Annotated in this window: 51 protein-coding genes and 1 pseudogene (2 of these 52 cut by a window edge); 19 read left to right on the top strand and 33 right to left on the bottom strand. The window is 64.9% G+C overall.

The genetic code is table 11. The annotated features are described in order from the left end of the window. The 4 genes from I6F31_RS25420 to I6F31_RS25435 form a co-directional block, all read left to right on the top strand. A protein-coding gene (locus tag I6F31_RS25420) for a winged helix-turn-helix domain-containing protein (RefSeq protein ID WP_225186297.1) crosses the window boundary here: on the top strand, positions 1-1,471 show its 3' portion. It extends 1,358 nt beyond the left edge of the window; only the last 1,471 of its 2,829 coding nucleotides appear in the window; its start codon lies off the left edge, out of view; it ends in the stop codon at positions 1,469-1,471. Positions 1,472-1,523: 52 nt separating this feature from the next. After that, positions 1,524-3,212, top strand: coding sequence for a thiamine pyrophosphate-requiring protein (locus I6F31_RS25425; RefSeq protein ID WP_225186315.1), 1,689 nt, complete (start codon positions 1,524-1,526; stop codon positions 3,210-3,212). A 104-nt stretch (positions 3,213-3,316) separates the two neighbouring features. Then, entirely contained in the window at positions 3,317-5,809 is a 2,493-nt protein-coding gene (locus I6F31_RS25430) for a GAF domain-containing protein (protein WP_225186298.1), read from the top strand. An 83-nt stretch (positions 5,810-5,892) separates the two neighbouring features. After that, positions 5,893-7,542, top strand: coding sequence for an alpha/beta-hydrolase family protein (locus I6F31_RS25435; protein ID WP_051056893.1), 1,650 nt, complete (start codon positions 5,893-5,895; stop codon positions 7,540-7,542). A gap of 1 nt (position 7,543) precedes the next feature. On the opposite strand, the gene I6F31_RS25440 is transcribed toward I6F31_RS25435, so the two are convergent. The 5 genes from I6F31_RS25440 to I6F31_RS25460 form a co-directional block, all read right to left on the bottom strand. Then, a complete protein-coding gene (locus tag I6F31_RS25440) occupies positions 7,544-9,127 on the bottom strand; it encodes an MDR family MFS transporter (protein ID WP_036005834.1) in 1,584 nt (527 codons plus the stop codon). 199 nt (positions 9,128-9,326) lie between these two features. Then, positions 9,327-10,658, bottom strand: a complete 1,332-nt coding sequence (locus I6F31_RS25445; RefSeq protein WP_036005836.1) for a hypothetical protein — start codon at positions 10,656-10,658, stop codon at positions 9,327-9,329. Between the two features lie 10 nt (positions 10,659-10,668). Beyond that, positions 10,669-12,885: a S8 family peptidase gene (locus tag I6F31_RS25450; RefSeq protein ID WP_225145997.1), complete on the bottom strand. Its 2,217-nt coding sequence runs from the start codon at positions 12,883-12,885 to the stop codon at positions 10,669-10,671. A 22-nt stretch (positions 12,886-12,907) separates the two neighbouring features. Next, complete coding sequence (locus tag I6F31_RS25455; protein ID WP_036005838.1) at positions 12,908-14,044, bottom strand: patatin-like phospholipase family protein; 1,137 nt, start codon at positions 14,042-14,044, stop codon at positions 12,908-12,910. Between the two features lie 137 nt (positions 14,045-14,181). Further along, the gene (locus I6F31_RS25460; protein WP_036005840.1) at positions 14,182-14,691 is read right to left on the bottom strand and encodes a YcgN family cysteine cluster protein; all 510 of its coding nucleotides are present in this window, start codon (positions 14,689-14,691) and stop codon (positions 14,182-14,184) included. A gap of 293 nt (positions 14,692-14,984) precedes the next feature. Here I6F31_RS25460 and I6F31_RS25465 point away from each other — a divergent pair, with 293 nt between their 5' ends. The 4 genes from I6F31_RS25465 to I6F31_RS25480 all read left to right on the top strand — a co-directional run bounded on the left by I6F31_RS25465 (position 14,985) and on the right by I6F31_RS25480 (position 19,446). Beyond that, entirely contained in the window at positions 14,985-17,273 is a 2,289-nt protein-coding gene (locus tag I6F31_RS25465) for a PBP1A family penicillin-binding protein (protein WP_057027197.1), read from the top strand. Between the two features lie 10 nt (positions 17,274-17,283). Then, positions 17,284-17,862, top strand: a complete 579-nt coding sequence (locus I6F31_RS25470) for a DUF1214 domain-containing protein (protein ID WP_225146000.1) — start codon at positions 17,284-17,286, stop codon at positions 17,860-17,862. Further along, positions 17,859-18,443, top strand: coding sequence for a DUF1254 domain-containing protein (locus tag I6F31_RS25475; protein WP_225146001.1), 585 nt, complete (start codon positions 17,859-17,861; stop codon positions 18,441-18,443). The genes I6F31_RS25470 and I6F31_RS25475 overlap by 4 nt, the downstream gene beginning before the upstream one ends. A 220-nt stretch (positions 18,444-18,663) precedes the next feature. Further along, positions 18,664-19,446 carry a sulfite exporter TauE/SafE family protein gene (locus I6F31_RS25480; protein ID WP_225146231.1) on the top strand — a complete coding sequence of 261 codons (783 nt, stop codon included), beginning with the start codon at positions 18,664-18,666 and terminating at the stop codon, positions 19,444-19,446. A 168-nt stretch (positions 19,447-19,614) separates the two neighbouring features. Here I6F31_RS25480 and I6F31_RS25485 read toward each other — a convergent pair whose 3' ends face one another. Genes I6F31_RS25485 through I6F31_RS25505 form a run of 5 tightly spaced genes read right to left on the bottom strand, consistent with a single transcriptional unit; the run spans position 19,615 to position 24,023 of the window. Then, positions 19,615-20,373, bottom strand: a complete 759-nt coding sequence (locus I6F31_RS25485) for an amino acid ABC transporter ATP-binding protein (RefSeq protein ID WP_249788227.1) — start codon at positions 20,371-20,373, stop codon at positions 19,615-19,617. A 37-nt stretch (positions 20,374-20,410) separates the two neighbouring features. Beyond that, on the bottom strand, positions 20,411-21,106 hold the full coding sequence (locus I6F31_RS25490; protein WP_225146002.1) for an amino acid ABC transporter permease: 696 nt from the start codon (positions 21,104-21,106) through the stop codon (positions 20,411-20,413). After that, positions 21,103-21,897 (bottom strand): amino acid ABC transporter permease, encoded by a 795-nt coding sequence (locus I6F31_RS25495; protein ID WP_109144378.1) that lies wholly within the window; start codon positions 21,895-21,897, stop codon positions 21,103-21,105. The genes I6F31_RS25490 and I6F31_RS25495 overlap by 4 nt, the downstream gene beginning before the upstream one ends. A 49-nt stretch (positions 21,898-21,946) precedes the next feature. Further along, entirely contained in the window at positions 21,947-22,840 is an 894-nt protein-coding gene (locus I6F31_RS25500) for an amino acid ABC transporter substrate-binding protein (protein WP_225146003.1), read from the bottom strand. A gap of 22 nt (positions 22,841-22,862) precedes the next feature. Beyond that, positions 22,863-24,023, bottom strand: coding sequence for an aminotransferase class V-fold PLP-dependent enzyme (locus I6F31_RS25505; protein WP_225146004.1), 1,161 nt, complete (start codon positions 24,021-24,023; stop codon positions 22,863-22,865). A 170-nt stretch (positions 24,024-24,193) separates the two neighbouring features. On the opposite strand from I6F31_RS25505, the gene I6F31_RS25510 reads away from it, so the two are divergent. After that, a complete protein-coding gene (locus tag I6F31_RS25510; protein WP_036005860.1) occupies positions 24,194-24,994 on the top strand; it encodes an IclR family transcriptional regulator in 801 nt (266 codons plus the stop codon). Positions 24,995-25,420: 426 nt separating this feature from the next. Here the strand turns inward: I6F31_RS25510 and I6F31_RS25515 are convergent. Continuing rightward, positions 25,421-26,304: pseudogene (locus I6F31_RS25515) on the bottom strand (DUF1259 domain-containing protein). Between the two features lie 446 nt (positions 26,305-26,750). Here I6F31_RS25515 and I6F31_RS25520 point away from each other — a divergent pair. Next, positions 26,751-27,827: a Cj0069 family protein gene (locus I6F31_RS25520; protein ID WP_225146005.1), complete on the top strand. Its 1,077-nt coding sequence runs from the start codon at positions 26,751-26,753 to the stop codon at positions 27,825-27,827. 131 nt (positions 27,828-27,958) lie between these two features. Continuing rightward, the gene (locus I6F31_RS25525; RefSeq protein WP_225144040.1) at positions 27,959-28,366 is read left to right on the top strand and encodes a GFA family protein; all 408 of its coding nucleotides are present in this window, start codon (positions 27,959-27,961) and stop codon (positions 28,364-28,366) included. Positions 28,367-28,675: 309 nt separating this feature from the next. Here I6F31_RS25525 and I6F31_RS25530 read toward each other — a convergent pair whose 3' ends face one another. From I6F31_RS25530 to I6F31_RS25570, 9 genes are all read right to left on the bottom strand, one after another. Beyond that, positions 28,676-29,155: a DUF411 domain-containing protein gene (locus tag I6F31_RS25530; RefSeq protein WP_109144386.1), complete on the bottom strand. Its 480-nt coding sequence runs from the start codon at positions 29,153-29,155 to the stop codon at positions 28,676-28,678. Between the two features lie 73 nt (positions 29,156-29,228). After that, a complete protein-coding gene (locus I6F31_RS25535) occupies positions 29,229-32,420 on the bottom strand; it encodes an efflux RND transporter permease subunit (RefSeq protein ID WP_225146006.1) in 3,192 nt (1,063 codons plus the stop codon). After that, positions 32,417-33,835: an efflux RND transporter periplasmic adaptor subunit gene (locus tag I6F31_RS25540; RefSeq protein WP_225146007.1), complete on the bottom strand. Its 1,419-nt coding sequence runs from the start codon at positions 33,833-33,835 to the stop codon at positions 32,417-32,419. The genes I6F31_RS25535 and I6F31_RS25540 overlap by 4 nt, the downstream gene beginning before the upstream one ends. An 80-nt stretch (positions 33,836-33,915) precedes the next feature. Next, entirely contained in the window at positions 33,916-34,308 is a 393-nt protein-coding gene (locus tag I6F31_RS25545; protein ID WP_109144389.1) for a FixH family protein, read from the bottom strand. A 93-nt stretch (positions 34,309-34,401) separates the two neighbouring features. Then, the gene (locus I6F31_RS25550; RefSeq protein ID WP_036005883.1) at positions 34,402-34,764 is read right to left on the bottom strand and encodes a hypothetical protein; all 363 of its coding nucleotides are present in this window, start codon (positions 34,762-34,764) and stop codon (positions 34,402-34,404) included. A 141-nt stretch (positions 34,765-34,905) separates the two neighbouring features. Further along, complete coding sequence (locus tag I6F31_RS25555; RefSeq protein ID WP_225186317.1) at positions 34,906-36,093, bottom strand: MFS transporter; 1,188 nt, start codon at positions 36,091-36,093, stop codon at positions 34,906-34,908. Between the two features lie 60 nt (positions 36,094-36,153). Further along, positions 36,154-37,341, bottom strand: a complete 1,188-nt coding sequence (locus tag I6F31_RS25560) for an MFS transporter (RefSeq protein WP_225186299.1) — start codon at positions 37,339-37,341, stop codon at positions 36,154-36,156. Next, positions 37,326-38,687, bottom strand: coding sequence for an NAD(P)-binding domain-containing protein (locus I6F31_RS25565; RefSeq protein WP_225186300.1), 1,362 nt, complete (start codon positions 38,685-38,687; stop codon positions 37,326-37,328). Before I6F31_RS25565 ends, I6F31_RS25560 begins: the two co-directional genes overlap by 16 nt. Before the next feature lie 48 nt (positions 38,688-38,735). Next, positions 38,736-39,053, bottom strand: a complete 318-nt coding sequence (locus I6F31_RS25570) for a metalloregulator ArsR/SmtB family transcription factor (protein WP_225155746.1) — start codon at positions 39,051-39,053, stop codon at positions 38,736-38,738. A gap of 130 nt (positions 39,054-39,183) precedes the next feature. Here I6F31_RS25570 and I6F31_RS25575 point away from each other — a divergent pair, with 130 nt between their 5' ends. The 3 genes from I6F31_RS25575 to arsC are packed head-to-tail and all read left to right on the top strand — an operon-like array spanning position 39,184 to position 40,642. Beyond that, positions 39,184-39,543 (top strand): metalloregulator ArsR/SmtB family transcription factor, encoded by a 360-nt coding sequence (locus I6F31_RS25575; protein WP_036005887.1) that lies wholly within the window; start codon positions 39,184-39,186, stop codon positions 39,541-39,543. Further along, complete coding sequence (locus I6F31_RS25580) at positions 39,543-40,244, top strand: MIP/aquaporin family protein (RefSeq protein WP_036005890.1); 702 nt, start codon at positions 39,543-39,545, stop codon at positions 40,242-40,244. Before I6F31_RS25575 ends, I6F31_RS25580 begins: the two co-directional genes overlap by 1 nt. After that, positions 40,241-40,642: an arsenate reductase (glutaredoxin) gene (arsC, locus tag I6F31_RS25585; protein WP_225186301.1), complete on the top strand. Its 402-nt coding sequence runs from the start codon at positions 40,241-40,243 to the stop codon at positions 40,640-40,642. The genes I6F31_RS25580 and arsC overlap by 4 nt, the downstream gene beginning before the upstream one ends. A 31-nt stretch (positions 40,643-40,673) precedes the next feature. On the opposite strand, the gene I6F31_RS25590 is transcribed toward arsC, so the two are convergent. The 6 genes from I6F31_RS25590 to I6F31_RS25615 form a co-directional block, all read right to left on the bottom strand. Next, complete coding sequence (locus I6F31_RS25590; RefSeq protein WP_225186302.1) at positions 40,674-41,438, bottom strand: hypothetical protein; 765 nt, start codon at positions 41,436-41,438, stop codon at positions 40,674-40,676. Between the two features lie 2 nt (positions 41,439-41,440). Beyond that, positions 41,441-41,650 (bottom strand): hypothetical protein, encoded by a 210-nt coding sequence (locus tag I6F31_RS25595; protein WP_036005954.1) that lies wholly within the window; start codon positions 41,648-41,650, stop codon positions 41,441-41,443. Positions 41,651-41,658: 8 nt separating this feature from the next. Beyond that, positions 41,659-42,102, bottom strand: coding sequence for a hypothetical protein (locus I6F31_RS25600; protein WP_036042948.1), 444 nt, complete (start codon positions 42,100-42,102; stop codon positions 41,659-41,661). 24 nt (positions 42,103-42,126) lie between these two features. Then, complete coding sequence (locus I6F31_RS25605) at positions 42,127-45,528, bottom strand: CHAT domain-containing protein (RefSeq protein ID WP_225186303.1); 3,402 nt, start codon at positions 45,526-45,528, stop codon at positions 42,127-42,129. Positions 45,529-45,740: 212 nt separating this feature from the next. Continuing rightward, on the bottom strand, positions 45,741-46,502 hold the full coding sequence (locus tag I6F31_RS25610; protein ID WP_225186304.1) for a hypothetical protein: 762 nt from the start codon (positions 46,500-46,502) through the stop codon (positions 45,741-45,743). 16 nt (positions 46,503-46,518) lie between these two features. Then, complete coding sequence (locus I6F31_RS25615) at positions 46,519-46,707, bottom strand: hypothetical protein (protein WP_036005903.1); 189 nt, start codon at positions 46,705-46,707, stop codon at positions 46,519-46,521. A gap of 255 nt (positions 46,708-46,962) precedes the next feature. On the opposite strand from I6F31_RS25615, the gene I6F31_RS25620 reads away from it, so the two are divergent. Continuing rightward, complete coding sequence (locus tag I6F31_RS25620; RefSeq protein WP_225186305.1) at positions 46,963-47,937, top strand: DUF2336 domain-containing protein; 975 nt, start codon at positions 46,963-46,965, stop codon at positions 47,935-47,937. Between the two features lie 84 nt (positions 47,938-48,021). On the opposite strand, the gene I6F31_RS25625 is transcribed toward I6F31_RS25620, so the two are convergent. The 4 genes from I6F31_RS25625 to I6F31_RS25640 all read right to left on the bottom strand — a co-directional run bounded on the left by I6F31_RS25625 (position 48,022) and on the right by I6F31_RS25640 (position 51,335). Further along, positions 48,022-48,366 (bottom strand): DUF1491 family protein, encoded by a 345-nt coding sequence (locus I6F31_RS25625; protein ID WP_036005907.1) that lies wholly within the window; start codon positions 48,364-48,366, stop codon positions 48,022-48,024. 46 nt (positions 48,367-48,412) lie between these two features. Next, a complete protein-coding gene (locus I6F31_RS25630; protein WP_024339804.1) occupies positions 48,413-48,625 on the bottom strand; it encodes a hypothetical protein in 213 nt (70 codons plus the stop codon). 147 nt (positions 48,626-48,772) lie between these two features. Further along, positions 48,773-49,477, bottom strand: a complete 705-nt coding sequence (locus I6F31_RS25635) for a peptidoglycan-binding domain-containing protein (protein ID WP_225186306.1) — start codon at positions 49,475-49,477, stop codon at positions 48,773-48,775. After that, positions 49,470-51,335: an ATP-binding protein gene (locus I6F31_RS25640; protein WP_225186307.1), complete on the bottom strand. Its 1,866-nt coding sequence runs from the start codon at positions 51,333-51,335 to the stop codon at positions 49,470-49,472. Before I6F31_RS25640 ends, I6F31_RS25635 begins: the two co-directional genes overlap by 8 nt. A gap of 414 nt (positions 51,336-51,749) precedes the next feature. Here I6F31_RS25640 and I6F31_RS25645 point away from each other — a divergent pair, with 414 nt between their 5' ends. Beyond that, the gene (locus tag I6F31_RS25645; RefSeq protein ID WP_036023185.1) at positions 51,750-52,208 is read left to right on the top strand and encodes a DUF5330 domain-containing protein; all 459 of its coding nucleotides are present in this window, start codon (positions 51,750-51,752) and stop codon (positions 52,206-52,208) included. Positions 52,209-52,278: 70 nt separating this feature from the next. Then, a complete protein-coding gene (locus I6F31_RS25650; protein ID WP_225146018.1) occupies positions 52,279-52,707 on the top strand; it encodes a SufE family protein in 429 nt (142 codons plus the stop codon). Positions 52,708-52,812: 105 nt separating this feature from the next. Here the strand turns inward: I6F31_RS25650 and I6F31_RS25655 are convergent, their stop codons facing one another. Together I6F31_RS25655 and I6F31_RS25660 are read right to left on the bottom strand one after the other, a co-directional pair. After that, a complete protein-coding gene (locus I6F31_RS25655) occupies positions 52,813-53,229 on the bottom strand; it encodes a MucR family transcriptional regulator (RefSeq protein ID WP_036005917.1) in 417 nt (138 codons plus the stop codon). Between the two features lie 147 nt (positions 53,230-53,376). Then, positions 53,377-54,246 carry a DUF308 domain-containing protein gene (locus tag I6F31_RS25660; protein ID WP_225186308.1) on the bottom strand — a complete coding sequence of 290 codons (870 nt, stop codon included), beginning with the start codon at positions 54,244-54,246 and terminating at the stop codon, positions 53,377-53,379. Positions 54,247-54,575: 329 nt separating this feature from the next. Between I6F31_RS25660 and I6F31_RS25665 the strand changes: the two genes are divergently transcribed. Both I6F31_RS25665 and I6F31_RS25670 read left to right on the top strand, forming a co-directional pair. Next, entirely contained in the window at positions 54,576-56,225 is a 1,650-nt protein-coding gene (locus I6F31_RS25665) for a glycosyltransferase family 39 protein (RefSeq protein WP_074447486.1), read from the top strand. A gap of 186 nt (positions 56,226-56,411) precedes the next feature. Next, complete coding sequence (locus tag I6F31_RS25670) at positions 56,412-57,191, top strand: class II aldolase/adducin family protein (protein ID WP_036005973.1); 780 nt, start codon at positions 56,412-56,414, stop codon at positions 57,189-57,191. A gap of 307 nt (positions 57,192-57,498) precedes the next feature. Here I6F31_RS25670 and I6F31_RS25675 read toward each other — a convergent pair whose 3' ends face one another. Further along, positions 57,499-57,671: the 3' portion of a M20/M25/M40 family metallo-hydrolase gene (locus tag I6F31_RS25675; protein WP_225186309.1), read on the bottom strand. It continues 1,222 nt past the right edge of the window; the window shows 173 of its 1,395 coding nt (coding positions 1,223-1,395); its start codon lies beyond the right edge, outside the window — the gene reads right to left on this strand; the stop codon is at positions 57,499-57,501.

The following is a 57,671-nucleotide window of genomic DNA, read 5'->3' on the forward strand; positions in this document are numbered from 1 at the left end:
TGCGCAACGTGTCCTCACGCTGTTCGAGCAGTCCGAGGAGGAGTGGAACTGGCGCGAGCCGGCCGATTGGACCCAGCGTTACCTTGGCCGCATCGCCGACTTGCGCGCCGCTCTTTCATGGGCGTTCGGCGAGCACGGCGATGCCGTACTCGGGATCAGGCTCACGGTTGCGGCGATCACCTTGTGGTCGGAGACGTCGATCCTGTCGGAAGCGCAGGCGCGGTATGCGGACGCGCTCGCATTGGCCAAGACCGTCCCGTGCGACGATCTGTCGAAGACAAAACTCGCCTGCGCCCTTGGGTGGAGCCTCTTCTACGCCCGCAAGATGTCGAATGAGAACGAGATTGCCTGGCTCGATGCCATCCTCTTTGCAAAGCGGGCCGGCAACATCGAATATCAGCAGCGGGCGCTGGTCGGGTTCGGCTTCTACCTGCTGCAGATCGGCCAGGTCGAGCGCGCCATATCTTATCTTGAAGAGGCCACTGAGCTCGCCGACCGCGATCGCGATCTGACGGCGACGTCCGAAGCCGATCGCGCGCTGGCCTGGGCTCGCGCTTTTGCCGGCGAATTGAGCAGGAGCCGCCCTGTTCTCGACCGTCTTGCAGCGACCTACTCGCTGGCCGAAGGGCGTTCGCGCAAGGACGCGAACGAAGTCTATCGGTTCATCACCGTCCGCTTCAATCTGCCCTTCGTCGCGTGGATGCAAGGGCAAGCGGACTACGCGGCGAGGCTCGCCAAGGACGCCATCGATGCCGCGGACCGCAGCGGCCATTGGGTGTCACAGTCGAACGCATTTGGGCTCGCCGCCCTTCCCGTTGCGCTCGAAACCGGCAATCTTGACGCGCTCGCGAGCTACACTGAGCGATTGCGTCGCAACCTTGAACGCGAGCGCATCTCACGCTGGGTTCCGGTCGAGCGCTATTTCTCCGCATGCCTTCGCGACCTGCGGGGCGATCCACGCGCGGTGGAGGATATTCGAGCCGCGATCGACGAACTGACAGAATGCCGGTTCTTGATGCGGATCGGCAGCTATCTCGCGGTCCTCGCCCGCGCCTATCTGAGGCAAGGGCGGATCGCGGAGGCGCAAGAAGCCATCACGCGGGCGATCGAGCATCAGGAACGCCAAGGCGAGCGCTGGTGCCGTCCGGAGCTCCAGAGAGTTGACGCCGCGATCCTTCTCCACACCGGCGAGCCGCTGCGCGCCGAAAAGCGGTTTCAGCAAGCGCTCGCGGAAGCGCGCAGGATAGGCGCGCTGACGTTCCAATTGCGGATCGCGACCGATCTCGCGGCACATTGGATCGCCACCGACCGCAGATCCAAGGCTGTCCGGCTGCTCTCGCCGATCTATCACGAGTTCACCGAGGGGTTCGGGACACCGGATCTGCTTGCGGCCCAGCGCCTGCTGCAGCCGACCGCGAGCGGCTGCAGCGACCATCGCAGGATGGAGCCGGTACACGCTGGCGACGCATAGCTGGCCTACCGCCGCGCTCGCTGCCCGCGCTTTACGCTCCCGGAAATTCCTGATCCTCTCTTGCCAACAAGCCGGATCAACCGGCCTTGCCAGGGAGAGAGACGCCATGAAGCTCGGCACCGCCATTGCGGAAATCATGAGGCGCGAGGGGATCGAGATCCTCTGCGGCTATCCGGTCAACCATCTCATCGAGCACGCAGCCAAGGCCGAGATCCGCCCCGTGATGGTGCGGCAGGAGCGCGTCGGCATCCACATGGCGGACGCCATCTCGCGGGTGACGTCGGGGCGCAGCATCGGCGCCTTCTGCATGCAGCACGGGCCGGGCGCGGAGAATGCGATGGGCGGCGTGGCGCAGTGCTTCGGCGAATCCGTTCCCGTGCTGGTGCTGCCGATGGGCTATCAGCGCAGGCTGGCGCATATCGAGCCGAACTTCAATTCCAGCGAGGCGATGAAGCCGTTCGCGAAATCGTCCGAGCCGATTATCCTCGCGAGCGAAGTCGTCAACATCTTCCGCCGCGCCTTCACCAAGCTGAAGAACGGCCGCGGCGGGCCCGTCATCGTCGAGATCCCCTCGGACATGTGGAACGAGGAGGTGTCGGAGCCGCTGAACTATACGCCGGTGTTGCGCACCCGCTACGGCGCCGACCCCGTTCACGTCAAGGAAGCCGCCAGCCTGCTGGTGAACGCAAAACGGCCGGTGATCTATGCCGGCCAGGGCGTGCATTACGCGCAGGCTTGGCCGCAGCTGAAACGGCTCGCCGAGCGATTGGCGATCCCCGTCACCACCAGCTTGGGTGGCAAATCATCGTTTCCGGAGACGCATCCGCTGTCGCTTGGCTCCGGCGGCCTTGCAGTGCCGCGCGCGGTGCCGAAATTTCTGGCCGAGGCCGACGTCATTTTCGGCATCGGCTGCTCCTTCACCGAGACCAATTTCGGCATTGCGATGCCGAAGGGCAAGACCATCATTCATTCGACGCTCGATCCCAATCATCTCAACAAGGATGTGGAAGCGAAGATCGGCCTGGTCGGCGATGCCGGCCTCGTGCTCGACGCGCTGCTGGAGGAGATCGGCAAGACCGTCACCGCGGATCGCGATGCATCCGCCGTCGCGGCCGAGATCGCAGCCTCGCACAAGGAATGGCTGGCGAAATGGATGCCGAAGCTGACCAGCAATGACGCGCCCTTGAGCCCCTATCGCGTGCTGTGGGATCTCCAGCGCACCGTGGACATCGCGAATACGATCATCACCCACGATGCCGGCAGCCCCCGCGACCAGCTCTCGCCGTTCTGGCGATCGGTCGAGCCCCTCACCTATCTCGGCTGGGGCAAAACCACGCAGCTTGGTTACGGCCTCGGTCTTGCGATGGGCGCCAAGCTGGCAAAGCCCGACAAGCTCTGCATCAACGTCTGGGGCGATGCTGCGATCGGCTTCACCGGCATGGATTTCGAGACCGCGGTGCGCGAGCGCATCCCGATCATGTCGATCCTGCTCAACAATTTCTCGATGGCGATCGAGCTGAAGGTGATGCCGATCTCGACCGAAAAATATCGCTCGACCGACATTTCCGGCGACTACGCCGCGATGGCCCGCGCCTTCGGCGGCTACGGAGAGCGGGTGACGCGGCCGGAGGACATCGTGCCCGCGATCAAGCGCGGCATCGCGAAGACGAGGGAAGGCGTGCCGGTGCTGCTGGAGTTCATCACAGCCAAGGAGACCGAGGTGTCGCGGCCCGGCACGTGAGCGGAGCCGGTGCGGGCACGGCTGCGAGCCGCTGGCTCCGGCCGCAGAAGTTGTGATAATCCGGCCCGGTGCCGCGCACGCCGCGGCATCAAGCTGGACCGGGAATGACGACCGTTTTGCAGGAAATCGAGGAACTCGAGCGCCGATTGCGGTCGGCCACCGCCGAGATTGCGCAGCTGCGGGCCGAGCTTGCGACGGCTCGGGATCGCCAGAGCGCCAGCGCCGAGATCCTGCGTACCATCGCGGCCTCGCCGTCCGATGCGCGGCCGGTCTTTACGGCGGTCGCCGCCAGCGCAAAGCGCCTGCTCGGCGGCTTCTCCGCCACCGTGCTTCAGTTCATCGGCGACGAGCTTCACCTCGTGGCGTTCACGCCGACCAATCCGGAGGCGGACGCGGGGCTCAAGGCGTCGTTCCCGCGCAAGATCGCGGACTTCCCGACTTTTGGCCTCGTGCGGGAGGGCCAGACGATCCAGTTTCCCGACAGCGAGGCGGCCGACGTCCCTGAACTGAACCGGGAGCTGGCGCGGCTGCGCGGCTTCCGCAGTGTGCTATTCATGCCGCTGATGAACCGGGGCGCGCCGGTCGGCATGATCAGCGTCACCCGCGCCGAGCCAGGATCATTCGCGCCCGACCTCGTCCAGCTGCTGCAGACCTTCGCCGACCAGGCCGTGATCGCGATTGAGAACGCGCGCCTGTTCAACGAGACGAAGGAGGCGCTGGAGCGCCAGACCGCGACGGCCGACATCCTGAAGGTGATGGCGGCATCCCCGTCCGACGTGCAGCCGGTATTCGCGGCCATCGCCACCAACGCCAACCGGCTGATCGGCGGCTTCTCCACCGCGGTGCTCCGCTATATCGACGGTGCCGCGCACCTTGCGGCATTCACGCCGACCGATCCGGCCGGCGATCGCGTGCTCCAAGCGTCCTTTCCGGTGCCGTTCGCACAATTTCCGCCCTACCAGCTGGTGGCCAATGGTGCCGCCGCTCAACTGCCCGACACCGAGCTCGAGCCGGCCGCGCGCGACATCGCGCGGGCCCGCGGCTATCGCAGCATGCTGTTCGCGCCGCTGATGAGCGAAGGCGAAGCCATCGGCATCATCATCGCGACGCGCCGCGCGACCGGCAACTTCGCCGAGCATCATGTGCGCCTGCTGCAGACCTTCGCCGACCAGGCCGTGATCGCGATCAAGAATGTCAGCCTGTTCAACGCGACCAAGGAAGCACTGGAACGTCAGACTGCGACTGCCGACATTCTCAAGGTGATCGCGGCTTCACCGTCCGATGTCACGCCGGTGTTCCAGGCCATTTCCGACAGCGCCAAGGCGCTGATCGGGGCGCACTCCTCCACCGTCACCCGCGTCGTCGACGGGACGCTGCATCTGGCCGCCTTCACGACCGACAATGAGGCCGGCAATGCGGATCTGCTGAGCTCGTTTCCGACGCCGCTGTCCTCGTCGGGCATTCACAGCCGGGTGGCGAGCAGCGGCGAGTATGCCTTCCGCAGCGACATGCAGAACGAGCCTGATCTTACCGAGGCCATGAAGGAGCTGGCGCGAACACGCGGTTATCGCAGCATCCTCGTGGTGCCGATGCTGCGCGATGGCCTTGCGATCGGCACCATCGCCGTCACGCGGCGGGAGCCCGGTCATTTTCCGGACAAAGCCATCAACCTGCTCAAGACCTTTGCCGACCAGGCCGTGATCGCGGTCGAGAACACGCGCCTGTTCAACGAGGTTCAGGACCGCACCAGCGAGCTCGCCAAATCGCTCGATGATCTCCGCGCCGCGCAGGACCGCCTGATCCAGACCGAGAAGCTGGCGTCACTGGGCCAGCTCACGGCCGGCATCGCGCACGAGATCAAGAACCCGCTCAACTTCGTCAACAATTTCGCCTCGCTGTCTGCCGAGCTGACCGAGGAGCTGAACGGGGTGCTCGCGCCGGTCCCGCTCCCCGAGAACGTCCGCAGCGAGGTCGACGAGCTGACGGGGCTTCTGCAGGACAACCTCGGCAAGATCGTGCAGCACGGCCGCCGCGCCGATTCCATCGTCAAGAACATGCTGCTGCATTCGCGCGAAGGCGGCGGCGAGCATGGGCTGAGCGACATCAATGCATTGGTCGAGGAGAGCCTGAATCTCGCCTATCACGGCGCACGCGCCGAGAAGCCCGGATTCCACGTGACGCTGAAGCGCGCGCTCGATCCAGCGGCCGGACAGGCCGAAGTGTTTCCGCAAGAAATCACCCGCGTGCTCCTGAACCTGATCTCGAACGGCTTCCACGCGGTCATCAGGCGCAAGGCCGACGGTGCCGCCGGTTACGAGCCGATTGTGACCGCCGCGACGCGCGATCGCGGCGATGACGTCGAGATCACGATCCGCGACAACGGCACCGGCATTGCCGACGATGTGAAGGAGAAAATGTTCAATCCGTTCTTCACCACCAAGCCAGCCGGCGAAGGCACCGGCCTCGGGCTGTCGATGACCCACGACATCGTCGTGAAGCAGCACGGCGGCACGATCGACGTCGCGACCGAGCCGGGCAAGTTTACTGAATTCACGATCGTGCTGCCGCGCAAGAGTGGTCTGTCAGGCAATAGCTGAGGTTGAATCGCGCGGTGGGTGCTTTCGGCAAACTGGCGTGGCTCATTCGGCGGCAATTGCTGTCGTTCTCCGGCGTCGGCCTCATGCTCGGTGCCCTGTTCTTCGCAGCCGCGCTGACGCCGACGCTGATCCCGCGGAGCTATCTCACGCAGGGCGCCATCGCCGGCGCCTGCTTCGGGATCGGCTATCTCGCCGGCAACGTCTGGCGCTGGCTGTGGCACTATCTGGAATTGCCCGAGCCGCCGGCGCGCCTGAGATCGACCGCAAACGCGCTGGTGGCGGCCGCCTGCCTGCTCGTCGTCATTGTTTTTCTGTGGCGGGCGGCCGGATGGCAGAACTCGATCCGCACAGTGATGAAGATGGCGCCAGTCGAGACCGCCCATCCGCTCAAGGTCTGCGCCATCGCCGTGATGACGTTCGTCGTGCTGCTGGTGCTGGCGCGGCTGTTCGCGCTTGCCGTGCGCCTCATCGCCGCGCGTGCGAGGCGCGTCATTCCGCGGAGGATCGCGAACGTCATCGGCGTGCTCGCCGCGGGCCTGTTGTTTTGGTCAATCGCCAGCAATGTCCTGATCCGCACGGCGTTCAACGCGCTCGATGTGTCCTTTCGCGAAGTCGACGCCTTGCTCGAGCCCGAGCGGCCGCAGCCGACCGCGCCCGAACGAACGGGAAGTGCCGCCTCGCTGGTGAAGTGGACGCAGCTTGGACGCATGGGGCGCAGATTTATTGCCTCGGGGCCGACCGCAACGGAGATCAGCGCCGTTACAGGAAGGCCCGCGCTGGAGCCCGTGCGGGTCTATGTCGGCCTTGGCGGCGCCGAGACGGCACAAGCGCGCGCCAGGCTTGCGCTCGACGAGCTCAAGCGGCAGCACGGGTTTGAACGCGACACACTCATCGTCGTTACGCCGACCGGAACCGGCTGGATCGACCCTGCCGCGATGGACACCGTCGAATATCTCCACCATGGCGACGTCGCCAGTGTCGCGATGCAGTATTCCTATCTCAACAGTCCGCTGACGCTGCTGTTTCAGCCCGAATCCGGTGCAGAAGCGGCGCGCGCCCTGTTTTCGGAAATTTACGGCTACTGGACGACGCTGCCGAAGAACCGGCGGCCGAAGCTGTACCTGCACGGACTGAGCCTCGGCGCGATGAACTCGGAAAAATCCGCAGAGCTGTTTGAGATGATCGGCGATCCGATTGCGGGCGCACTTTTGAGCGGCGCGCCGTTCGAAAGTCGCATCTGGCGCTCGATCACGGCAAACCGCAATCCGGGCACGCCGGCCTGGCTGCCGGAATTCCGCGACGGCCGCTTCGTGCGCTTCATGAACCAGAATGGACCGTCGGTGCCGGCAGATGCGCCCTGGGGTCCGATGCGCGTCGTCTATCTGCAATATGCGAGCGACGCGATCACCTTCTTCGCCTATCACGACGCCTATCGGGCCCCTGACTGGATGACGGCGCCGCGCGGGCCGGATGTGTCACCGGAGCTGCGATGGTATCCAGTCGTGACGATGCTGCAGCTCGCCCTCGACATGGCGGTCGCGACCAATACGCCGATGGGCTTTGGCCATGTCTATGCGCCCGAACATTACGTCGATGCCTGGGTCGCCGTCACCGATGTCCATGATTGGTCCCCCGACGCGCTGGCGCAGCTCAAGACCCATCTTGCAGCGGCGGCGCGAAAGGCCGCCGAGGGCAATGTCGCAAACGAGCCTTACGCCGATCGAGGCGGCTAGCCTACTCGGCCATCTCCACGGGCTGCTTGGCCGACGGTCCGGCCAGCGGCCGCTCCTCCATCGCGATCAGGCACAGCGCAGCGATCGTCATCAGCGCGGTGGCGGCGCCGAACACGTAGCGGAAGGCGTGCCGCATGTCGTCGGCGGGTATCGCGACGGCGCCCGCGGCGTGATGCTCGCCGGCGAGCGGGACGTCGGTGCCGAGCGCGATGAGCAGGATCGCGGCGAAGGCCGCCACCGTGAACGAGGACATCAGCGAGCGGAAGAAGTTCATCGCGCCGGTGATGGTGCCGACTTGCGGACGCGCCACCGAATTCTGCAGCGAGACCACGCACACCGGAAAAGTCGTGCCGAGTCCCAGCGCGAACGCGGCCATCAGCAGCAGCAGGCCCCAGAGCGGCAAGGTGGTGACCGTGAGAACGAGACCGCACAGCGCGGCCCATGACGTGCCAATGATGGCGACGCGCTTGTAGTGCTTGGCCCGAGCCATGGTGCGGCCGGCGACGGCCGCGCCGACGGTCGAGACCGCCGCGAGCGGGATCAGCGCAAGCCCCGCCTCGCTGGCGGTGAGATGATAGACCTGCTCGTAATAGAGCGGCAGCTGCACGGTCAGGCCGGTGATCGCCCCGAGGCCGCAGCCGCCCGCGGTCAGCGCGAACGGCGCCACCGATCCCGTCAACAAGGGCAGCGGCAAGAACGGCTCGTCGGCCCGCCGGGCGTGCCACACGAAGGTCACCGCGAGCGCGACGGCACCGCCCACCATCGCCAGCACCGTCGGCGAAAGCCAAGCATAGCGCGTCCCGCCCCAGGTCAGCACCAGCATGAAGACCACGGCGGACGCCATCAGCAAGAGGCCGCCGAGCCAGTCGACCTTGCGCTTGCGGTGGAACACCGGGATCTTCTTCATCTTCGGCAGCAGCAATGCGAGCGCTGCGGCCGCAAGCGGCAGGTTGATCCAGAAGATCATCGACCAGTGCAGATGCTCGGCGAACACGCCGCCGATGACCGGGCCTAGGATGCCGCCGACCATCCAGACGCTCGAGAAATAGGCCTGGTACTGCCCGCGCTCGCGCGGGCTCACCACGTCGGAGATCACGGTCTGCACCACCGGCATGATGCCGCCGCCGCCGAGGCCCTGAAGCCCGCGTGCCAGGATCAGCATCGGCATGTTCGGCGCGATCGCGCACAGCACCGAGCCCGCGACGAACAGGCTGAGCGAGATGATGATCATGACGCGGCGGCCGTAGATGTCGCTGAGCGTGCCGAACACCGGCGCGACCGCTGTCGAGGCGAGCAGATAGGCGGTGATCACCCAGGAGAGATTGGAGACGTCCTGGAACTGGCGTCCGATGGTCGGCAGCGCCGTCGCCACGATGGTCTGGTCGAGCGCGGCTAGGAACATCGTCACCATCAGGCTGATGACGATGGTGCGGACCTCGTCGGAGCTCAGCGGCACCGGCGGGGCGATCGAGGGCGCGTCGTCGACGCTGATGACCTCGCTCGGCAGGCGGGACAGCTCTTCGGCAATGTCGTCGGGCAAGGCCTGGATGTCGGCAGAATCGCTCTGCCGGTCGAACTTGTTCATCTCGATCGGGCGTCGTGACGCGGTGCAACACCGCGAAGGATTCGTACTATGCAGCCCAATGTAGAGGGGAAATTTCTTCCCAGGCAGGCACCGCGACGCATGGGTGCATCCCGCCGACGCATCCTCGCGGCTCCGTGATCGACAGGCGGAGCGGCGCAGTATTGAGGTACTACTTGGGGCCTGAGCGCCCCCAAGCCCACTAAAGCTCAATGGGGTCCAGCAAGTTGATCAGATGCGGTTTGCCGGGATCAACGATGACCACTTTCTTGCCGAACTTGGGATTGCTCCGGAACAGAGCGCCGAGGCTGTGCTTTTCCGGCGACCAATTTTCTCGAACCGGCTTCTTGGTTGCCGGATTCTTCTTCTTGCGCGCCTTTTCCTTCGCCTGCTCCTTTTCCCAGTCGGCTTGGCGCTCGATATCGATCTCGTCAATCGGGTAGGTCAGGTGGATTGTGTATTCGGCGTCGACGCCCCGTGCTTTCAGCAGCATTTCCAGGGTCGCTCGTTCGGGGTTACCGTGCTCGCCATCGCCTGAGAAGACGTAGTGATCGGCAGGCAGACGTTCGAAGAAGATCGTCTCCATATTGTTGTCGCTGCCGTGGTGAGGAACTTTCAGGACGTGGACATGCCTCGTGCCGCCCTCCTCCAGGAGGTCCGCCAATTTCATTCCCTCCAGAATCTTGTCACCGCGCGCATCACCGGTCAGCAAAATGCTCTTTCCTTCCAGTTCGACGAAGACCACGATGCTCGACAGATTTGGAATGGACTTGTCCACGAAGGCCGCAAGCGCGGATTCGGGTGATTTCTTTTTCTTCTCCTTCTGCGCGCGCAGCCATTTGTCATGTTCAGCTTGCAGCGCCTGCAATTCCGGTTGCATCGGCCCCACTACCGTCACTTTCAGGTCGCCGAGCGTCACGGGCTTCGCCGCTTTCGTGGCCAGGATCAGTTTGCCCTTGAACTTGTGGTTCGGCTTCCAGTGCAGGGCCGCGGCGTCGTCACGCAAGGTACGACCCTGCGGGATGCTGGACAGCACCTCGACCGTCTGATGGAGGTCCTCGTCCTCGATGTCGTCGTTGGCAAGCATCTTGGCCCCGAGCCCCGCCAGCACGCTCCCGGAGTCGAAGTCCGCTTCGCCGCCTGCGCCCGCGCCTCCGACGGATGCCGTGCCGAACCCCGCGACCAGTTCGTCGGGCTTGGTCTTGAGCAGATCGTCGAAGCTGTTGTGCCACAGGCTCGTCACGTCGAGGCGCAAATCCGGATTCTTGCCGCGCTGTTCCTTGGTCAAGTCGAGAATACCCTTGATATGATCGTCATCGACGTGGCTCACCATGACGACGTCGACCGGCAAGGGGGCTTCTTCATCGAGCTCGCGCGCCTCATGAACGAGTTCCAGCCGCCGCTTGAGAAAAGGCTTGTAGACATTAGACGGACCGCCGTCGATCAGAATGAGGTGCGGGTCATCCTTCGATCCGAAATGCAGCATCAGGCAGTCGCCCTTACGTGCGCGCAAAACATCGAGACTGAGGATCATCCTTCCCTCCCTAGATTGATTGGAAAGCCCGCAGCACGTCCAACATGCCGTGGCCCTGGAAAGTGCGTTCACGACCAAGGTCCGTGGCGCTGTCGCACAGGATCTGCTTGACGCGGCGCGGCTGGCCAATGAGTTCCTCGTAGCGCGCCAGCAGCATCGCGGCCGCGCCGCTCACATGCGGCGCCGCCATGCTGGTTCCGGATTCGGGCCCCCATTCCCGATGGCTGTCGCCGGTAATGCACGACTGGACGCGCTCGCCGGGCGCCACGAGATCCGGCTTCAGGCGCCCGTCACCGGTCGGGCCGCGGCTGGAGAAGAAGCTCACGCCATAAGTGTGGGGCCAGTTTCCATGCGTGGAGCCGACCGTGATGACGCTCTCACCGTTGCCGGGGTCGGTGATGCTGAAAGCCGCGTAACTTTCAAACACGCCGCCATCCGTCGTAGTGAGCTTCTGAAAACCGCGATTCCCGGCGGCGGCAACCACCACGACGCCGCTCTCGATCAGCCGTTCACATTCGTTGCACACCGGCGTGCGTCCGCAAGCGTAGTTGCGGACGTTGTGCGGGATGGACAGGCTCACGTTAGCGCCGTGGATCGTGATGTAGCTGTGCCTCTCGTTCACGTAACGGATGTACTGCAAGGCAGCGATGACGGCGAATTCCGTATCTTCAAGCGTTCGGCCGAGCACACGGAAGTCATAAAGCCGGATGTCCGGGCACATGCCGTCAGCACCGTCAGAGCCATCCCCCTTGCTGGCGCCAATGATCCCGGCGACGTGCGTGCCATGCGGGCTTGATGGCTGCGGCGGGTTCTTCTGGGTGATCAGCTTTTCGACGATCTCCCAGTCGATGGGGCGCTTTAATCTGGCATCCTTGGCGATCGTCTTCAGGTGGTCGACCGCCTCTTGCGGCCCGATGCCGGCGGCGGCCGCGATGTTCACGATTTCCGCCGGATCGAGGTCGTTCTCGTCGTTGCTGACGATCTGGCGGATACGGGTGAAGTCGAAGGTTTTCCTGACGCGCGACCTTCCCGCCCTCTCCGGATCGGCCAGGGCTTTGTGACTGCCGTCGATGCCGGAATCGAGCACGGCCCACACGATGTTCTTGCAGCTCACGTTGAACAGCGACTGCGCCGCATCGGCCTTCACGGCGGGCACGGAGCGGTCGAGCGCTGTGGACGCCCGCCGGTTCAGTGAGACCTGAAAGATATAGCCGGCGGGATGGGGATCGACGCCATCGGCCGTGTCGCCGGCCGCTAACGCCATCAACGCGGCGGCGTTGTCCACGACCGTGGGATAAGCCGCAAGAATGCCGTCGATGATCTCATCGACGAACGGCTGATATTTATCGAAGGCCTCTTGGAAGCTCAGTGGCGGAAGCGGCGGAAGTGGCGGAAGCGGCGGGCGCCGCGGAAGCTCCGGAAGCTCCGGATGCGGCAGAAGCTCTACGCTCCCTTGCGGAAGAGACGGGCGCTGGAATTCCGCCGGACGTTCCAGCTTGCTGACCCAGAAAATCAATCCCGCGAGCACAATATATCGCTCGAGTGAGGTAAAATCATCGGCGCCTGGCGGCAAGGTCGTTTGCTTGCGTGCACCGCGCCGGAGCAATTTCTCCAGCCTCGCTTTATTTTCACCAGTCTTGACAATCCTGTCGGCGACGCGCGGCTGATGCCACCATTGCGTCAAGGGGACGAGAATGCACAGCACTTCGTCGAAGAACAGACGGGCCCCGACCAATCCCTGCAAATATGCGACCTCGGGCTTCTCCTTTTCGCGCAATGCCGGCGTGGGATTGGTTTCTCGTGAACGCTGAGCGGTTCTGAGCTCGATTCCCTTCGGAATAATGCTCGCAACGCTCGCGGCCGTAGCCACGCGATGCGGCGTGATCAAGACGTCCTGAACATTGCCGGGATCGAGGGCATAGGCCGCCCAGACGTCTCCGAGCAGCGGAGAATCCTGCAGCACGCGGCGATCGTCGGCGGGACCGAGCAGAATGTGCTCGACCAGTTCGGCCGGAATTGAAAATTGCTTCGGCCGCGACTCTCCGGTCGATGGCGGTCCTACGGGCACCGGGGGCTCCGGAGTTGCGCTCGATGCCGCGGTTGCGGGCGTTGGCGCCGCTGGCGTCGAGTCGCCCGAGGCCGCTGCCTCGGTCTTTGTCCCGGTCACGTCATCGGCCGCTTTCGACTTCTTCCGCGAAGCCTTCTTCTGTTTACGTTCCTTCGCCACGCCCCCGCCCCTCTCCTTCGTGTCAGATTCCCGATCGGGGATAGGGGAATGCAGGTTTCGGCTGCACTGCCGGGTCCACATGCTTGCGCAAAGCCGCATCGCAGACAGCATAACCCCAGTTGATCAGCCGATCCTGTGTCAGATCGTCGAGCCGCTTCAGCCGTGTCGGCAATTCAGCAAGCCGGCATGTGCGCTCTGGCGGACAGTCGAGCGCATCGGGCAATTGATAGTCGGCGATGTCGGTGCGGATGCCCCAATAGGCGCCCTTGCGCGTTCCCGATTTGAAGGAGTCGATGACCTGGCGCTTGCGCAGCGAACGCACCTGATTGTCGATCAGATTGAGGATCCGGTAGGAATGCCGCGGCCAATCCGTCTCCGGCTCCTCCTCAGCCTCGATCTTGCCGCCGGCGTCGCTGACCAGAACGGTCTGGTGGCGCTTCCATGCGGTCTCGAGGCCGAGATTGTCGTAGACGCCGCCATCGCTGAGAACGACGCGCGTTGTAAATGGAGGCCGCTGCAGGTCGAGCCCGGTACCGGGCACGAAATCGCTGTCCTTGAGGCGCAATTCGAAGGGAGAGAGGACCGGAGGAAAAGCGGAGGACGCCGCCACGGCTTGCGCCAGCAGAATTTCTGGATTCTTCACCTCGCCGACGCGGTAGTCGCGCATATAGGGCTTCATGAAGCGCCAGAGCGCGCCTGACTGCACGTTCGTCGCATTGATCACGAAGCGCGGCTCGTCAGGCATATCCTGCAGAGTCTTGCCGCGAAACAGGTGATCGTCATACGACTCGGCAATCCGGTCGCCGATGCTGCCGGGTAACAGCGCGCCCAGGATGACCGACTCGGCATCGATTGTGATGCCGGCGAAGGCGCGCAACGGCGCGACGAATTTCGGAATGAAATCGCTGTCGACGCTGTCGGGTGTGAAGCTGAGGCCCGGCCACGCCAGCGCCAACATGCCGGCAGTGATCGACCCGCCGGAAACGCTCGATATGCGCCTGACGTTCTTCAGCAGTCCTGTTTCATATAGGCGCCACAGGACGCCGACATGAAACACCATCGCGCGATATCCTCCGCCGGAAAGGCAGAGCGCAGTGGTTGGTTCCAGCGGCTTGTTCTCGTCGTCGGTCGGTATCGGGTGAACCGGATCGGAAATCATGGGGCCCCCAAAAATCCTAGGGTACCTTCAGCAATTCAAAACAACCTGAATATAGCCATAGCAGAATCTACAACCAGCTTAGCACCTCAACCCCTGAATGTGAAGCGCATCTGCATGCGACCGCTGCGCACAGCTGTTCAAGGTCGCTTCTTCAGGCGCGCTCGCTTCGGCAAGGTCGCCGGCCATTGCACGATGTGGTCCTCGAGCTCCTCGTCCGGGACCTCCTCCTCGCTGCTCTCCACGCGGCCGCGCACGGAGACGCCGGCTTCGTGCACGGTGTTGGGGTCACCCGAAACCAGCGGATGCCACCAATAGAGGTCGCGCCCTTCGGCGACGAGCTTGTAGCCGCAGCTCGGCGGCAGCCAGTTCAGGGTGCGGACATTGGCCGGGGTCAGGCGGACGCAGTCCGGAACCTTGTCGGAACGATTCGGATAGTCCTTGCAGGCGCAGCTCGTCCCGTCGAGCAGCTTGCAGCCGATATGGGTGAAGTAGATCTGCCCGGTATCCTCGTCTTCGAGCTTGTTCAGACAGCAGCGGCCGCAGCCGTCGCACAGGCTTTCCCACTCGCGCTCCGACATCTGTTCCAACGTCTTGGTTTTCCAGAAGAATCCTTCCTGGCCTTGAGATCGTTTGGGAGCTGCGGTCATGCGCCTCAACAACAGTTCGAAAGAGCTACGGCAACGCCATCTAGGGCGCGCGGCGGCAATGGTGCAAGCGAGGCCCCTTTGAGGCCCGTAATGAACCGGGGGTCAATTAGGCCTGTTGTTCAAAATAGCGAGCGTGGCCATTGGTTTATGAGCCCCGCTCGGCTAGAAGGAACAGCAAGTCCCTCGGATGCTGGCCGGGCGCCTTGGGTTTGCCGCAACATACCCGCAAGACGTCTCGATGCCGCCCCGGCCGGGTGCTTGAACGCTTTCGAAGCAAGCCGCAAGGGTTCTAGGTGCGCCAGATCATACCACCGCATTGGAAGCAGAGGATCCGGAATTTCTTCCTGGATCTCGATGCGCGCATCGACTCCTCGCTGTTCTCCTCGGCCAAGGGCATCCGCGAGCTCTACGAGCGCTACTCGACCTTCATGGACCGCTTCTATGTCGGGCGGTGGAAGCGCTGGGTGTTCATCGAGCCGTTCTCGGAGGCCGCAACCCTCGGGCTCGGCGGCCTCGTCGTGATGCTCGCCCTCGCCATCCCGGCCTTCCGCGAGACCGCGGACGAGGACTGGCTGAAGAAGTCCGACCTCGCGGTGAGCTTCCTCGACCGCTACGGCAACCCGATCGGCAGCCGCGGCATCAAGCACAACGACTCCATTCCGCTGGAAGACTTTCCGGACGTGCTGATCAAGGCGACGCTGGCGACCGAGGACCGCCGCTTCTACGAGCATTTCGGCATCGACATCGCCGGCACTGCGCGCGCGCTCGTCACCAACGCGCAAGCCGGCGGCGTGCGCCAGGGCGGCTCCTCGATCACCCAGCAGCTCGCCAAGAACCTGTTCCTGAGCAACGAGCGCACCATCGAGCGCAAGGTCAACGAGGCCTTCCTCGCGATCTGGCTGGAATGGCGCCTGACCAAGAACGAGATCCTCAAGCTCTATCTCGACCGCGCCTATATGGGCGGCGGCACCTTCGGCGTCGACGGCGCGGCGCATTTCTACTTCAACAAGTCCGCGCGCGACGTGACGCTGGCGGAAGCGGCGATGCTCGCCGGCCTGTTCAAGGCGCCGACCAAGTACGCCCCGCACATCAACCTGCCCGCCGCCCGCGCGCGCGCCAACGTCGTGCTGGACAACCTCGTCGATGCCGGCTTCATGACCGAGGGCCAGGTGTTCGGCGCCCGCCGCAACCCGGCCTTCGCGGTCGACCGCCGCGACGAGGCCTCGCCGAACTATTATCTCGACTACGCCTTCGACGAGATGCGCAAGCTGGTCGATACCTTCCCGAAGTCCTACACCGAGCGCGTCTTCGTGGTGCGCACCGCGATCGATGCCAACGTGCAGAAGGCGGCCGAAGACGCTGTCGAGAACCAGCTGCGCCAGTTCGGCCGCGACTATCACGCGACGCAGGCCGCGACCGTCGTCGCCGATCTCGACGGCGGCATCCGCGCCATGGTCGGCGGCCGCGACTACGGCGCCAGCCAGTTCAACCGCGCCACCGACGCCTATCGCCAGCCCGGCTCCTCGTTCAAGCCCTACGTCTACACCACCGCGCTGCTGAACGGCTACACGCCCAACTCGATCGTGGTCGACGGCCCGGTCTGCATCGGCAATTGGTGCCCGCAGAATTATGGCCATTCCTATTCCGGCTCGGTGACGCTGACGCAGGCGATCACGCGTTCGATCAACGTCGTGCCGGTGAAGCTGTCGATCGAGATCGGCCGGAAGAACGAGCCCAAGACGCAGAACCCCGCCAAGGTCGGCCGCGCCAAGATCGTCGAGGTCGCGCGCCGCTTCGGCATCAAGGCGCCGCTGCCCGACACGCCGTCGCTGCCGATCGGCTCGGACGAGGTCAACGTGCTCGAGCACGCGGTCGCATACGCGACCTTCCCCAATCGCGGCAAGGCGGTGACGCCGCATGCGGTGCTGGAAGTGCGCACCGGCGCGGGCGACCTGGTCTGGCGCTGGGACCGCGACGGCCCGAAGCCGCGGCAGGCGATCCCGGCTTCCGTCGCCGCCGACATGTCCGGCATGATGAGCCACGTCGTCAGCGAAGGCACCGCACGGCGCGCCGCGCTGGACGGCATTCCGACCGCGGGCAAGACCGGCACGACCAATGCCTATCGCGACGCCTGGTTCGTCGGCTTCACCGGCAATTTCACCTGCGCGGTGTGGTACGGCAACGACGATTACTCGCCGACCAACCGCATGACCGGCGGCTCGCTGCCGGCGCAGACCTGGCACGACATCATGCTCGTGGCGCATCAGGGCGTGGAGGTCCGGGAGATTCCCGGCATCGGCATGGGCCAGAAGCTGCCGCCGCAGCATGTGAGCAACGCGCAGGCCAACGCAGCGCCGAAGGTGCTGGAGACCAAGCCCGGTCCGCCGCCGGTGCTGACCAAGCGCGGCGCGGACATCCTGGTGCGGGTCGAGAAGCTGCTGGATGATGCGGCCAAGGCCGCGAACAAATCGACGGCGAATGACAGCAAGCCGGCCAGGCCGTCCTCGTCGACGAGCGCGCTCGCCTTCCCGCAGAACTATGCGGAAGACAACGCCAACGCCTCTGCCCCGCGCAAGAACTGATCGAAAGCAAGTGCGGCTGATCCTGACCACATTGACGGCGCTTCTTCTCGCGACGGTCGTCGGCGTCGGCGCGACGTGGATGACCACGACGCGCGGCACCGAGATCGGCGCGCTGACCATCGGCCCCTGGACGGCACGGCCGCGGACCGGCACCGCCGACGTCGACCCCTATTCGCGCGCCACCATCGTCCGCAACGGCGAGCTGCCGATCGGCACCGGCGACGGTGTCGCCTTCACCGCCACCACCGACGACAGGAAGAAGGCGCTCGACGGCCGCTGCGACGTGGTCGTCTCCGGCGTGACGCCGCCGGCGCGGTTCTGGACGCTGACGCTCTACGACCGCAAGGGCCATCTCGTCGCCAATTCGCTGCAGCGCTACGGCTTCACCAGCCAGGAGATCGTGCGCGCCTCCGACGGCTCGTTCGAGATCCGGATCGCCTCGCGCTCGCGCGCCGGCAACTGGCTGCCGACCGGCGGCATCGAGCGCTATGCCTTGATGCTGCGTCTCTACGACACGCCGGTCGGCGTTGGAACGCGCACCCAGCGCGATGCGCCGATGCCGAGCATCACCACGGTGGGCTGCTCATGATCCGGCTCGTCTTCACCGTCGTCGCCGGCGTGGTGCTGGGCCTCGTGGTCCATCTCGTCAGCGTGCTGGCGCTGCCGCGGATTGCCACACAGGATGCCTATTCGCGGCTGACGCCGATGACCAGGGTGAACGCCGTCACCCAGCTTCCCCTCGCCGATCCCAACAATTCGCCGATGCCGTTCATGGATCCGGCCTTCGCGCTGGCGATCTGTCGTTATGATCTGTCTGGCGGGCCGATCAAGCTCACCGTGCCGGTGAGCCAGGCCTACACCTCGGTGTCGTTCTACACCCGCAACGAGATCGCCTATTACGCCATCAACGACCGCTCCGCGGGCCGCAAGGTGATCGAGCTCGACCTGATGACGGAAGCGCAGCGTAGCGAGCTGCCGGAGGACGAAGAGGTCACCGCGGCCGACCGCCTGATCATCGATTCCCCGACCACGACCGGCCTGATCCTGATGAAGGCGCTCGCGCCCGAGCCCGGCTTGATGCAGCAGGCGCAAGGCTCGCTCCAGGCTGCGACCTGCGCCCCGCAGACCGAGCCGCCGGCCAAGGCCGAGGCACCGCGCAGCCGGCGGTGAGCGCGGCCGCCAACAAAAAGTGCGAAAACAACCCCATGCACAGTAGCGGGGCGTTGAAATCATTACGCTCTTCCGCCGACCGCAACGATACCGCCGGGGACGCGTGCGTACCTTTGACTCGTCGGGCAAAACAGGGGCATACTGGCATCATCGAGAGTTGATCACACCCGCACGGAGCCGTCCGTCGCGGGTGTTGTCTTTGGCGCATCTTTCCGTGTCCATGCGAAACAATCCTGCCGCGTTCGGCTCGGGCACAATCATCGGCACTCTGGGCGGCTTGATCGGTCTCGGCGGTGCAGAATTTCGGCTGCCCCTGCTCATCAGCCTGTTCGGATTTCGCGGCCTCGAGGCCGTGATTCTGAACAAGGCGACGAGCCTGATCGTGGTGGCGAGCGCACTGCCGTTTCGCGCACGCGCCGTTCCGTTCGCGGAGATACATGCCCATTGGCCGATCATCCTGAACCTGCTGGCGGGCAGCCTCGTCGGCGCCTATGCGGGGGCATCCTGGGCGACGCGTCTGGAGTCCGGGACGCTCTACAGGATCATTGCCGTCCTGCTGCTCCTGATCGCCGGCATGCTTCTGTTCGCACATGGCAACGAGGCGGCAACCCCACCGGCGCTGATAGGCGTGAGCCTGATCGTCGCGGGCATAGCAGCGGGCTTTGCGATCGGGATCGTGGCATCGTTGCTCGGCGTTGCCGGAGGGGAATTCCTGATCCCGACCCTGATCTTGTTGTTCGGCGCGGACGTGAAGCTCGCGGGCAGCCTCTCGCTCGCGGTGAGCCTGCCGACCATGCTGGTGGGATTTGCGCGCTATAGTCGCGACCAGAGCTTTTCGGTGCTCCGCGCGAATTGGCAGTTCATGCTTGCAATGGCCATCGGGTCGGTCGTCGGGACATTCATAGGCGGCCTGCTTCTCGGCGTCGTCCCGAATTCGATTCTTCTGCCGGGATTGGCCGTGATCCTGGTCATTTCGGCGGTGAGAATCTGGCGGCATGAGTAGGCTGGTTCGAAACCATGCCGCAACCGGCGATGCGCCCTCGATCGGTTCGCAGATCGAGACGGATCGCTAGAGCACGATCCGGAAAAGTGTGAAGCGGTTTTCCGAAAAGATCATGCTTCAAACAATAACCTAAAGCGCGATGACGATTCATCCTAATCGCATCGCGCTTTAATGGATGATCTGGCCGAGGAAATCCCTCGCCCGCTCCGTCCTCGGCGCGCGGAAGAAGGTTTCGGGATCGGCTTCCTCGACGATCGAGCCGCGATCCATGAACACCACCCGGTCCGCGATCTCGCGGGCAAAGCCCATCTCGTGCGTGACGCAGACCATGGTCATGCCGTCTTTCGCGAGCTCCACCATGGTGTCGAGCACCTCCTTGACCATCTCCGGGTCGAGCGCCGAGGTCGGCTCGTCGAACAGCATGATCTTCGGCTGCATGCACAGCGCCCGCGCGATGGCGACGCGCTGCTGCTGGCCGCCGGAGAGCTGCCCCGGATATTTGTTCGCCTGGTCGTGAATGCGCACCTTGCGGAGCAGACTGATCGCGCGCTCATGCGCATCAGTGCGGGACAGGCCCCGCACCTTCATCGGCGCCAGCATGCAGTTCTCGACGACGGAGAGGTGCGGAAACAGGTTGAAGCTTTGGAACACCATGCCGACCTCGCGACGTATGCCGTTGACGTCGGTCATCCGGTCCGACAGCTCGATGCCGTCGACGACGATGCGCCCCGCATCGTGCTTTTCGATGTGGTTGATGCAGCGGATCAAGGTCGACTTGCCCGAGCCGGAGGGGCCGCACAGCACGATCTTCTCGCCGACCGCGACCGCGAGATTGACGTCGTTCAGGGCCGTGAAATGGCCGAACCGCTTCACCAAATTTTCAACGGTGACGATGGACGCCCGATTCCCCTCAGCGAACTCAAGCATTTTTCCTCTCCAAAGACTGGGATGACCGTGCGCAGCGCTAGCGGCGTAGTCCCGCGATCGCATTTCGCTTGCGCAAGGACGCCACGCATTGCGATGCCGCCGAACTGATCGCGAGGTAGACCACCGCAATGACCAGATACATCTCGACCAGACGGCCATTGAGCTGCGCCAGCTTCGAGGCTGCGCCAAGCAGATCGGTGAGCGAGAGCACGTAGACCAGCGAGGTATCCTGGAACAGGATGATGGTCTGGCTCAGGACGATCGGGCTGGCGACGCGGAGCACCTGCGGCAGGATCACGGAGCGATAGGTGTCGAAGGTGGAGAGTGCGAGCGCCTGACAGGCCTCGAACTGTCCCCGGTTCACGGCGCGCAATCCGACGCGGATGATCTCCGAATAATAGGCGGCCTCGAACAGGCCGAAGGTGATGAAGGCGGTCCAGGTGGCGCCGATCGGGACCGGTCGCCCGCTTCCGCCGAAATGACCGAGCACGATCGGCACCAGGAAGAAGAACCAGAACAGGACCAGGATCAGCGGGATCGAGCGCATCAGGGCGACATAGCCGCGCACGAGCTTGCCGAGCACGGGCACTTCGAAGTGCTGCACGAGGGCCAGGCAGGTGCCGAGGACCAGGCCGACCACGAAAGCAACGGCGGTCAGCGCCAGCGAAAACAGCAGGCCCGACCAGAGGTAAGGCCACGCCTGAAGCACAACGGAGAAATCGAGGCTGGTCACTTCACGACCTCCATCGCGTCAGGCAGGGCATCAATCGGTTGGATGGCGTGCGTCGCGCCCGGCTTGACAGCATCGTCCGCAGGGCTCGTGCCCGGAATGCGCACGGCCCTGTCGATCAGCGCCATCCCCTGATAGGCGATGAGCGCCAGCGCGAGGTAGACAAGCGTCGCGGCGCCGAAAGCGGTGAAGGTCTGGAACGTCGCTTCGCTGATCTGGCGGGCCTGCGCCGTCAGCTCCATCAGCCCGATGGTGAGCGCGACCGAGGTGTTCTTGTAGATGCCCATCACCTCGCTGGTCAGGCTCGGGATGATCAGGCGCAGCGCCTGCGGAACGATGACATGGCGATAGGTCGGATAGCCGCCGAGCCCGAGCGCGCTTGCCGCTTCGACCTGACCTTTCGGCAGGGCCTCGATCCCGGCACGCACCTGTTCGGCGATCCGGGCGGCGGTGTAGAGACCGAGGCACACCAGCGCCGGAAAGAACGATCCCCAGGGCGGCGGAATCTGCTTGATGGCGTTCCCGAGCGAGGCGGGAAGAATCTCCGGCAGGACGAAGTACCAGAGAAACATCTGCACCAGCACGGGGATGTTGCGGAATATCTCCACATAGAGGCGGGCAAGCGCCGCGACGGCCCGGTTCTGCACGGTGCGGCCGATGCCGACGACTACTCCGACCGCGAAGGCGATCCACCAGCCGAAGAACGCCAGCGCCAAGGTCCAGCCGAGGCCCGACACGAGCCAGTCGATATAGCGCTGGCCGTCCGCTGTCTGTTCAAGAAGCACTGCAAACATGGCGAACCTCGGGGCTCGGTTTGCGGGACACTCTCCGCCGACCTCGCAATTAGTCCACCGCGTCGCTGGGACGCGCGATCCGTTCCGTGAGCTCGACCGTCAGCGGAAACGCCAGGTTCTCATTCTTGGGCGGAATTGGCCTAGTGAACCATTTGGCGTAGGTCTTTTCGAACTGGCCCGACGCCATCTGCTTCGACAGAACGTCGTCGACCAGCGCCTTGAAGCCGGTATCGCCCTTCGTGAACATCAGGCCATAATAGATCTTGGCGTAACCATCGGGGAGAAATATCAGCGCATCCGGCTTCGGAGCTGCGGCCTTGAGGCCGGCGAGCAGAATGTCGTCCTCCATGAACGCGGCCGCGCGGCCGGTGTTCAGCATCAGGAAGGATTCGGCATGGTCCTTTGCCTGGACGATGTTGAAGCCGAGCTGCTCCTTCGCATTCACGCCTTGCGCGAAGCCGACGGCATTCGAGCCCTGGGTGACGACGATGGTTTTGCCCTTGAGATCGCCGGCCGTCTTCAGGCCGCTGTCCGCTTTGACCAGCCAGCGCGGCTGACTGACGAAGGTGGCGACGGAAAACGAGACCTGCTCCTGCCGCTTCCTGTCGTTGGCCGTGCCGCCGCACTCGATGTCGACGGTGCCGCTCTGGATCAGCGGGATGCGATTGGACGAGTTCACCGGAACGTAATTGACTTTGAGATTGGGTAAGGCGGTCTCCGCCTTGATGCGCTCGACGATGGCCGCGCAGAGGTCGAGCGAGAACCCGATCGGCTTCTGGTCGGGACCGAGATAGGAGAACGGGATCGAGGCCTCGCGATGACCGATGGTGATGGCGCCGTTCGACTTGATCCTGGCCAGCGTGGGGCTGTCGGCGGCAGAAGCGGCGCTGCCGAGGCCGCCAATGACCGACAGAATGCTCAAGACACATGCAAACTTCGTCATGTACGTCTCCTTGCTGGACAGCCTATGCGGCTCTCGATGATGGCTTCACGCCGCGCCGCTGGATGACGTCGATCAGGCGGTCGACGTCGGCAATCGTGTTGAACATCCCGAACGACACGCGAATGCCGTCCCGCTCCGGCGACACGCGGACGTTATTCTCCTCGAAATGGCCGAGCCATTCGGCCGCGGGCAGCGCAATGACGTAGATGTGCGGCGCGCGATGCTGCCGCGCGCGAGGGCCGACCAGGCGAACGCCCAGCACATCGAGCCGGGCGATGAGATGATCGCCGAGATCGAAACAATGGTTCTGGATGTTCTCGACGCCCAGCGCTTCGATCATGTCGAGCGAGGCATCGAGGGCATGGATCGCCGGAAGATTGAAATTGCCGAGCTCGAAGCGGCGCGCGCTCGGGGCCGGATCGAGCCTGTCAGGCCGGGCGATCAGATCGGCCGGGACTTCAGCGAGGCTCGCGGCCGCAAGATAGGTCGGCTCGAGCTCAGCCCTCGACTTGTCCCAATAGAGCAGGCCCAGCCCTTGCGGCACGAGCAGCCCCTTATGGCTGCCCGAACCGATGAAGGTCGCGCGCATGGCTTTCGCATCGATTGGCACGACACCGATCGCCTGCATCACGTCGACGACGAAATGGAGCCCCTTCTCCGCGCAGAGGGCGCCGATGCTTTCGATGTCGAAACGATGGCCGGCATGGAATGTCACCTGCGAGATCGAGATCGCCCTCGTGCTCGCATCGATGTAGGGACGAAGACTGTCGGCGTTCACGATCTCCGTCATCGGCACGAATGCGACGGTCACACCCTTGCGCCGCAGATTGAGGAACGCGTAGGCGTTGTTCGGATGATCGCCGTGGATCATCAGGACCTTGTCACCGGCGCGCAGCGGCAGCGCATTCGCGGCGATGTTCATGCTTTCCGAGGTGTTCTTGGTGAAGGCGATCCCGTCGCCCGATACGCCGAGAAACCGCGCCAGCTTTTCGCGCGTCTGCTCGACGCGATCGAGCCAGACGCTCTTCGGGCCGGCGGTCTCGAGACCTGCGCGCAGAAAACGATCGATCGCCGCTTTGACGGGGCGCGCAAGCGGCGTCTGGAAGCCGGAATCGAGATAGGTGATCCGCTCGGCAGCCGGAAACTCCCTCCGCACGGCATCGACGTCGTAATGGCCTGACATCCCGATCTCCTGAAGCACTTCCCCGGTGGCTCGCACTGCACAAATCCTGTTCACCACCGAGCAGCGCCAACGATATGGGCACGACACAAAAGTGCCTATAAAAATTTTCATATTCCAGTATATTTCATTCCGAAAAATGATAATTTGTACTTCGGGTGGAGACTGGCGAAATGCAGCAGCCGAGTACCGACGGGCCATTGGACCGCGCCTTCGCGATCATTGGCTATGTCGCCAGCCAGACCAGAGCAGCCTCGGTCGCTGACATCGCCGCTGCGCTGTCCCTGCCGCTGCCGACTGCGCATCGGCTCATCGGAAATCTGGAGCAGCGCGGGCTGCTTCAGAAAGCCGTGGGAACGAAGCGGTACGTGGTCGGCAATCAAATGGTCACGCTGTCGGCCCGCGTCATCGGCGCAGCTTTCCGTACCGCCCGCCGGCACGCGGTGCTCCGCGCCGTCGCCGCCGAAATCGGCGAGCAATGCGAGATCGGCGTCGTGCGGGACAACGTCGTTGCTTACGTCGACAGCGTCCGCGTATCGCAACCTCAAGGCCTGCAATTCAATCCCGGCGAAGCGGCCCCGCTCCACTGCACGTCGACCGGCAAGATCTACATGAGCCGGCTGCCGGAACGCGCGCGCGAGAAGCTGTGCCACGCGCTCACGCTGACGCGATACACCGAAACCACGATCGTGGACGTCGAGCACCTGATGAAGGTGCTCGATGAGACCCGCAAGCGCGGCTGGGCCAAGACCAATGAAGAATATGTGCGAGGCGTGGTCGGCTGTGCCGTTCCCATCCTCTCACCGGATCGCGAGCTGATCGCGTGCCTGGGTGTGTCTGTTCCCGTGGCACGGGTGAGCTTCACCGAGCTGGATCGGTTCATAGCTCCCCTGCAGAAGGCCGCTGCGCTGCTATCGGAGACGATCCTCGCGGACAATGAGGACGGCGTAAGCGAAGCCGTGTCGGCAAGCTGATGCTGCTCGAACGTCGTCCACAGTCACCGAGATTGTCCTCGCCCTGCAAGCCGGATCAGGCCTTGGTCAATATCTCGGGCGGTGCGACTTCGCCCACTCGCGGGCATGTGCGATGGGCTCTTGCGGCGGCAGGATGGCGCGCAGCTTCTGTATCGCCGGCTGGCTCTCCATGGGTCCTGCCATCGACAGAAGGCCGGAAATTTCGGACCCTGCCGGCGCTGTTCCTGCAGGAGCGTCGTCAAAAATTCAGGCTCTCGGCCATGGCGTTCCCTCCCATCAGCACAGCCAAGCATAGGCGCCAGGACGAGACCGGCCCGTGCCGACGCCCGCGACGCAAAGGCCAAAGCGGCGCGCATCGTCGGCTGCCCCAACACGTCAGACATTCAATCATTGAAACGCCTCACGGTGCATTTTCTGTGCCTTGGATCAGCTCTTGGTGCTGGCGGTCTTGTCGATCGCCGCGCGCAAGCCTTCAGCAAGCTTGATCGCGTCGTCATTGGCCCAGAAGTGCATGAAGAAGAGTCGCGGCTGTTCGTTCAGCATATGGCTGTGCAGCGCCGTCACCTCGATGCCATGCGTCCGCAGCGCCGCGATGACTGGATTCACCTCGTCGCTGGTCAGCACGAAATCGCCGGTGATGGCGGCCTTGCCGCCGCCGGTCGGCTGGAAATTGATGGCGTCGCGACGCCCATTGGACCGACGGGGGTTAGCAGCATGCCGTTCTCCGTGATCGGGTCGCGCCGTTTCACATTGAACTGGTAGACGCCGCCATTGCCCTGCCCCTTGACGCCGATGATCTGATCGAGCTTTGCGGTGTCGAGATCGATAGAGGGCGGATTCCCGGCTGCGGCGACCGTCAGGGGCGTCTTGCTTTCGGCGAGCGCATCACGGATTGCCGACGCCAGCTTGATAGGGTCGCCGTGTCCGGCGACGTGCATGTAGAATGTCGCCGGGCTTGCGCGCAGCAGATGGTTGTGCACGGCGGTAATCTCGAGACCGCTCGCCATCATCTTAGCCATCACTGGATTGATCTCGGTCTCAAGCAGCACGAGGTCACCCATGACCATGGTTCCGTCATGCGCAGGCTTGAACGCCAGCCAGCCGCCAAGCGCCAGCGCCGGCTTGATCGTGACGCCATCCAACGTCACGGTGAGATCGGTGCGCGGGAAGCCGTAGCGATGGACATCGTCCGCAACGGTTGGCTTGCGGCCCAGTGCCTCATCGACCTTTTGCCAGTCGATGCCCTGCGCGTGAGCGTTCGTGATGAAGCAGGCAGCGACGCCGATCAGTGCCGAAACCGTCTTATGCATGGATCAGCTCCCTTGAGCTCTGGGTGTATCCCTGCCCCAATCGGATAAGTGAGGCCGCTCCGGCCGTTCCGCCACACACAGCGGACTCGCCGCGGAGCGCATGCCATGGCGGTTCGGATGCCGGCAAGCCGAGAGGGTCGTGGAATGGAGTTGCGGTGTGTGAACATGCTGCGCCCTTGGTGATCAGGACGCGATGCTTGGGCATGTCGCCTCGCGGGGAGATCGCACATCCCCGTCGCGCTGACTAAAAACCCGCAGGGCAGAACTGTCAACCGGCGCACGGCCGCGTCACGTCACGAAGAGTTCACCCTTTGAAGGAACCCGCCAGCCGCCATCTTGAAACGACGAGGCGGTTTCACATACATTGTCGGCGTGGGGACGATGCAGACTCCCCGTGAGACCCAGGTCCAAGCTCTGCGCAGCACGCAACTACGTGGAGCTTGCGCATGGACACCGACCGTCACCCCTCTCCCCTCCGAACCATCGCCATCCTTTCGCGCGGCGACGTTGCCGCGCGGCGCGAGGCAACGGCGCAGAACAGCCGCTTCGTCCGCGTCTTCGAAGCGCTCGCCGCCGCGGGCATCGACGCCTTCCCAGTGATCTATGACGAGAGCTTTGCGGGCGCGGTCCGCGACCAATTGCTTGCAGCCGACGGCGTGCTGGTCTGGGTCGATCCGATCCACCAGGGCAAGACCCGCGCCGAGCTCGACGCCCTGCTGCGCGACGTCGCGGCGCAAGGGCCATGGGTGAGCGCGCATCCGGACATCATTCTGAAGATGGGCGTCAAGGAGGTGCTCTACCGGACACGGCATCTGGGCTGGGGCGCCGACACGCACCGCTATGACACCGCCACAAGCTTCCGCAGCCAGTTTCCGGCGCGCCTTCGTGCCAGCGGCCCGCGCGTGCTGAAGCAGAACCGCGGCAATGGCGGCCAGGGGGTCTGGAAGGTTGAGGCCCTGCCCGATACCGAAGGCATGGTTCGTGTGCTGCATGCGCAGCGCGGCAGCACGCCTGAGGACATGCCGATCGATGCGCTGCTCGCACGGTGCGAGCCCTATTTCGGTTGGGGCGGCTGCATCATCGACCAGGCGTTTCAACCGCGCCTGCCCGACGGCATGATCCGCTGCTACATGAGCGGCGCCAAAGTCGCAGGCTTCGGACACCAGAAGATCAAGGCGCTGATCCCGCCGCCGGAGGGACCGGAGGCGCCTGAGGCGCAGCCCGGGCCGCGGATCATGCACGGGCCTGATGCTCCGCCATTCCAGGCGCTGCGAGGAGCGATGGAGGACGAATGGACGCCGCAGATGATGGCAACGCTCGGCATCGATGAGTCGTCATTGCCGGTGATCTGGGATGCGGACTTCCTGTACGGGCCGAAAGATGCGGCCGGCGCAGACACCTACGTGCTCTGCGAGATCAACGCGAGCTCGTGCTTTGCGATCCCCGAGGAGGCGCCGGCTGCGATCGCGCGGACGGTGAAGCAACGGCTGATGCGGATCGAGCGCACACGGGCGCGAACTTAGCCTGGTCGCGCTCGTCGGAAATGGCAGCAGCTGTCAGGCGACAGTAGGACGCAATCTCGAATTGGTTGCGTTGTTGAAGCCAAAAGGCTCGAGAGCTATCGATCCGAAGTCATCTTCGATCGGAGGAACGCATGAGCAAAATCACGGGCGGCTGTCACTGCGGTGCAATCCGCTACGAGGTCGAGGGCGAGGCGATCGTGCACGCGCTTTGCCACTGCCGCGATTGCCGGCTTCACGCCGGGGCTCCGCTCGTCGGCTGGACGATGTACCCCGAGGGCGCGGTCAAGGTGACCAAGGGCGAGCCGAAGGTTTACCGCTCCTCGGAACACGGGCGGCGGCACTTTTGCAGCGCGTGCGGAACCGGGCTGTTCTACGTCAATGCCAACATGCTGCCGGGGGTCATCGACATCCAGAGCGCGACCTACGACGATCCCGAGGCCGTGCCTGCCACGATGCAGATCCAGGTCGCCGAGCGCCTGCGCTGGATGGAGCATGCGCACGAACTGCCGGCCTTCGAGCGCTATCCGCCGCAGCCGTAGTGATGGCCAGACATCGCGCAGCACAGTCGGATGGTCCCTCGCACAGCCCGGAGGCTATCACATACGACTCTGTAGCGCGGCCGGTGCGCACGCCTCGTCCTTCGAGACGGCGCTTACGCGCCTCCTCAGGATGAGGCTGATCGGCATCAGTGCTCGTTGAATCTGCTGCCGCGCACTCCGCCCTCATCCTGAGGAGCCCGCCACAAGCGGGCGTCTCGAAGGATGGTCGCAGGGAAGAGCTCTCAAATGCGATAGCCCCCGCACTGCTCGGTGCATCATTGATGCCGGAATATGTCCAGCGCTCCTTCATCAATCAATCGCCTCCGAGCCGATGAAGCGCATGAACGGCTTCTGACCGTCGGCACCGAACAGCACGACCTCGTAACGCTGCGGCTTGCCGCCTTCCATGCCCGGCGATCCGACCGGCATGCCCGGCACGGCTATTCCCTTCGCGTTTGGACGCTCCGCGAGGAGGCGTCGCACGGCCGCGGCCGGCACGTGCCCCTCGACGACATAACCGGCGACCTCTGCCGTGTGACACGCGACCAGGTTCGAGGGGACGCCGAGACGGGCCCGGATCGGCTCGAGGTCGGGAGTCTCCTCCACCTGGGCGGTAAATCCTGCGTCCCGCAGATGCTGCACCCAGCCGGCGCAGCAGCCGCAGCTCGGATCCCGGTGCACCGTGAGCGCGGCTGCGTCGGATGCTGCCGCGGCGGGCCTTGCAAAAGCTGCCGCGGCCATCAGCCCGACAAGGGACCGGCGGGTCATCAGGTATGCGCGTTGCTTCATCTTCGGCTTCATCTTCGGATTCCTCTTCTGTCACTCCGTCGCCCTGACATATGATCGTGCGTCACGGCTCGCCTCATCCGGCCGGCTCCACGACGCGCAATCTGGCGCCGATCGGCTTGGGCATCTCAGCCGGTTGTTCTCTGTCCTCGCGCGTGGGCGGCAGGCGGACACCCTTCACCAACCCGAAGATCGCCGGGATCACGATCAGCGTCAGCAGCGTCGACGATATCATGCCGCCAATCATCGGCACCGCGATTCGTTGCATGATCTCCGACCCGGTTCCGGTGCTCCACATGATCGGCAGCAGGCCCGCCATGATGGCGACGACCGTCATCATCTTGGGACGGACGCGCTCGACCGCGCCCACCATGATCGCCTCGTGGAGATCCTGCCGGGTGAGGCCCCTGCCCTCGGCGCTGCACGTCGCCTTGATCTCGGCCAGGGCATGCTCGAGATAGATCAGCATCACGACGCCGGTCTCGGCGGCGACGCCGGCAAGCGCGATGAAGCCGACGGCGACGGCGACCGACATGTTGAAGCCGAGCCACCACATCATCCAGATGCCGCCGACCAGCGCGAAGGGCAGCGACAGCATCACGATCAGGGTTTCGGTCATGGCCCTGAAATTCAGGTACAGCAGCAGGAAGATGATCGTCAGCGTCACCGGCACCACGATCTTCAGGCGCGCCGCGGCGCGCTGGAGATATTCGTACTGACCGCTCCAGACCACGTAATATCCTGATGGGAACTGGATGCTGTCAGTCACGGCGCGTTGCGCATCGGCGACGTAGCTGCCGATGTCGCGATCGCGGATGTCGACGTAGACGTAGGTCGCGAGCTGGCCGTTCTCGGTCCGGATCGAGGTCGGCCCGCGTGCCGGCTCGACCTTCGCGACCTCGCCGAGCGGCACCGCGCCGCCTGCGGGCATCGGCACCAGGATATCGCTGGCGATCGCCTTGGGATTGTCGCGCAGGTCGCGCGGATAGCGCATGTTCACCGTGAAGCGCTGCCGCCCCTCCACCGTCGTCGTGACCGTCTGGCCGCCGAGCGCGGCCGCGATGGTGTCCTGAACGTCCTGGATCAGGATGCCATAGCGGGCGAGCGCCTCGCGATCCGGGACGATCTCGAGATAGTAGCCGCCGATGCCGCGCTCGGCATAGGCCGCTGAGGTGCCCGGCACCGTCTTGATCACCCGTTCGACCTGCTTCGCCAGCCGGTCGATCTCGACGAGGTCGGTGCCCATCACCTTGACGCCAACGGGGGTGCGGATGCCGGTGGACAGCATGTCAATGCGCGCCTTGATCGGCATAGTCCAGGCGTTGGAGACGCCCGGAAACTGCAGCGCCTTGTCCATTTCCGCGATCAGGCTGTCGATGGTGACGCCTTCCCGCCAAAGCTCCTTCGGCTTCAGACTGACCACCGTCTCGAACATCTCGGTCGGCGCCGGATCGGTCGCGGTCGCCGCCCGCCCCGCCTTGCCGTAGACCGATTCGACCTCCGGGAACGACTTGATGATGCGGTCCTGCGTCTGCATCAGCTCGGCCGCCTTGGTCACGGAGATACCGGGCAGCGTCGTCGGCATGTAGAGCAGCGTGCCCTCGTTCAGCGTCGGCATGAACTCGGTGCCAAGCTGCCGCGCCGGCCAGATCGTAACGGCGAGCACGACCAGCGAAGCCAGGATCACCGGCGTCTTGGCGCGCAGCACGCCCTTGATGACCGGGCGGTAGATAAAGATCAGGAAGCGGTTGATGACGTTTTTCCTCTCCGGCACGATCCTGCCGCGGACGAAGATCACCATCAGCGCCGGCACCAGCGTGACGGACAACAGGGCCGCGGCCGCCATCGCGAAGGTCTTCGTGAACGCCAGCGGGCTGAACAGCCGCCCCTCCTGCGATTCCAGCGTGAAGATCGGCATGAACGAGACCGTGATGATGAGGAGGCTGAAGAACAGTGCCGGCCCGACCTCGGATGCCGCGTCGATCAGGATCTGGACGCGCGACTGACCGGGCTCGGCGCGCTCAAGGTGCTTGTGCGCGTTCTCGATCATGACGATCGCGGCATCCACCATGGCGCCGATCGCGATCGCGATGCCGCCGAGGCTCATGATGTTGGATCCCAGGCCCAGCAGCTTCATGGCGCCGAACGCCATCAGCACGCCGACCGGCAGCATCAGGATCGCGACCAGCGCGCTGCGGACATGGAGCAGGAACACGATGCAGACGAGCGCGACGACGATACTCTCCTCGAACAGCGTGTGCTTGAGCGTGTCGATCGCCGAATAGATCAGGCCCGAGCGGTCGTAGACCGGGACGATCTCGACCGATTTCGGCAGGCTGCTCGCAATCTCCTTGAAACGCTTCCTGACGTTTTCGATGACGTCGAGCGCGTTGACGCCGAAGCGCTGCAGCACGATGCCGCTTGCGACCTCGCCCTCGCCGTTCAGCTCCGCAATGCCGCGCCGCTCGTCGGGTCCGAGCTCGACATTGGCGACGTCCCGCAGCAGCACCGGCGTGCCGTTGCTGGTCTTCAGGACGATGTTGCCGAGATCGTTGATGCTCTTGATGTAGCCCTTGCCGCGAATGACGTATTCGAACTCCGACAGCTCGACCGTGCGGCCGCCGACGTCGGCATTGCTGGCACGGATCGCCTCCCGGATCTTCTGCATGCTGATGCCGCGGTCGCGCATGCGCTGCGGGTCGAGCACCACGTTGTACTGCTTGACGAAGCCGCCGATGCTGGCGACCTCGGCCACGCCTTCGGCCTTGGCGAGCGCGAATTTCAGATTCCAGTCCTGGATCGTGCGCGTGTCGGCGAGGTTCAATTCTTTCGACATCACGGCGTATTGATAGACCCAGCCGACGCCGGTCGCATCGGGCCCGATGGTCGGGGTGACGCCGACGGGAAGCCGAGACGTGGCGCCGTTCAGGAACTCCATCACGCGCGAGCGCGCCCAATAGATGTCGGTGCCGTCCTCGAAGATCACGTAGACGAACGACACGCCGAAGAAGGAGAAGCCGCGCACCACCTTCGATTTCGGCACGGTCAGCATCGCCGTCGTCAAGGGATAGGTGACCTGGTCCTCGATCACCTGCGGCGCCTGGCCGGGATATTCGGTGTAGACGATGACCTGGGTGTCCGAGAGGTCGGGGATCGCATCCAGCGGCAGATGAAGCAGCGCGTAGAAGCCGGCGGCCGCCGCAAAGCCGGTGCCGAACAGCACCAGCAGCAGGTTGCGCGCCGACCAGGCGATGATGCGGGCGATCATTTGTGCTCTCCCGTCGCATGGCCGCCGTCGGCGGCTTGAGGCGCAGCCTCGGCAAAGCCTTTCAGCGCGGCCTTCAAATTGCTTTCCGCATCGATCAGGAAGTTGGCGGATGTGACCACCGCTTCGCCTTCGGCAAGGCCGTCGCGCACCTCGATAAAGCCGCCGCCGCGCCGGCCGAGCTTCACCTCCCGCGGCTCGAAGCGCCCGTCCCCCTTGTCGACGAGGACGGCCTGCCGCGTGCCGGTGTCGAGCACCGCGCTGTCCTGGATCGCCAGGACAAGCGCGCTATCGGCCGTGTCGACGTCGGCATCGACATACATGTCCGGCAGCAGCAACGCTTCGGGATTGGCGAGCTCGATGCGGACGCGAACCGTCCGGGTTTCGCGGTTCACCTGCGGATAGATCACCGCGATCTTGCCGGTGAAGCTTCGGCCGGGGAAGCTGCGCGCGCGCACCGCGACAGACTGCCCGACCGCGATGTTGCCGAGATCGCGCTCGGCGACGTCGACCAGCGCCCAGACCAGCGAGGTGTCGGCGATGCGGAACAGCACGTCGCCGGGATTGGCGCGCATGCCTTCGATCGCGTTGCGCTCGAGCACGATCCCGTCGCGCGGCGCCGACCAATGGATGGTGACGGGCGCGACACGCGTTCTCTCCATCTCGGCGATCACCCGCTCGGGGACGTCGAGATTGATCAGCCGTTGCCGCGAGCCGCGGCCGTAGATCTCGACCCCGCCGACGGTCTTGGAGGTGATGGTCGCGAGATAGTCGGCCGCCGCGGAGGCGACCGCCGAGCTGTAGATCTCCATCAGCGGCTGGCCCGCCTTGACGCGGGAGCCGGTGGTGACGTCCGCGATCTTCTGCACGAAGCTCTCGGCCCGCATCGCGATCACCGAGACGCGGCGCTCGTCTAGTTGGATCGTACCGGGCGCCTTGACCAGGACCTGGACCGATCGCCGCGCCACCGGCTCGGACTTCACGCCGCTGCGCTGGATCTTGCCGGGCGACAGTTTCACCGTGCCGTCATCGGCGTCGTCGCCTTCGTAGACGGGGATATAGTTCATCCCCATCGGGTCCTTCTTCGGCACCGGCGAGGTGTCGGGCAACCCCATCGGATTGCGGTAATAGAGGATTTTTCGCGATGAAGCCGCCTGCGGCTTCGGCTCTGCCTGGGCGGCCTTGTCGTCATCGTAGACCGGCAGATAGTCCCGCCCGCGGTCGTCCTTCTTTGGCCCGGCGGACCAAAGCGGCGCGCCGCTCGGATCGCGATAGTAGAGCGGAGTCCGGTCCGCTGGCGCTGCAGCCGGGGTCACCTCGGCATGGACCGACCAGCGCCCTTCGTTCGAGAACCAGTACGCGCCAAGGGCGAGGCCACTGCCGAGCGCGAGAGTCGTCAAGAGACGCAACGTCTTCATGGTTGTTTCGCGCGCTCGGAGCGCGCGTCCATGTGAATGGGAAAGAGAAGTTCGGGCACCGTCCGACGGCGCCCGAAAGCTCACTTGATCGCCTTGACGATGACCTTGCCGGTGACCGTCTCAGGCTCGCCCTGCACCTTCGCCGAGAGCGTGACCTGATAGCGGCCGGCCATCGGCAGGTCCGTCCTGAAGGCGTAGACGCCCGGCTCCTTGGAGGGCAGTGGCGCGACCGCCGATTCCATCTCGGCCATGCCGTCCGGAGCCATGTCGACGCGCGTCTTGAAGATGACGGCATCAAGCACCGGCTTGCCGGTCTGCTTGTTGGTCAGGCGAACGGCGAGCGTGACGTCGTCGCCCTTCTTCATCTCGGGATTGACCGGCTCGAAAGCGTAATCGCCGGCACCCGCCAAGGCGACTGAAGCGGCGAGCGAAAGGGTGGCGGCAACAGCCGCGGTGCTGAACTTGGAAAGCATTGTCCTGTCCTCATGAATTGATCTCGACCGCGACGCATGAATGCGCACATCAGTCATCGCCGCGCGGGGCGTGCCCGCGCGCGTCTTGAGAGATCAGATTCGAGGAGGCCGGAAGGGAGGACTGCCGCCGCGCGAGTCGACGACCTGATCGGCAGGAATAGCGGTTTCCGCTGCCGCGACGGCAAGGAATTCGAACGCCAGGGGACGAATGTCTGCCAGTGCGACGGTGCCGCCGACACAGCAGAAGCCCATCCCGCATTGGTAGCCGGTGTCGGAGCCCGTTCCCTTCATGTCGGGACAACAATCGTGCACCGACATATCGTCGTCGCCGCCGACCTGCATGGCCGCCTTCATGTCACCCGACGACATCGCGACGCCGGAAGCGGACGCGCCAGCCGGCAGCATCGCCAGGGAGATGGCGATGGCGAATGCCAGGATGGTCCGAACGATCCGCATGAAACGTGCTTTTAACCTTTTGGAACCGCAACGCAGCCTCAGTAGCATAGTCTGCGGCCGAAAGCATTCTTTGATCAAAGTCAAGCATTCGTGACCAAGGCTCCGAGGCCTGTTAGGCCGATCGCCCGCATCCTGCCTCGCCTATTGCGACTTCGATACCAGCTCGTCGGACCGAGCCGTCCGCGACCATAGCAAGGCGAGCGGGCCGAGCGCGATCCCGGCCGCGAGCACGATGAAGGCCAGCAACCAGCCCTCTGCACTCTGGGGGCCGCCAGCGGCATCGAGGGCAACCCCGGTTCCCCAGGCTCCGATCGCCGATAGGCCGAACCCGACGGTCGAATGCAGGGCGAGAGTCGCCCCGCGATGCTCCGAGACAGCCGCGGCCGACATCCCGGCTGTCAATGCACCGGAATCCGCTGGCACTGTCAGGCCATAGATCATCAGCAGCAGCGCCAGCACCCATGCCGGAGCCGTCGCATTCAAGCCGATGATGAGGGCAACGCAAGCCGAGGCGATCATCACCACCGTGATCGCCCGATGTCGCCCGAATTTCAGTGCGGCCTCGTTGCCGAGGATGCTGGCCGGCATGGAGATCACTGCAAAGCAGAAGCTCATCAGGACCGGGCTCAGCCATGAGGGCGCACCCTGATGCGCGACGACGTAGGTCCAGAACCCGACCAGCCAGGTGCGAATGCCGTAGAGCTCGAAGCAGTGCGCGCCGTAGCCGAAGATGTAACCGAGCGCCTCCCGGTTGGCGAAGACGGGCGCAAAGTTCAAAAGGCGTCCTGATCTTGGAACGGGACTGCGGCTCTCGATCAAGAGACACGTGACCACCATCGCGATGGGACCGATGCCGGTCACGTAGAACGCGGTCCGCCATCCCCAGCCGTCGGCGAGGACTTGGGCGATCAGGAACGACAGGCCGACGCCCACCGAGAAGCTCGACGTGTAGAGCGTGACCGCCCGCGAGGTGTCGCCGGCGGGCAACCGGTCGGTCAGTGCCTTGAGCCCCGGCATGTAGGCACCGGCAAAACCAAGGCCGGCCAGCGACCAGATGATGGTCCCCGACCAGAAGCCTTGCGCGAAGATGCCAAAGGCGACGGTCGCAAGTCCGCTGACGACAGAGCCGCCGAGGAGCACGAGCCGTGCGTCGATGCGATCGGTCAGTGTCGTCAGCACGGGCACCGCCAGCATGTAGCCAAACGCGTAGCCGCTCGCCATCATCCCGCCCTCGGCGGCGGACAATCCCCACACCGGCATCAGATGCTGGGCCAAATTCGCGGACAAGGTCACGTGCGGCAGCAGATTGCCGAGCTGGCCGATACACATCACCGCAATCAGCGGCCAGCCGCGCAAGCTACGAATGTTCTCCTCCCATCGGACAGCGACTCATGTCGTCTGATCCCCACGAAGCAGCAGAAGCGCGAAGAATGCAGAGACCGAGGCCAGCGCGCCGATCCAGAGCGCGCTGCTGCCGAGATGCTCCACCATCAGTCCCAGCGCAAGCGGCGCGAAGGCGCCCGTTGCCCTCGAAGGCAGCGAAATCATCCCGACCCTTCTGCCGAACCCGACCGGCCCAAACAGCGCCAACGGCAGCGTACCACGGGCAATGGTGATGATGCCGTTGCCCGCGCCATACAGCACCGTGAAGAGCGGTGCGAGCAAAGGGCCGCCTGCAACCAGCGCAAGCACCCCGATCGGATTCATGAGCATGGCGAGCCGCGCCGACAGCAGCGGATGAAACCGGCCAAGCCATCCTGCTTCCAGAAGGCGGGCGCCGACTTGCGCCGGTCCGACCAGTGCTCCCGCCAGCAACGCCTGTGCTGGCGTGGCACCGAACGCAACCAGCATGGTGGGCAGGATGGCCGAGACTCCAGAGCTGACGAAACTCGCGGCCGCAAACATGTACGCCAGCAATATCATTGCGAAGGTTTCGCTCTGACCGCCGGGTTGCTGGCTTGCGCCCGTGCTCGGTCCAGCCTCCTGATGCAACGGAGCGGCACGGGGCAGCGCAAGGTTGAGCGGCAAGGCAAGGCCGATGTGGATCACCGCCCAAAGCTGGCAGGCCGCGCGCCAGCCGTACTCCGTGGCGAGCCATGTCGTGAGAGGCCAGCCGAGTGTGCTGGCGAAACCGGCGATCAGGGTGATGCCGGTGATCGTTCGTCGCGCATTGGCGCCGTAAATGCGCGCAAGCGTCGCGAACGCGGCTTCATAGAGGCCCATGCCCATGCCGATGCCGAGCAGGATCCAGGCTGCGATCAGCACCGCTACGCCATAGGCCGCGGACAGCAGCAGCAAGCCAGCCGCGAAAACGAGGTTCGAGACGGCAAGCATGCTGCGCCCACCGAACGTATCGATGGCGTGCCCAACCCTCGGACCAAGCAGGCCGGAGATGACGAGCGCTCCCGACAACGCGCCGAACACGTAAGTCGGCGCAAGACCGAGATCGCCCGCGATCGGCGCGGCCAGGATCGCAGGAAGATAGTAGCTCGACGCCCACGCGATGGTCTGCGCGGTGCCGAGCGCGATGACGACGGTGAGCGGGCCCGCAGTGCCTCGGCTCATGAGCAGCCGCACCCCGCACCGCCTGCCTTCTTGGCGGATTCATCGGCGGCACAGCAGGCCGAAGGTTCGGCCTTGGCCGGGCCGCCGCAACATCCCGCTGCGGCGGCGGACTCCACGCCGGCGCGTGTGCAGACGCCGGTCTCCGGGAGCACGAGCTCGACCCGTGCCGCGGCCTTCTTGTCGCCGGCGATGTCGGCGGCGATCGATCGGACCTGCTCGTATCCCGTCATCATCAAGAAGGTCGGCGCACGTCCGTAGGATTTCATGCCGGCGAGATAAAAGCCCGGCTCATCATGCGCCAGCTCGCGCGCGCCGTGAGGCCGCACCGTTCCGCAGCTATGCTCGTTGGGGTCGATGAGCGGCGCGAGCGCGAGGGGCGCCTCGATCGCCGGATCGAGCCGCAGCCGCAGCTCGGACAGAAACGAGAGATCAGGCCGGAAGCCGGTCGACACCACCAGCTCATCCGCAATCACACTCCGCGCAGCCGAGCCGGCGCCTGCCGAAATCCTGAGGCGGCCTTCGATCTCCGAAATGTGAGTGACAGCGAAGCCGGTCTCGACCGCGATCTTTCCGGCAGTCACGAGCGCGGCGAAGGCTGAGCCCAGCTCGCCGCGCGCGGCAAGCTTGTCGTTGCGGCCGCCGCCAAAGGCCTTTGCCGGATCGTCCCCGCGCAACAGCCAAACGGGCCTGGTGCCGGGCGCCCACTCGGCGAGCTGCGCGAGATCAATCAGCGTGCCCAGCGCGGAATGGCCCGCACCGAGCACGGCGACGGTCTTACCGACGTATCTGCTGCGAGCGGAGCCGCGCACAGCCGGCATGCCATAGGCGATGCGGCCGGCGCATTCGCGTTCGCCGAGCGCCGGCAGACCGTTGCTGCCGGCGGGATTGGGCGAGAACCACGTGCCGGAGACGTCGATGACGGCATCGGCGCGCAGCACTTCGTCGCCTTTGCCGTTCTGGTAGCGGATTTCGAACGGCGCCTGGTCCCGCCCCTTCGTCTTCGCCTTGTCGAAGCCGGCGCGGCTGATCGCCGTGACGCGGCTCGAGGTCCGGATCGTCTCGCGCAGCGGCGTTCGCGTGGCCAGCGGCGCGAGATAGCGCTCGATCAGCTCGCCGCCGGTGGGATAGGAGCTTGGGTCCGGCGAATTCCATCCCGTCGGCGCAAGCAGGCGCGCTGCGGCCTTGTCGACATTGTATTCCCACGGCGAGAAGAGCTGGACGTGCTGCCATTGCCGCACGGCATGCCCGGCCTCGGGCCCGGCTTCGAGCACGACAGGGGACATGCCGCGTTCGCGCACATGAGCGGCGGCCGCGAGGCCGACTGGCCCCGCCCCGATGATGGCTACCGTCTTGTCCATTCCGAATCCTCCATCTTTCTAGAATTATGGAATAACTGGCCAAATCAATCAGGCTGCGGTCTGCGCAGCCTTGCATCCCGCTTCTTCCGCACAGCACTCCGCGGCCAGGAAATCGACCAGCCCGCGCATGGCGTCGAAATTGGCGCGGCAGATCAGGGTGGTCGATTCCCTGCTCTGACTGACCAATCCGACCGAGACCAGCGTCTTGATGTGGTGCGACAACGTCGAGGCCGGAATCTTCAGCTTGTCCTGCAGGCGACCGACCGGCATGCCCGCGTGCCCGGCCCGGACCAGCGCGCGATAAATCTGCAGGCGGGTCCGATTTCCGAGGGCTTCCAGGCGTGCTGCTGCGTCGTCGATCTTCATGCGCGACATGATGCGCCCGTGCGCATCAATCGTCAAACCATATTTCTAGAATATTGGAAATTACCGCTCACTCCATGGACCGGAGGTTTCCAGATTGACTTGACCCCTATAATTCCATAAATCTGGATATATGGAAACAGAGCAAGCCGTCCTGGCGCTCGCCGCGCTGTCTCAACCGACCCGTCTGGAGGCGTTCCGGACGCTGGTCAGGCACGAGCCTGACGGTCTTGCGGCCGGCGATCTCGCCCGCCTGTTGGAAGTCCCGCAAAACACGCTGTCGGCGCATCTGTCGATTCTGAGCCGCGCCCGCCTCGTGTCCTCCGAGCGGCACAGTCGCTCGATCGTCTACCGCGCCAATCTCGGCGAATTCCGCGACGTCGCGCTCTTCCTGCTGCGCGATTGCTGCGGCGGACGGCCGGAGGTTTGCGAGCCCGTCGTCGAGACCTTGCAATCGTGCTGCTCGCCAAAACGAAAGGAGCGAGCCGGCTGATGGACAGTTTCGATCTCCCGCGGCGCCTCGCGGCTGAAGCGCTCGGCACGGGTATTCTCGTCGCCACCGTGGTCGGCTCCGGCATCATGGCGGAAACGCTGACCAAGGACGTCGCCCTTGCGCTGCTCTGCAACACCTTGCCGACCGGGGCCATCCTGGTTGTCCTGATCACGGTGCTCGGTCCGATCTCCGGCGCCCATTTCAATCCCGCAGTGACGCTCGTCTTCACCGGCAAGCGCGAGCTGCCGGTCAACGAGGCCGCGCTTTACGTGATCGCGCAGATCGCTGGCGGCATCGCGGGAACGCTGGCGGCGCATCTAATGTTCGGCCTGCCGCTGCTCGACCTCTCGACCAAGGTCCGAACCGGAGGGCCGCAATGGTTCGCCGAAGCGGTCGCTGCCTTCGGGCTGGTCGCGACGATCCTGGCCGGCATCCGGTTTCAGCGGACGGCCATCCCCTGGCTGGTGGGCCTTTACATCACGGCCGCCTATTGGTTCACGGCTTCCACGTCGTTTGCCAACCCTGCGGTGGCCATCGCAAGGTCGCTGACGAACACGTTCGCCGGCATTCGCCCCGCTGACCTGCCCGGATTCATCCTCGCGGAACTCTGCGGCGCCTTCGCGGGCATGCTGCTGATGAACTGGTTGCTCGGCCGCTCACGCGCGTCCGCCTCGGTCGCAATCACGGAGACAGTTCGATGACCGTCACGATCTATCACAATCCCACCTGTGGCACCTCGCGCAACACGCTGGCGATGATCCGGCAGAGCGGCGTCGAGCCTGATGTCATCGAATATCTGAAGACTCCGCCCTCGCGGGACAAGCTCAAGGAACTGATCGCGAGCATGGGCATTCCGGTCCGCGCGCTGCTGCGCGAGAAGGGAACGCCTTACAAGGAGCTCGGCCTGGACGACCCCAAATGGAGCGATGAGCAGCTCCTCGATGTCATGATCGCCCACCCTATCCTCATCAACCGGCCGATCGTGGTGACGCCAAAGGGCACGCGCTTGTGCCGGCCGTCGGAAGCCGTGGTCGATCTCCTGGACAATCCGGTTGGCCGGTTCGTGAAAGAGGACGGCGAAGTGGTGGAAGCGCGCTAGGCTGCAAGCGCGCCTGCGAAGGTGCAGTGAGCTATCCCAGCAAGCCCTTCAACCCCGCATAGATCGAGCCGATACCGGTCGCAGCAACGCCCGCGAGCGGCCCGACGGTCTGCATGAGATCCTGAATCAAGCGGGCACGACGGCGCAGCTGTTCCTCGCCGACATGCTGTCCGAGCAGCCGCGCCACCCTGAATGCGAAAGCGTTCGGCTTGCCTCCCTGCGTCAGCACACGCGGCAGGATCTGGAAGATCACGACGCTGAGAATGTTGCCCGAGACGAAGGCGAGCAGGATGCTCGCGCCATACTCGAACACCTCCCGCCATTCGATCCAGACCGCCGGAAGGATCGGAACGTCATCGTGAATTCCGGTGATCGTCAGCATCGCCAGGATGCTGACACAAGCGGCGAGAAACGCGAGCACCAATGCCGTGAGGACGTAGACCCTGTGCAGCGGATAAGCAACGAATCCGAACAAGAGCGGTACGGCGATCGACGCGATCCGAAGCGGGATCGGCGACAGGTTGAAGGTGATGGTCACGAGCACATGCGCGATCACCAGCAGCAGGGATGGGATCGCGACATAAAGCACCGCATGCGTTCCGTAATAGCGCAACGGATTGTTGTAGCGCTCCAGACGGACGTTGACGCGATCGAGATCCCGCCTGAGCTTGTCCAGCTCGGCAACGATCTCGTCGATCTCGAGGAGCGTCGGTCGCACGACGCGCAAGTCGCGCGAACAATGCTTGCACGCGATGGCTTCGTCCTTGATCGTCTCGGCGCAGAACGGACATTCCATCGCTAGCGCGACTTCCCTCGCCTCATAATGGCTTCGATCTCGCCTCTGGCCCGCTTCAGTTCATCGCGCAGATCCTCGCGCTTGCGCAAGAGATCGTCGCGCTCGGCAAGCAGCGTGGCCGGAACGGCGATGTCGCGCCCGCACGAGGCGCAGACCAGCGCACCCTCGGCATTTTCCGACCGGCAGTAGAGGCACGCCACTTGCGAGTTCACCTGCGAGCTCACTTGGGCGCTACCTTCAGGGTGAAGACGGTCGTACCCGGCCGGCCATCGCTGTCCTTGATGTCGACACGCATCGTGTACTCGCCCGGCGGCAACTCCGCATCCTGCATGTTGATGCCGTCTGGCTGCACGAAGGGCTTGACCCGAGGCGTCAGGTCGACGTTCGGCGTTCGGAGGAAGATCACCTTGACCGATTCCGGATCGATCTTGGCCCCGCCGTAGGACTGGAATTTCAACACCAGTCGCAGAGGAGAATTCGCGGGAGCGCCCGGCGAGACGAACTCGATTTTCGGGCCGCGCATGATGCCGCGCTGATCGACGGCGACCGCGCCCTTGGGAGGCGGCAGCTTGGCCTCCTCTTCCGTGATCAATGGCGCGGCGCGCGAGGATCCCGCGGCCAACAGACCCGCAACCACCAGAGCCAGTAGAGCATTCCGCTTCATTTTCCTTGCCCCCTTTCCCATTCGTCAACGCAAGCCGCCATCGCCGATGATCGTGTAAGGCGCCCAGAACAGCGGATGCGCATAGGCAAACTCGGTCTTGCCCTCGCTGTTGAGATAGCCGGGACCATCGACAAGAGCCATCGTCGCCTGGCGCAGCGCTTCGCTGCGCGACAGCTTGGGATCGTCGGCCTGTCGCTTGAACAGGTCCGTCACCAATTGCCGCGCCGACTGGGAGTGCACCGACCAGTTCGTCACCAGCAGGGCGCGCGTGCCGGCGTAGAAGAACGCGCGGCCCAGCCCGGAGGCCGCCTCGGCCCCTGCGCCTGCGCCGGCGCCGGTATTGCAGGCAGACAGCACGACCCATTCCGCATCGAGCTTGAGACCGAGAATCTCTTCCATCGTCAGCAGTCCGTCGCCATCCTCGCCCGTCACCACCGGCGACGACAGAGCGAGTGCCGGCTGCGTCAGTCCGTTGAGTTCGCCCGGGACCAGACCGTGGGTCGCAAAGGCCAGGATCCTGAAGCCGGAGAGGTTCATCGTCTTCACCGCGCTCTCGGTCGCGCTCTTGCCGAGGAACAGCACCTTCGAGGGATCCGCCTGCAAGGCCAGCGCGATCGACTTCAACTCGTCCGCGGTGTCGGGCAAACGGGGCAACAGACCGAGTTCGGCGCTATCGACGCCGTCGAGCTTGGGACTGTTGCGCCGCTTCAGCGGCCCGCCGCGCGTGATGTTGCCGCCGGCATCGGCCAGCTGAATCTTCTCACCTGTGCCTTCCGCCTCGGCGTGCTGATCGCTGTTGAAATAGGGATCGCCGAACGCGACGAGGTCGCCGCGGCCGGGCTTGCCGGGCGGCAACTGCCGCAGCGTGCGCAGCGCCGCCGCCGACGGCACCGTCGACACGGCATGGGTTCGCGCCAGCCACGGCACGTTGCGATAACCGACGAAGAGCGGGTCTTCGTCGGCGGCCACCTCCGCCGGTGCCGTCGGCAACAAGGCGAGCGGCAGCAGGCCCAGCGCACCGTTGGTGACAACGATCAGGTTCTTGGCCGGCTTCCAGCCGCTCTCGACCGGCTTGAGCAGCAGCTCGTACAACTCATGGCCGAGCTTGAGATCGAAGGGCGGAATGTCCGAGATCATCGCGGCCTGCGGCTCGAGCGCTTCACGCAGCTTGCGTATCTTGCTCTCGATGTCGCCGATCCTGGCCTGGACGGCGGCGAATGCCACCGGCCCCGACTTCGGCACGGCCCAGACGAAGCTGCCGTTCTGGCCGAAATAGAACGACAGCATGGCCTCGCCGTCGGTCAGCGTCGCGCGGATCTCGGCGACGCTCGGCGGCCTGGGCGAGACGAGATCGGCATAGATCGGGAATTTCTGCTTGATCTCCTGGCGCGCCTTGTCGCGCTGGCCGCGCAACGCTGCGATCGAGGCCTGTATCTGCTGCACGCCTTTCTCGTCGCGTTCCGCTGCGGGAAGCGCGAGCACGTTGTTAAGCGTACCGAGCTGGGCGTTGACCTGCTTGCTCAGATCCTGCTCTTTCCGCACGAGCTCGGCGAGCGCGGGATCCTTTGCCGCCGCACGCGCACTCGAGGCAGCCAGCGCCTGCTGCACCGAGCGGCCGCGGACGGCATCGGCCAGGCTGAATGTCTCTTCGCCGACATTGGTGCCGCCTCCTTCCACCCTGCCGAGCAGCAGCAGATAGCTCTCGACGATGGTCTGCAGCCGCTGGCTGCGCGCGGCCACCACGGTCGTGTTCTCGTCGTCGGCGTTATCGTTGGCGCTCGCCATCATCACCGGAATGGCGGCCTTGAACTCCCTGATCGCGTCGGCATCGCGGCGGGCGCGCATCAATCCGACCGCCAGCGTGCCGCGTGCCGAGGCGGCGTCGAAATGATTCTCCCCCACCCGCGCGATCTGCCTCTTCACGAGCTGCTCCGCGGCGGCAATGCCGGCGTCCAGCTGCTCGGAATCATAGAGGGACAGGATGCGAGAGGGATTGAGCTCGAACACCTGGCGGCGCTGCGGGTCCCAGCCGGCGACGGCCTTTTCTATCCTCGCAAACATTTCGCCCGCTTCGGCGTTCTGGCGGCGAAGCGTCAGGATGCCCGCAAGCTGCGACAGCAACTGCACCGTCGCCTGCGAATCCTCGGGCACACCCACCGTCTTGTTGATGTCGAGGGCGACACGGCCGAGCTTCTCGGCCTCTTCGTAGCGGCCCTGGTCGACCAAAATGCCCGCCAGCCCCATGACGAAGCGCGGCGTGACCGGATTGTACTTGCCGGTATCCTTCAGGCGCGACAGCAGCGCGCGGCGCGCATCCACCTCGGCCTCGGCCAGCTTGCCCTGCTTCGCCTTCATGCGCGCCTGGCTCAACACGGTGCCATCGATCGCCTGCAGCAGAAGGGTCTCGGCCGGCGCACTGTCCGACGCCATGATGGCCTTCGTGCTTGCGCGCTTGCGCAGCTCGGCGGTGCGATAGGCGGCCTCGGCATCGGCGAACTGTCCGCGTGCCTCGAAGATCGCGGCGCGAGTGAGCTCCAGCTCGCCTTCCCAGCTCTGGCCGAACTTCGCATAGGCCGCACGCCAATTGGGATGGCCGCTGGTGCGGGCCTCCTGGATCGCGGTCTGGGTGCGGCGGAGATAGGCTTCGGCCTGTGCGAGGTCGCCCATCTGGATGAGAACGACCGCGATCCCGCGGTTTGTCACGAACTGAAATCCCTTGGCGCCCGGCATGCTGGCCGATTCGCGCAAAAGTCTCTGCATGATCTCGAGCGCGCGCTTCGGATCGCCCGCGAGCGAGTGTTGCAGGGACTGGAGCTGCAACATGCGCCCCAGCAAATTCGGGCCGACTGCGCCGCGCCCGACCTCCACGGCCTTGTCGGCGTCAGCCATCGCTTCGGCGAGCCGGCCGAGCTGCGCGCGTGCATTGGCGCGATCGAAATAGAGCTGCGCGAGGTCCTGGCGGGACTCCTTGCCCGTGGGCACGGCGTCGGCCTCCGACTTCAATTCCGCGATCATCTTCTCGTTGGGCTTGTCGCCGTCGAGGATCGCCGTGATGTCGGAGATGCTGCGCGGCGGGGCGACGAAATCCTTCGGCAGTGCCGTGCCTGCCTCAAGCTTTGGCGCCGTTTCCTTGGGAAGCTCGACGGCGACATTGGCGCGGCCATTGGCGGCGTTCAGCGCCGCCATTACGCAGGCCCTGACCTGGGGCGAGGCCTTGGCGCGGCAAGCTTCGAGATTGGCGCCGCCAGCGCGCATGCAGGCCTGCACGATCGGCTTGCCGACGCTCATCCGGCAATTCTCGAGCGCTGCTTCCTTGGTCAGCGCGGCTGCGGAGCCAGTCGATCCGAGCAGAATGGCAACTGCCAACAGGCGGCGCGAGGAAATGTCCAGACGGCTCTTGCGCGGATGCGCGGCGTTTAAGCTCATCTCGAAGGACCTTTGGATAAAATGAATTCGAAGAAACGAGGCGATCCTATCCGGCCTGCGCGGAAGGACAAGGGCCATCAATGCGGTTCCCGGAGACCTCGACAGGTCGGGCGGCCACAGGCGACGCACTCCCGTGGAACCGGTCAGGCGGCCCGGGGAATCGGGCCGATCGGCCGCGGGGCGGCCGCGCTCAAAGGGCTGAGGACTCGTGCTTAGCCCTTCGAGACCACCGCGCGACCATAGGGCGGGTGCCCCTGGACCGGCGGATTGGCGGTCTGGGCGGCGAACTCGCCGATCAGGCGATCGGCATCGGCGGCCATGCCGTCGGGGGCCTGGATCACCAGGCGCTCCAGCGCCCAGCGATAGGACGAGATGCGCTGCTCCAGGCATTGCTGCACCCACTGGATGATCAGCGAGTTCTCCTGCATGCGCGCGACCGCGTCGTCCCTCTCCCTCGGCGACAGCGCGGAGACCCGCGCCATGCTGGCATCGCGCTTCCTGTCGAGATCGATGACGCGGATCGCGGATGCGAAGAACGGCTCGAAGCGGGTGATGTCGTTGCGCACGTCCTCGATCAGCTGCGCATAGCGCGAGGAATGCGAGCGGTGCGGCTCGTCGATCAGGGTGCGCCCGTACATGGTGCGGTCGAACACGACCTTCTGCCGCCACGGCGAGGGCAGCGCCTTGTAGTCGCCGAACACGCTCTTCCATGCGGGGCGCGACAGCGGCGGCTCGATCATGGGATAGGCGAGATCGCGAAGCTGGCGCTCTTCGTCGGTGAGCTGGAATTGCGATGGTCTCAGGCCGACGCTGGAGGTGACCTCCGCACCGAGCCAGCGATGCATGTCGTCGCTGCGCATGCTCTCGCGGGTGCGGCCGAAGTCGCCGCCGCTACACGCCGCGAGCGAGGCGCCCAGCAGCGTGAGCAGGACGGCCGATAGGACAGGCCGGATCTGGCGGATGACGTCCGGCATTGCATGAAGCCGGATGTCAGCGGCGGCGACGACGGCGCCCCGGCGCTGTGCCCTGCTCCGGTCCGCGATCGCCGCTGGTTTCGTCCGCCTCGCGCTCGATTCGAATCACGGGAAGGATCAGAACCGTTCCCATGTCCGCGCGCGGAGCGACATCCCCGGACGAGCCCACCCGGCGACCGGCCGGAAATTCGATGATGGTCCCCATGTCAGCTCTCTTCAATTGCCGCGCGACCGAACGCGCCCCAGCAACATGCATTCATTAAGATCAGCTCATGGTTAACGGGGTGTAAACGGGCCGCTTCAACCGTAGCCGCACGGACCGCGCCGCGCCGTCCCGTTGCGGCACGACAACGCCTCAAATTGCAGGGCCGGCTTCACGCCTCGTTTTCCTTAACGAGGCTTTAAACGAAGCTGCGCTAGGCTCGCCCCCAAGTATCTTTCCCGAGTTGCGTACGCCTCCATGACCAAGTCGCTGTTTCCCGGATTCGACGGGCTGATGACCCTGTCCCGTCGCGAAGGTGTCGATGTCCGTCCGACGCTGCTGCGCGTGCTGACCGACCTCTATGTCCAGACGAGCACCCACAGCGACGACGAGCAGCGGCAATTCGTCGAGCTCGCCACGCGGCTGATCGACCAGGTCGACGATGCGACGCGCGCGGCCGTCAAGGCCCGCCTCGCGGTCTATCCGCAGACGCCCGTCCCGATCCTGCAGAAGCTCGGCCTGGTCGCCACCCAGGAAGGCCGCAGGGTTCCACTGGCCCGGGAGATCCCCGCCCCGCCGCGCGCGTCCGCTCCGGCGCGCGTGCCGACCGAGGCCGAGCAACGCATGGCCGCCAACTTGGCGATGCAGCCGAAAGAGGCGGCCGAGATCCACGACATGTTCTTCCGCGCCGGCGCCTCCGAGCGCGCGCTGATCCTGCACAATCTGGCGCAGACCCCGCTGAAAGCCGCCCCCCGTATTCCGACCGTGCGCGCCAAGCGCGCGATCCAGATCCTGGAGATGGCGGCGATCGCGGGCGATATCGAAAGCTTCACCTTCGAGCTCGGCGACAGCCTGATCCTGCCCTCGCGCGTCGCAGCCCAGATCGTCGACGATGCCGGCGGCGAGGCGCTTGCCGTTGCCGCACGCGGGCTCGACATGCCGAGCCCGGTGTTCCAGCGCATTCTCTTGTTCTTCAAGCCGGAGATCGGAACGTCCGTGAACGCCGTGTACCGCCTGTCGCGGCTCTATGACCGTCTCGCCGAGCGATCGGCGCTGGTGATGCTGGCGGCCTGGCGCGGCTCGACGCTCGCGGTCACCCGCGCGAAGTATCAGTCCTCGCTGCATGACGGGGAGCGCCAGCGCGCACGCGCCGGCGCGAGCCAGACGCGGCCGGGCGTGCAGCCCGGCTCGAGCCCGGCGGTGCGGACGGGGACTAATCCGTCGGATCGCTGATTTGCTTACGCCGCCTCAGCGAGCGGCAGCGGTGAGGCACGCAACGAACTCCAACCCCGTCATCGCGAGCAATGACGGTTGAGGCTACGCCTTGGCCAATTCCAGAAAATGCCGGCCCGCGCGATCCTCGGTCTCGACGATCCAGGCATCCGGATCGAAGCGGATTTCCTTGGTCAGCCGCTCCTCGATCGTGTGATCCGGCAGAGGCTGCGGCGCGACAGGGACGAAAAAGCGGTCGACCGGCCGGCCGTCGTCATAGACGGTCTGCGGCGCCGGCGCATACAGCATCGCATGGCCGTCGAGCAGCGACACCTTCACGAACACCGCGCCCGCCTCCTCGGCACCGCGACGCCGCACAGCGCCGAACACGCCCTCGGTCTGGCACCGGCGCAAGTAAGCCGCCACCCAAATATTGGATTTCAAACGCATGAATTCGACGATAGGCCAGTGCGAGGCCTCACGCCAGCTTTACGTCTCACGCCTTGCGCGTGCCGTCCTGACCACCGCGAATCTGCGTTGCGATGAAGTATGACAGCGGCATAGCGAGTGCAAATCCTACCGCCACGGCATAGGGGATGTTCCTGATGGCGTCGGCGGCAAAACTCGGGACCATGAGCACCACGATGAGGCTGATGCCCGCCAGCGTCGTGCCGAGCATGATCCAGACGAGAATCGAGACCTTGAACATGACGACCTCTCTTCCTTGATGAGATGAGCCATCTTGTTCCTGCGGCCGCCGGCCGTCATTGATCCCACTCAAATCGCGATCGTATCGGATCCGGTCCATCGTGCCGGCGCCGGCAATTGACCTGCGTCAACGACACTCGACGTGCGGCTATTCGACCGGGCGGCCGATCGCAGCGGCGAGCTCGCGCAGCAGCCGGTCCGAGACCTGGCCGGTGACCTGCATCTTGTGCTCGCGCTCGAACTTCTGGATTGCGGTCTGGGTCTCGGCGCTCATGCTGCCCGTGATCTTCAAATTGCCGTAGCCGTATTCGGACAGCGCGCGCTGCACGCCGGCGATGCGGCGTGCGGCCGGGCTTTGCGCCGGGATCGGCGCCGGCGGACGCAGGGCCGCGGGCGGCGTCGAGGTGGTCGCCTTGACCAGATTGGTCATCGGATCGTTCGAGCGCGTCGAGGCGGTCGCCTCGACCGGCTTTTCGGCAGCACGCTCGGCGGGCTTGGGCTCGGCAGGCTTAGGCTCGACACGGAACTCGGTCGCGCGCGGCTCGAGCGGCGAGGTATCGGCGCCGACGGGGCGCGGACGCGGCATGGGATTCGACAGCGGCACGGACGACGGCGCGGGAAGATTGATCACCGTGCCGAACATCGGCGCGGGATGCCGGCCGGTCTGGAGGAACAGCGCATTGGCAACGATCGCGGCGATCGCGGCGACGGCGACGAGGCCGGCCAGCGTGTCCTTGGGGCTGTGCAGCAGCACGCGCATGACGAGGTTGCGCTCGGTCTCGACGTCGACAACCGCAGCTTTGGCACCACGGCGGCGCGGAGCGGCTTCGTCCTTGGCAGACTTCTTAGGCACTTTTCTTCACCAGAGCGGGTTGGTCCTGAGACTGGTCGTGAGCTTGGTCTTGAATATCCTGACCTTGAAGATCCTGGCGCAGCGCCGGCGTCAGCGTCGCAATCTTGCGCTCGGCCGGCTTGGTTTGCGGCGGCGTGTAGACGAGCGGCAGCTTGACGGTGACCGCCGTGCCCTCGCCCAACCTGCTTTGTACCGTCAATTCGCCGAGATGCAACGCTACGAGACTCTTCACGATCGAAAGTCCAAGGCCGGTACCCTCGTGCCGGCGCTGATAGGTCGTGCCGGCCTGGAAGAACGGCGCGCCGATGCGCTTGAGATCGTCGGGCGCGATGCCGACGCCGGTGTCGCTGATGCGCAGCGTCAGCTGCGAGCCGGACACCGCGGCCGATACGCAGACCTGACCGCCGCGCTCGGTGAACTTGATGGCGTTGGCGACGAGGTTGAGCACGATCTGCTTGAAGGCCCTGGGATCGCCAGTCATGACGGGCAGGTCCTGCGGCGCGTCGGTGATCAGGTCGATGCCGTTCTCCCGCGCCTTCAGCGCCAGCAGATTGCAGCAATGCAATAGCGAAGCGCGCGGCGCGAACGGCTCGGACGCGATCTCGAAATTGCCAGATTCCATCTTCGACATGTCCAGGATGCCGTTGACGACCGACAGCAGGTGCTGGCCGGAATCGTTGATCAGCTGGGCGTATTCCTTGCGCTGGGCCGCACCCAGCATCAAGGCCTGCTCCTGCGCAATCATCTCGGAGAAGCCGATGATGGCGTTGAGCGGCGTGCGCAGCTCGTGGCTCATGGTGGCGAGGAAGCGCGTCTTGGCGGCATCGGCCGCCTCGGCGGCGCTGCGCGCCTGGTCCAGCGCCTGCTCGAAAAGCTTGCGGTCGGTGACGTCGCGCATCACCGCGATCACTTCGGCTTCGCACGTGACGTCACGCGCGCTGTCCTGATCGAGCGGACGGCAGCGCATCTCGACCCAGATGAAATCGACCTGGCCGCGCTCGTCGGCGGGCTCGCGCCGCAGCCTGAACTCGACGCTGCGCACCTCGCCGCGCGCCGCGTCGGACAGTGCCGTGAGATAGGCCGGCCGATCGGCGACATGGACACGGTCGAACAGGCCGTGGCCGAGCAGTTGCGCCACCTGCGCTCCGAGCATGGCCTCCACCGCCGGCGAGATGAATTGCACCGCACCGTTGCGCTGATGCCGCGAGATGACATCGCTCATGTTGCGCGCCAGCAGGCGGTAACGCTCCTCCTCGCGCGACAACAGCGCGACGCTGGTGCGCGCGAGCGATTCCGCGCCGAAGGCGAGGCCGGCGGCATAAAGAGTGGCAGACGTGACCCCGAAAGCCATCAGCACGCCGCGCTCGGCGGCACTCGGCTCAACCACCGGCAACCAGCCGAGCTGGCTGACCAGGATCAGCATTCCGGCGCAGGACAGCGCGAGCAGGGAGGCGAACGCCGCGACGCGGCGCGAGGCCGACAGCGCAGCTTCGAGCGGAACCACGATCAGCCAGACCGCGGCGAAGGATTCGATGCCGCCCGTCGTGATTGCGACGGCCATGATCAGGCCGGCGAGCGCCAGCGACGACAGCACGTGTGCGCCCTCGTAACGGCCGGTGCGCGACAGGAACCAGGACAACATGATCGGCGCGATCAGCCAGGCAAAGGCCGCGACCTCGATCGCGCTCGGCGCGCCGCGCATGGCGAGATAGACCGGAAATGCAGCGAAGGCGGCAAGGCTGCCGAGCAGCCGCGGTGCCATGAAGGCGCGATGGCGCGCGCGCATCAGCGCATCGTAGCGCGCGGAGGGATGCAGCAGTGCATCGAGACAATCGCGGATGATACTCAAAACTGTCACGGGTCTCGCGCTTCGGCTCAATCGTCTCTTGGAAGACGCGCCGGAACGCCTCCTTGTCGTTGAGCCACCGTGTCAGAGCGACCTTAAACGAGTGCTAAGGCGGCACAGCGTGTGGCCGGACACCGCGTTATCGCGGAGCTTTTTAGACGATTTGGCGACGTCTTCGCTGCGAATGGTGAACGCGGGGTTTCACCCTGCTCCGCATGGTTTCGAATTGGTGGATGCGGGGCGGCCGGCAGAACCATGGGTACGGGCGTCAATCGAAAATTTACCGGAACGTCGCTCCCGAAGAATCTTGCGTCAATTTTCCGCGAATTAAGCTCAAGGCAATCACTTGCGATTTATCGAGGATCGCTAGGTCCGACATCCGCGGGGAGATCGCCGCGGGCGGAGTCTAACGGACAGGTCGATAAGATGCGCTTTCTGCTCCGCATCACATTCTGGCTCGGGCTGGTGCTGGTGCTCCTGCCGCGGGACAAGACGCCCGAATCGGACAAGCTGCCGCAGATCGGCGCCGCCGATGCGGTGCAAGCCGCGACCGCGGCCGTTTCCGACGTGACCCAGTTCTGCAAGCGCCAGCCGGCGGCCTGCGAGGTCGGCGGCCAGGCCGCGACCATCATCGGCCAGCGCGCCCAGGACGGCGCGAAGAAGCTCTATCAGATCATCAACGACAAGAAGGAGCAGATCACCAACGACAAGAACGACGGCGGCAGGAACGACGGCAGCAAGACCGACAGCAAGAAGGCGCCCGACCATACCGGCTCGATCGCGCTGGCCGGCGAAGGCGATTTTGCAGCGAGCGAGGCGCCGCGCGACACCCTGACCCAGGACGACCTTGCGCTCGAATGGCGCGGACCGGGGCCGGCGAATTAAGCGTCCAGGCCCTATCGATTTCAGGGCTTCGCGTCTCTATATTGGCGGTAAGCGGGAACTGCGGGCCGATATGACGACGATCGACGAAATCAGGGATAATTTCGAACTTCTGGACGAGTGGGACGACCGCTACCGGTACGTCATCGAGCTCGGCCGCACTCTGGAACCGATGCCGGAGGCGGAACACTCGGCCGAGAACAAGGTGCAGGGCTGCGTCAGCCAGGTCTGGCTGCAGAAGACGGTCGATCGCAGCAATGGCGAGCCGGTCCTGAAATATCGCGGCGACAGTGACGCCCATATCGTGCGCGGGCTGGTCGCGATCGTGCTCGCGCTGTATTCGGGCCGCACGCCGCGGGAGATCCTCAATACCGACGCGATCGCCGTGTTCAACGAGTTCGGCTTTCGCGATCATCTGACGCCGCAGCGCTCCAATGGCCTGCGCTCGATGGTCGAGCGCATCAAGACCGATGCGAGAGAGGCGCTCGCGGAAGCGTCGTAAGATGCTCTCGTAGGGTGGGCAAAGCGGAGCGTGCCCACCTCCTGTGTATAATGAAAACTCGTGGGCACGGCGCTTTGCGCCTTTGCCCACCCTACAAGACCCGGACTACTTCCGCTTCCGCTGCTGCTGCCCCAGCCCCATCTGCTTGGCCAATTGCGAGCGCGCCACCGCATAGTTTGGGGCGACCATGGGATAGTCGGCCGGCAAGCCCCACTTCTCGCGGTACTGCTCCGGCGTCATGTTGTACTGCGTGCGCAGATGGCGCTTCAGCGACTTGAAGCGCTTGCCGTCTTCGAGGCACACGAGATAATCGGGCGCGATCGACTTCTTGAGCGAGACGGCGGGCTTGGCCGGCTCCAGCGGCGCGGTCTCGGTGCGGCCTGACGAGACCCGCACCAAGGCGCCATGCACCTGACTGATCAGGTTCGGAATCTCGGCCGCCGGCGTCGGATTGTTGCTGAGATAGGCCGACACGATGCTCGCGGTCAGCTCGATGAAATTCTTCGCCCCCGCATCCGACATGCGCCCTCCCTTGTCCGCTTGTGGCCAACAGGATTGACGACACCGAAGTATTCCCTGTCAAGAATACATTCGGCTGAAACACGATGACTGACGGCGAGGCACTGATTACTGGTGAAAGGCGCCCGTCTACTTGAGCGCGCGGTCGCTTCAACCGCGCTGGTCGAGATGGGCACGGAGCTCGTCGATCGAGGCAAAGCGCATCATGCCCTCCGGCATCTGCGCCTCGATGGAGCCATCGGAATAGAGCGAATAGGCCATGCCATCGACGACGCCGGACTTGAGCACCGTCACCGGCGGGGGCTCCAGGGGCGGCGGCGGCTCGGGCGCCGGCGCAGGAGCGGTCTCCGCCAAGGTCGACGGCGAGCGCGGCGGCGGCGGCGGACGGCGTTGGTCGGCCGGCGGCTCCGGCGGGCGCGCACGGTCCGGCTTCGGCCAGGCGACGTCGAAGCTCGCAGGGGGCGAAAGGTTCGGGGCCTCGCTGGGCTCCTTAGACGGCGGGGCAGTTTCAGTGGATTTTGCTTCCGCGCGCTCGCGCTCCTTGCGCGAGGTCGAGGCGAACAGCAGGTTGCGCCGGCGCGACGCTTCCGGAGCGGGAGGCGGTGTCGGGGCTTCCGGCTCCTGCTGCGGTGCCTCCGCACGCGGCCGCTCGCGCGCTGCAGCTTCGCTCTGCCACGGCGGCGGACTTGCGGGCGGTGGCGGCGGCGCCGGCTCGGCTCTCACCGCCGCAGCGGGCACCGGCTCGGGCGCGACTACGCCAGGCGCAGCGAGGCCCGGCAGCGCGGGCCTGACCCGAACCTCGGATGGCGCGACCGCACCGGCCAGCCGGCGTGCGATGCCCCTGAGCTCGAGCAGCACCAGATGCAGGCCGACCAGTAACATTCCGGAGCAGACGCCAATGGTGCCGGAGACTATGAGAGTCCCACCGAGGCTGAATTCCCTGATCGTCATGCCGAAAATCACCGCGAGGAGACCCGCCAGCACGGCGCAAATCCCCACGATCAGCAATGCCAAATTCATCGAACTCACCCCCGGCCGCGCATCACGCGCGAGAACCGCTACGCCACGATACCGTCATACGCTGTTCCACGCCAACGGCCAATTCTGGGCAGTGTTCCTAAAGGGAAGGAAATCAGGGACTTATTCACATTCCCTTCAGCCGGGGCTCGCTACTGCTAAAGCTGCTCGCAAAGTCATCTGAATGGGTGCCAACCGGAATTGCTGCGTCGCATCAGGAATTTAGCCATAATGCCCAATTACTTGGTAATGGAACTGCGCTATAGGGAGTCCGGGGTTGAGGCCCGCGCGCGCCAGCAGGGCCAAAAGGGGATTCCGGGGCACCGATAGCCATGACATCCATCACGACTTCGGCGATCGACACGCCTCAGCGGCGCTCGATCGAACGGACTTGCGACGATCTCGCCATGCTGGTGCTGGCCGCGGTCGCCGTCATTGCAGGCTTGACCTTCCGCGACTACGGGCTCGGCTGGGACGACTACACCCACGCCGAATATGCCGACCTGCTGCTGCGCATGTTCGGTTCCGGCTTCAAGGACACCGCGGCGCTCTCCTTCGCCAATCTCTACATGTATGGCGGCGGCTTCGACATGGTCGCGGCCCTGCTGCACAAGGTCATTCCGCTCGAGCTGTTCGAGACCCGCCGTCTGGTCGGCGCCATCGTCGGCGTAATCGGGCTTGCCGTGACATGGCGGCTCGGCCGCCGCATCGGCGGACCGCTTGCCGGTCTGGCTTCCCTCCTCCTGCTTGCGCTCTGCCCGACCTTTTACGGCCACATGTTCATGAACCCGAAGGATGCACCCTTCGCGGTCGCCATGGTCGTCCTGATGCTCGGCCTCGTCCGGCTCGCCGAGGAATATCCGCAGCCATCGCCGCGCACGATCCTGATCGTCGGCTTGGGGGCCGGCCTTTCGCTCGGCTGCCGTGTTCTCGGCGGACTCGCGCTGGTCTACGCCGTGGTCGGCTTCGTGCCGCTGTTCCTGGAGGAATTGCGCACCGAAGGTCCGCGCGAATCCGTTCGCCGCTTCGCCCATGTCGTCTATGTGTTGCTGCCAGGCCTCGTGCTCGGCTACCTCGTGATGGGCCTGATCTGGCCGTGGTCGATCATGGAGCCCGGCAATCCCTTGGCGGCGCTGACCTACTTCTCGCATTTCTTCGAGAAGCCATGGAAGGAGATGTTCGACGGTGCGATCGTGTCGGTGCCCGACATGCCCTGGTCGTATCTGCCGACGCTGTTCGCCCTGCAGCTGCCCGAGGTGATGCTGGTTCTGATGGGCGGTGCGATCGTCAGCACCTTCGCCATGCTGCCGCGGCGCGAGGTTCCGGCACGCCGCAAGACCATCCTCCTGATGCTGACGCTGGCTGCTACCCTGCCGCTCGCGATCGCGATGGTGAAGCGCCCGGCGCTCTACAACGGCATCCGCCATTTCGTCTTCGTGATCCCGCCGATGGCGGTGCTCGGCGGCGTCGCCTTCGCCTGGACCATGGAGCGCCTGCGGGCCAATCACCGCACCTGGCAGCCGGTCGTGCTCGCCACCTTCTGCTTCGGCCTTGCGCTGTCGCTCGCCGAGATGATCCGGCTGCACCCCTATCAATACACGCACTTCAACCACATTGCCGGCACCGTGCGCGGCGCCGACGACCGCTTCATGCTGGACTATTGGGGCCTCGCCTTGAAGCAGGCCTCCGACGGATTGCGCGAGCAGCTCGTCGAGCGCCAGGAAGTGCCGCCCGGCAACCGCAAATGGAAGGTGGCGGTGTGCGGTCCGCAGCGCCCGGCCCAGGTGGCGCTCGGGCCCGACTTCACCATCGGCTGGGATTCCAACGCGGCCGATTTCGCCATGACGCTCGGCGAGTTCTACTGCAAGGGCCTCACCGCCCCGGTCATGGTCGAGATCAAGCGCGACGACGTGGTGTTCGCCCGCGTCTACGACATCCGGGGGCGCGGCATTTCCAGCCTGCTGTCGATCCCGGCACCGTAGTCATCTCCCCGTAGCCCGGATGGAGCGAAGCGTAATCCGGGACCTGCCGTGTCGCGCGAGCGGTCCCGCATTCGCTTCGCTCCATGCGGGCTACGCTGAACTGCCGCGCTCCCGACGCGCCTTGCTGCCAGCGGCGAGCGGTACTACGCTCCTCCTCCGCAACAACGAGGTTCGGAGAGATCAGCCATGTCGCCAGCAGAAGCCCGCCTGAGGGAAGTCCCCTCCAACATGACGGAGGCGGAGTGGCAGCAACGGGTCAATCTCGCCGCATGCTATCGCCTGGTCGCGCTGTACGGCTGGGACGATCTGGTCGACACCCACATCTCCGCGCGCGTGCCCGGTCCCGACCATCACTTCCTGATCAATCCCTACGGGCTGATGTTCGAGGAAATCACGGCCTCCAGCCTCGTCAAGGTCGACCTGCACGGCAATCAGCTCTCCGAGAGCGAGTACAGCATCAATCCTGCCGGCTTCACCATCCATTCGGCGATCCACGAGGTGCGCGAGGACGCGATCTGCGTGCTGCATCTCCACACCCTCGACGGAACCGCGGTGTCGAGCAGCGCGGAAGGGCTCTTGCCCCTGAACCAGACCGCCCAGCTCGTCACCCACGACCTCGCCTATCACGACTATGAAGGCATCGCGCTCGACCACGAGGAGCGGCCACGGCTGCAGAAGGATCTCGGCGACCACAACCACATGCTCCTGCGCAATCACGGCACGCTGACGGTCGGCCGCTCGGTCGCCTCCGCGTTCGAGCGCATGTACCATCTCGAGCGTGCCTGCTCGATGCAGGTGCGCACGCGCGCGCTCGGCACGCCGGTCTATCCGGTCGAGGAGATCGCGATCGAGAAGAACACCGAGCTGCTCGCCAACCGCGACCGCGCCGAGCTGCGCGCAAACAACCTCGTGTGGCCGCCCTTGCTGCGCAAGCTCGACCGCGTCAATCCCGGCTACCGGTCTTGAGATATTCACGAAATTGAGGTAGTGTTTCCGTCGAACTACCTCTGCACGTATTGGAATGAAACGCCGCCCAATTCCGGGCGGCGTTTTTGTTTGAGTCGTCATTGCGAGCGCAGCGAAGCAATCCAGAATCCCTCCGCGGAGATAGTCTGGATTGCTTCGCTGCGCTCGCAATGACGGGAGAGAGTCTTCGTAGCGAATACTCTCGTAGGGTGGGCAAAGCGAAGCGTGCCCACGTCTTCTTCCTTCGTCATCCGGAGAGATGGTGGGCACGGCGCGTTGCGCCTTTGCCCACCCTACCGCACCGCGCCTATTTCACCTCCGCCAGCGCGGCGAGGATCCTTGCCCAGGAGCGGATGCCCTTCTGGAAGCTCTGCAGGTCGTATTTCTCGTTCGGCGAGTGGATGTTGTCGTCGTCGAGGCCAAACCCCACCAGCAGCGAGTCGAGCCCGAGCGTGCGCTTGAAGTCGGCGACGATCGGGA

The sequence above is a fragment of the Bradyrhizobium sp. NBAIM01 genome (genome assembly GCF_020194115.1).
Classification (GTDB): domain Bacteria; phylum Pseudomonadota; class Alphaproteobacteria; order Rhizobiales; family Xanthobacteraceae; genus Bradyrhizobium; species Bradyrhizobium yuanmingense.

Bases quoted from the DNA above. Each gene is read 5' to 3' on its own strand.
- I6F31_RS25430 (WP_225186298.1), top strand. From the start codon at position 3,317: ATGACGACCGTTTTGCAGGAAATCGAGGAACTCGAGCGCCGATTGCGG.
- I6F31_RS25435 (WP_051056893.1), top strand. From the start codon at position 5,893: ATGCTCGGTGCCCTGTTCTTCGCAGCCGCGCTGACGCCGACGCTGATC.
- I6F31_RS25440 (WP_036005834.1), bottom strand. From the start codon at position 9,127: ATGAACAAGTTCGACCGGCAGAGCGATTCTGCCGACATCCAGGCCTTG.
- I6F31_RS25445 (WP_036005836.1), bottom strand. From the start codon at position 10,658: ATGATCCTCAGTCTCGATGTTTTGCGCGCACGTAAGGGCGACTGCCTG.
- I6F31_RS25455 (WP_036005838.1), bottom strand. From the start codon at position 14,044: ATGATTTCCGATCCGGTTCACCCGATACCGACCGACGACGAGAACAAG.
- I6F31_RS25460 (WP_036005840.1), bottom strand. From the start codon at position 14,691: ATGACCGCAGCTCCCAAACGATCTCAAGGCCAGGAAGGATTCTTCTGG.
- I6F31_RS25475 (WP_225146001.1), top strand. From the start codon at position 17,859: ATGATCCGGCTCGTCTTCACCGTCGTCGCCGGCGTGGTGCTGGGCCTC.
- I6F31_RS25480 (WP_225146231.1), top strand. From the start codon at position 18,664: ATGCGAAACAATCCTGCCGCGTTCGGCTCGGGCACAATCATCGGCACT.
- I6F31_RS25485 (WP_249788227.1), bottom strand. From the start codon at position 20,373: ATGCTTGAGTTCGCTGAGGGGAATCGGGCGTCCATCGTCACCGTTGAA.
- I6F31_RS25495 (WP_109144378.1), bottom strand. From the start codon at position 21,897: ATGTTTGCAGTGCTTCTTGAACAGACAGCGGACGGCCAGCGCTATATC.
- I6F31_RS25500 (WP_225146003.1), bottom strand. From the start codon at position 22,840: ATGACGAAGTTTGCATGTGTCTTGAGCATTCTGTCGGTCATTGGCGGC.
- I6F31_RS25505 (WP_225146004.1), bottom strand. From the start codon at position 24,023: ATGTCAGGCCATTACGACGTCGATGCCGTGCGGAGGGAGTTTCCGGCT.
- I6F31_RS25510 (WP_036005860.1), top strand. From the start codon at position 24,194: ATGCAGCAGCCGAGTACCGACGGGCCATTGGACCGCGCCTTCGCGATC.
- I6F31_RS25520 (WP_225146005.1), top strand. From the start codon at position 26,751: ATGGACACCGACCGTCACCCCTCTCCCCTCCGAACCATCGCCATCCTT.
- I6F31_RS25525 (WP_225144040.1), top strand. From the start codon at position 27,959: ATGAGCAAAATCACGGGCGGCTGTCACTGCGGTGCAATCCGCTACGAG.
- I6F31_RS25530 (WP_109144386.1), bottom strand. From the start codon at position 29,155: ATGAAGCAACGCGCATACCTGATGACCCGCCGGTCCCTTGTCGGGCTG.
- I6F31_RS25535 (WP_225146006.1), bottom strand. From the start codon at position 32,420: ATGATCGCCCGCATCATCGCCTGGTCGGCGCGCAACCTGCTGCTGGTG.
- I6F31_RS25540 (WP_225146007.1), bottom strand. From the start codon at position 33,835: ATGAAGACGTTGCGTCTCTTGACGACTCTCGCGCTCGGCAGTGGCCTC.
- I6F31_RS25545 (WP_109144389.1), bottom strand. From the start codon at position 34,308: ATGCTTTCCAAGTTCAGCACCGCGGCTGTTGCCGCCACCCTTTCGCTC.
- I6F31_RS25550 (WP_036005883.1), bottom strand. From the start codon at position 34,764: ATGCGGATCGTTCGGACCATCCTGGCATTCGCCATCGCCATCTCCCTG.
- I6F31_RS25555 (WP_225186317.1), bottom strand. From the start codon at position 36,093: ATGTGTATCGGCCAGCTCGGCAATCTGCTGCCGCACGTGACCTTGTCC.
- I6F31_RS25565 (WP_225186300.1), bottom strand. From the start codon at position 38,687: ATGGACAAGACGGTAGCCATCATCGGGGCGGGGCCAGTCGGCCTCGCG.
- I6F31_RS25570 (WP_225155746.1), bottom strand. From the start codon at position 39,053: ATGAAGATCGACGACGCAGCAGCACGCCTGGAAGCCCTCGGAAATCGG.
- I6F31_RS25575 (WP_036005887.1), top strand. From the start codon at position 39,184: ATGGAAACAGAGCAAGCCGTCCTGGCGCTCGCCGCGCTGTCTCAACCG.
- I6F31_RS25580 (WP_036005890.1), top strand. From the start codon at position 39,543: ATGGACAGTTTCGATCTCCCGCGGCGCCTCGCGGCTGAAGCGCTCGGC.
- arsC (WP_225186301.1), top strand. From the start codon at position 40,241: ATGACCGTCACGATCTATCACAATCCCACCTGTGGCACCTCGCGCAAC.
- I6F31_RS25590 (WP_225186302.1), bottom strand. From the start codon at position 41,438: ATGGAATGTCCGTTCTGCGCCGAGACGATCAAGGACGAAGCCATCGCG.
- I6F31_RS25600 (WP_036042948.1), bottom strand. From the start codon at position 42,102: ATGAAGCGGAATGCTCTACTGGCTCTGGTGGTTGCGGGTCTGTTGGCC.
- I6F31_RS25605 (WP_225186303.1), bottom strand. From the start codon at position 45,528: ATGAGCTTAAACGCCGCGCATCCGCGCAAGAGCCGTCTGGACATTTCC.
- I6F31_RS25610 (WP_225186304.1), bottom strand. From the start codon at position 46,502: ATGCCGGACGTCATCCGCCAGATCCGGCCTGTCCTATCGGCCGTCCTG.
- I6F31_RS25615 (WP_036005903.1), bottom strand. From the start codon at position 46,707: ATGGGGACCATCATCGAATTTCCGGCCGGTCGCCGGGTGGGCTCGTCC.
- I6F31_RS25620 (WP_225186305.1), top strand. From the start codon at position 46,963: ATGACCAAGTCGCTGTTTCCCGGATTCGACGGGCTGATGACCCTGTCC.
- I6F31_RS25625 (WP_036005907.1), bottom strand. From the start codon at position 48,366: ATGCGTTTGAAATCCAATATTTGGGTGGCGGCTTACTTGCGCCGGTGC.
- I6F31_RS25630 (WP_024339804.1), bottom strand. From the start codon at position 48,625: ATGTTCAAGGTCTCGATTCTCGTCTGGATCATGCTCGGCACGACGCTG.
- I6F31_RS25645 (WP_036023185.1), top strand. From the start codon at position 51,750: ATGCGCTTTCTGCTCCGCATCACATTCTGGCTCGGGCTGGTGCTGGTG.
- I6F31_RS25650 (WP_225146018.1), top strand. From the start codon at position 52,279: ATGACGACGATCGACGAAATCAGGGATAATTTCGAACTTCTGGACGAG.
- I6F31_RS25655 (WP_036005917.1), bottom strand. From the start codon at position 53,229: ATGTCGGATGCGGGGGCGAAGAATTTCATCGAGCTGACCGCGAGCATC.
- I6F31_RS25660 (WP_225186308.1), bottom strand. From the start codon at position 54,246: ATGAATTTGGCATTGCTGATCGTGGGGATTTGCGCCGTGCTGGCGGGT.
- I6F31_RS25665 (WP_074447486.1), top strand. From the start codon at position 54,576: ATGACATCCATCACGACTTCGGCGATCGACACGCCTCAGCGGCGCTCG.
- I6F31_RS25670 (WP_036005973.1), top strand. From the start codon at position 56,412: ATGTCGCCAGCAGAAGCCCGCCTGAGGGAAGTCCCCTCCAACATGACG.